We start from the raw sequence: 57,671 nt of genomic DNA, 5'->3' as shown, positions 1-57,671 counted from the left end.
ATTCTCTTGGCCTGCCGGAGATCTTCGCGCTGGGCCAGGCGCTTGGCCGAGTGCCTCGGCGACTGGTCGTGCTCACCATCGAGATCGAGGACATCAGTCACGGTGTCGGGCTCTCACCCCCCGTCGCCGATGCCGTGCCTGCCGCCGTCGAAGCCGTTCTGGCGGAAGCCGGTCGTCAGCCCTGAGTCGGCGCGTGGCGCAGCAACGCGCCGACGCCGTCAGACAATCGCAGACGTTCTGGGGCGCAGACGAGGTCGGCCCCGATCGCCATCGCCGCGTAGGGAAGCGCCTCGTCGGCACGCAGGGTCTGTGTCGGCGCGATACCGAAGTCGGACAGCGTGTCGGGATCGGATCCCGGCAGTGTCAGATCGTCGCCGGCGAGCACTGTTTCGTCATGCATCTGTCCGATGATCAGAGTGGCGACCGAACGCTCACGCAATGCCGCGGTCACCGCCGCGAGGCCGGCCACCGCACGACCTGATCCACGCCCGTCTTCGGCGTCGTACTGAGCCATGATCCTGTCGCTATGAACGTTGCGCCTGTTGTTCAGCTCGTGGGCGATGGCCACGCGAACGGCGGAGTCCACCCCTGTCGGGCGAGACCCGACTCCCGGTTGGACGATACGTTCGGCCACCCGATGTGGCAGCTCGGACACCAGCTCGGCCCGGACACGCTCCTGGCCGATGAGGACGATGAAGTCCAGCTCATGGCCATCCACCTCGCCGGTGAGCCGGTCGGCGACCGCACGGAGGTTCTTGCGCACCGCCTCCTCCACCCGATGTTGGGAATCTCCCCACGCGTTCAATCCCGCTGAAGCTGCCTTGTGGACCGGAAACCCCTCACCCACGACGGTCTCGGAGAAGGCCGACTTCCCTTGGTAGCGCGTGAGATCGGCGCCGACCTGATCGACGGCTACGACCAGATAGGGCCCCGAGACCGATCCGTTCTCGACGAGTGGAACGACGTAGGGAAGCTCCGAGGCCCGCACCACCGGCGTCACGGGCGGCACGACGAGGTGCTCGTCGACCGCCACCCCATCCAGACCGACGATCAACGCGCGCCCACTGCGGTGTTCAGTTGCGGGCCGCTCGTTCATCGCACGCGTGACCGCCGCGATGAGCGGGTGCGGCGCGCCCTGCTGCTCCAACTCACGCGCGACGTCACGCTCGAGCACCGCGAGACGCTCTGCCGCGTCCTGGGTGTCATGGGAGTCGTCGTAGTACACCGAGGCGACGGGACCTCGTGTGGCAAGCAGTGTGTGGGCCAGCGGTGAATACGTGGTTGCGCTCGTCATCGGTGATCTCCTTCCGATCTGCGACCCACGATGCGCGCGCAGGCCCGGCACCAACAAGTGCCAAAAGTCCCCGTGCCGGAGGCCTTTACGGGGCCTGACCGGTGTGGCGAATGCCTAACCGACAAAGGGCGAACCGTCCAGGCGGCGTAGGGCATCGGCCACCGGTCGTCGCGGCGTCGCCGGTAACGGGTCGGCAGTCAGCGGTGACCATCCCACTCGCAGCAATATCTGGGGGAACTGTTCGCTGCCGAACACAACCGCGCGTACCGCCTCTCGGGTGTCTGGGACCTCGAGTACCTCCGACACCGCGCATGAGGCCAGGCCCTGAACCGTCGCGGTGAGCATGACGACGCTGGCAGCTTCACCAGCGCGCAATTGGCACGCGATGTCGTCGATCGCGGTGCCCAGCGCAAGCAGGACACCGTTGTCCTCGGCTGCCGAAACGTCATCGGGTTGGTCGAGTGCCGCGCCGGAGAAGATTCGGCCCGGCACTGCGGCCGCACCATCTACCGGTGGAACATTATGCGCGGGAACACCTTCCGCTGCAGCGTACCGTCCGCTCCACGCCATCAGCTCGGCGACGTAACCGGTGTCGTCGATATGCCGGCGCGCTGCCTGTTCCACCAATTCGACGAATTCGTCGGTCGGTTCGACCCGCCTCATCGTGACGCCGAAGCGCGCCGCGCGCGCGCCCATCAACGCGATGTCTCCCATCGCCACCGGCCATGAACTGTACGTACGCCGATCGGTTCGCCGCCGGGGAATGGCTGCCGCCATCGCGATGTCGGACTCCCCCGGAGGTCCGCGGTGCACCTGCACTGACGCCAGATGAGTGCGGTCGTCGGGATTCGGTACCCGGTGGACGGACGCGCGCCAGCCCAGTGCCGCAAGGGCGACGGTCGCGTGATGCAGGGCGGCCCCACAACTGACGATGAGGTCACGGCCATCAGGGTCGGTGTGAGGGAGACGCAATTCGCGGCGCGAATACAGATTGATGCTGTGCGGGCCGACTCTCCACTCCCATGGCTGGGTGTTGTGGATCGACGGGGCACGGCCGGCCAGGTCCAACGCCGCCCGCACGGTGGCGTCGTCAGGAAAATTCGTCGTCATCACCGCCTACCGCCCTTTGTGCATGATGCTGGCTGAACCGACCATGCCGGTCGTCGGGGCGGCGGATAAGAGCCGCAAGTCCCCAAAGTTGATGACGGGTGGTCTGCCGCACTATCGGCTGCCGGGACTCCCCGATCCGCCGGTCTCTCTGCGGGTTATCGCTGCCCGAGCGCGGCTCGACGGCGTGGCGCCGAGGACTAGTGGCCGCCGGCCAGGGACTTTGGCCCCTGCGCGCGCGCGATTTTTGACGATACCGTCGAAACGGTCCCGGCAAGTTGACAGGAATCGGCCAATGCCCGAACGAGAGCGTGTCACGCCGTCCGTGGTCGTGGGCGTGGACGGTTCGCGGTGGGCCACCGAGGCCGCATGCTGGGCTGTCGACGAGGCGGTTCGCCGCGCCATCCCGTTGCGCCTGGTCTACGCCGTCGACTCCACAGAAGACGACGACGATGCCCAACGCATCGCCCGCCGGTTCGCCGCGGCCCAGACGGCGGTGCGCTGCACGGCCGCCGCCGTCGAGTCGACCGACAGACCGGTCAAGATCGAGGCGGAGATCGTGCAGCAGAAGCCCGTGGCAGCGTTGCTCGATGCGTCCAACGGCGCCGCCATGCTGTGCGTCGGCGCGATCGGGTTGAACCACTTCCGCGACCGGCACATCGGGTCCACCGCGACCGCACTGGCCACCGCAGCGCACTGTCCGGTAGCTGTGGTCAGGGGGCACGACCCGGTGGCCTCGGCCCAGCGATGCGTAGCCGTCGAACTGGACGGGTCAACCGGTGATGGAGCCTTGCGCCACGGCTTCGACGAGGCTCGTTCGCGCGGAGCGCCGTTGCGTGTGCTCACGACCTGGCGCTCGCGTTACCCGGACATCCACGACGGCCACGCCATCGCCGCCGGAAACCGCGACGCCAAGGCGGCCCTGGAACGTCGCCTGAAATGCTGGCGCACACGCTATCCCGATGTGGACGTCACCACGGTGGCCCTGCACGGTAACTCGTTGAGTTACCTGATGATGCACGGGGATTCGATCCAGTTGTTGGTCGTAGCCCACGAACGCGGCCAGGGCATCGCCGAACTGCTCGGTGCGAACGGGAATGCGGTGCTGGCACACGCCGATTGCTCGGTATTGGTCTGCGAACCGCAGAACCTGTTATAGGCGCGAAACACTGATCACCGATTCCTGGAGGCCGCCATGGTGAAAGTCTTTCTGGTAGATGACCACGAGGTGGTCCGCCGCGGCCTCATCGACCTCCTCAGCGCAGATCCAGATCTGGAAATCGTCGGTGAGGCGGGCTCCGTGGCCCAGGCCATGGCACGGATCCCCGCGGCGAAGCCTGACGTCGCGGTGCTCGATGTGCAGCTGCCCGACGGCAACGGTGTCGAGCTGTGTCGTGACCTGCTGTCCGTGCTCTCCGACCTGCGGTGTTTGATGCTGACCTCGTTCACCTCCGACGAGGCCATGCTCGACGCGGTCCTGGCCGGCGCCAGCGGATACGTCGTCAAAGACATCAAGGGCATGCAGCTGGCCCAGGCCGTCAAGGACGTCGGCGCGGGCCGCTCGCTACTGGACAACCGGGCCGCCGCAGCGTTGATGGCCAAGTTGCGCGGTGCGACAAAGCGATCCGATCCCCTCTCCGGCCTGACCGATCAGGAACGGTCGCTGCTGATTCTGCTCGGCGAGGGCCTCACCAACAAACAGATCGCCGACCGGATGTTCCTCACCGAGAAGACGATCAAGAACTATGTATCCCGGCTCCTGGCGAAACTGGGTATGGAGCGACGCACGCAGGCGGCGGTGTTCGTCGCCAAACTGGACCACCCGACCCACGAGCACGGCGGCTACTAGCCGAACGGCGCGTCAGACGGGCCGGACCGCCGGCTCGGCGGTCGCCTGCCTCACCAAGACCACCGAGCAATCCGGATAGCCCAGGATCGGATGGCAATTCGGCACCGCGAGCGAGGTCAGGGTGTCGGCATCCGAAGTGCCGACAACGGCGAGACCGACCTGCCGGTCGTGCGGGTCCTCATCGCGGCGGCCCACCCAGCCGGTGCCTGCCGACACGGTCTCGACGTGAACATCGGGATACCGGCGGATCCAGCTGTCCACGCGGCGATCGATCTGCCGGACGGTCGCGTCACGCAACCGTCCTTCCTGCATGGCCAGGTGCACGACATCGTCGTTGTCGGGCTCATCGGACAACACCACTGCCACGACGCCCCCGACGCGCGCCCGGCCATCGTCGCCACTGCGGATGATCGCGACCGGACATCGAGCGTGGTCAGCAAGATGAATCGCCGTTCCGCCGAAAAGCCGTCCCCCTGCCACGTGCGGTGGGCGGGCGCCGATGCACACCATGGCCGCCTCGGCAGACTCCCGTTCCAGCACCTCGCCTGGTGTTCCGACCACCGACGCGGTCTCGACGCATACGCCACGATGCGTCTGGGTCGCCACATCCTGGGCCTCGACAAGTATTGCGTCCCAGCCACGATCATCGCTGCCGGATTCCCTCGGAAGAGCCGCCGGCACGGCGTGAATCAACCGCAACGGTACGTCGCGGCTGACAGCCTCGGGCACCGCCCAGTCGAGCGCGTTCAGAGACCATGGGGAGCCATCGACCCCGACGACGACGGCACCAGGCAGTTCAACCGCGTGAACGTCCATGGCGTCCGACGCTACCGGTGGCGGAATCGCCGCCGCGAGGGCCTTTGGTCGTCCGAAAGCAGGCTCGGCGACTCGCGCGGAGCCCCGGCGGAGGACTTTGTCCTCTAATCAACCCGAGCTCGGGAGGCGACGATGATGTTCCTTGAAGAATCGGGGTAATGCGCTGTGGCCGAGGATTTTCCGACCATCGTCGATCGTCGCTACCACGACGCGATGCTATTCAACCTCGACAGCATCCTTCCCGAATCTTCAGCGCCCCCACATGGCACCGCAGACGTGTCCAGCACCATCATCGGCTTGCTGCACCAGCTCCGCGACCTCGACCTGAAGGCCGGCGCGTACACCACCACGTCGGATTGTGAAGAACTACTGCGAACCACGGGCCTGGGCGATCTGTTCGCCGTGCACACCGGCGGCACCCTCAAAGCGTCACCCGGTTCGCCGGATCCAACCGCGCTCCTCGACATCGCGCAGCGACTCGGCGCCCGACCCGAACGATGCGTGGTGCTCGATGGTGCCTGCGCCACCATCGAAGCAGCGCGGGCCGGCGGATTCGCGTTGATCGTCGGTATCACCCCGTTCGGCGACGGCGCGGATCAGCTGGCGGCCGGAGCCGACGTCGTGGTCGGCGATCCCGATGACCTCGAGATACGCACAGGCGATCTGCGGGTCTCGGCACTACCGCACGCTTTGGGCAGCATCGCGCAAATAGAGTCGGTGCTGCGCGGACGCTCCCCCGCATTCTTCCTCGACTTCGACGGCACGGTGTCCGAGATCGTCGATGACCCGTCCGCCGCGACGCCGGTGGACGGCGTCGTCGAAGCCCTGGGTGCGCTCAGTGGCGTGTGTCCGGTGGCAGTTGTCAGCGGCCGGGCCCTGAGCGACATCCGCGATCGGGTGGGTCTTGCCGGGCTATGGTATGCCGGAACACACGGTACCGAACTGCTCAGCCCGGACGGCGAGCTGCACCGCCATCCGAAGGCCGACGAGTCGATACGTCTGCTGCGCAATGCAATTGACGATCTGACCCCGATACTCACCGCGATCGACGGCGTCGCGATCGAGGACAAGCAACTGTCGGTTGCCGTGCACTTCCGGCTGGCGGCGCCGAGCAGCGCGCCCGAGGTCATCGCGGCGGTGCGATCCGCCGGACGGCGTCATGACCTGGCTGTCACACACGGCCGAAAGGTGATCGAACTTCGACCGCCGGGCAAGTGGGACAAAGGCGACGCCATCAACTGGATCATCGACCATCTCGACCCGCCCCACCCGATCCTGCCGCTCTACCTCGGTGACGACCTCACCGACGAAGATGCGTTCGAGGCGATCAAACACAACGGTCTCGGCGTCCTGGTACGTCACAGCGAGGACGGCGACCGCTGCAGCGCAGCAGATTTCGCAGTCAACACCCCGCGCGAAGCAACTCAGCTGCTGAAACAGCTGGCGGATCAGCTGGCTCCGCCGGCATCGCCACCAGCCGACGGCTGGGTGCTGGTGTTCGACGGCTACCAACCCGAGGCGGAGCGGCTCCGGGAGGTCCTGTGTGCTGTCGGGAACGGCTACCTGGTGACGCGTGCCGCCGCGCCCGAGTCGCACCAGGGACCGGCGCACTACCCCGGCACCTACGCCGCTGGCGTGTACAACCGCCTCACTGATGTCATCGGTGAGGTGAGCATCAGCAACGAGAGTCTGGTCAACCTGCCCAACTGGCTGCCCCTGACGTTCCGAATCGACAACGGCCCGTGGTTCGACATCGACGACGCGGACGTTCTGTCATACCGGCAGACCATGAACATTCGGCAGGCAGAATGTCTGCGCGAGTTGCGGTTTCGCGACAATGCAGGTCGCTGCACGTCGGTGACACAACGGCGCTTCGCGTCCATGAAGGATCCGCACGTCTGCGCGTTGCAGACGACTGTGGTCGCCGAGAACTGGTCGGGAACCATCGAGATACGCTCCACGATCGATGCGACCGTCACGAATTGCGGTGTGTCGCGCTACGCGTCCCTGTCCGGGCAGCACCTCGGCGATATCCGGGTCAGCGAGTTGGGTGAGGGCTCCGTCCTGGTCGACGCACTGACTGTGCAGTCGCGCCTCCCGATCGCCGTGGCCACCCACACCAGCGTGTGGTGTGGGGAGAAACCTGCGGCGACGACCAAACGATTCCGCGCTGACGCCGACTCTGCCGGGCACGACATCACCACCGAGGTGATCGCCGGCCGGCCGCTGACCGTGGACAAGGTCGCGGTGGTCTTCACCGGCCACGACCGCGCGATTTCGGTACCCAGCGAGGCCGCAACCAACCTGCTGATCGAGTTGGGCCGGTACTCAGAACTTTTCGCCGACCACCGTGCCATGTGGCTGCAACTGTGGCGGAAGTTCGACTTCTCCATCGGCGGATCCGCAGAGCCCGACCAGCAAATCCTGCGCCTGCACATCATGCACCTTCTGCAGTCCGTGTCGAGCTACACAGCTGATCTCGACGCCGGCGCACCTGCGCGCGGATTGCACGGTGAGGCCTACCGGGGGCACATCTTCTGGGATGCCATGTTCATCGCGCCGCTGCTCACCCTTCGCGTACCGCAGTTATCGCGTTCCCTGCTGGGCTATCGGAGCCGGCGTCTTCCTCAAGCCCGCCGCGCCGCGCGCGCGGCCGGCTACGCGGGGGCGATGTTCCCGTGGCAGTCCGGCAGCGATGGGCGCGAGGAAAGCCAGCAATTGCATCTCAATCCGCTGTCCGGGCGGTGGCGGGTTGACAGCAGCCATCTGGCGCATCACATCGGCACAGCGATCGCCTACAACGTCTGGCAGTACTACCAGATCACCGGTGACCGCCAGTACCTGATCGACCAGGGTGCCGAGACGCTCGTGGAGATCGCTCGATTCTGGGTCAGTCGCGCCCGATACGACAGTGACCGAGGCCGTTACGTCATCGACGGGGTGATCGGCCCCGACGAGTTCCACTCCGGATATCCCGACCGGCCAGACGACGGGGTCGACAACAACGCGTACACCAACGTGATGGCGGTGTGGGTAATTCTGCGCGCCCTCGAGGCGCTGCAGAAACTGCCGTTGCCCGATCGGATCGATCTCCTCGATCGGTTGGGTGTGTCCAGAGCCGAACTGACACAATGGGACTCGGTCAGCCGGCGGATGTACGTGCCCTTCCATGACGGAGTGATCAGCCAGTTCGAAGGCTATGACGATCTCGAGGAACTCGACTGGGCGGCCTACCGCCGGCGCTACCCCGACATCAGCCGTCTCGACCGCATTCTCGAGGCGGAAAACGATGACGTGAACCGCTACAAGGCGAGCAAGCAGGCCGACGTCCTCATGCTGTTCTACCTGCTGTCCGCCGACGAGCTGCGGGAGCTGATGACGCACTTGGGCTATCGGTTCCGGCCGCAGCAGATTCCGCGCACCATCGACTACTACTCCGCGCGGACATCACATGGCTCCACGTTGAGTGCGATCGTGCACGCCTGGGTGTCGGCGCGCGGCAACCGAGAGCAAGCCCTGGAGTATTTCCGGCAGGTGCTGCGCTCCGATGTCGCCGACGTCCAGGGTGGTTCCACGGCAGAGGGAATCCACCTGGCCGCCATGGCGGGCAGCATCGACCTTCTGCAGCGCTGCTTCACCGGCCTGGAAACTCGAGGCGACCGGTTGGTGCTCGGCCCAATGTGGCCCAAGAGCGCCGGCCAGCTGCGCTGCTCACTGTGGTATCGCGGTCACCGGTTGCATCTCGTCATCAGTGGACGGACAGCGGAGGTCATCGCCGACCCGACGGGTGCACCGCCGATCGAAGTCGAATGCCGCGGCCGCGTTCATTCCCTGGGCTCGGGACAGTCGATTCGGATCAAGTGAGCCGTTGAGCGACGCGCCGAACGTGGTTGTTGTCGTTGATTTTTCGTCAATCCTCAACGACAACACGCACGCTCGGCGGTCGAGACCATTGCGGGCGAATTAATGACTCACGACACTACGGCCGGAACGTGATCACCAGGATTGCGGCGTCGGCGATCAACAGCCCCAGCCCGACCAGCGGGACCACGATGCCGTACCTGCGGTTGGCGGTCACCACCGACACGGCGATCGTCAGCAGCGCCACCACAGGCGGCCCGTAGGCGAGGATCCCGAACCAGAACTCGCCCGGCCCCATATGCGGGCAGGCCGTCGTATCGGTACACCGGGCGATGCTCAGCACAGCTCCGAAGGCGACGAACATCACCGCGGCCGCGACCGGAACGGTCAGCAGTGCCAGGAACCAGTTGAGCCACGACGGGATACCGCGTCGGGTGGCCGGTGTCGTCTCCTGCGTCGTCTCGATCATGGCGAGCTCCTTGAGTTATCTTGTGCACCTTGCAGTTCCGTCGGAGGCGGAACCTGCTCGAGATAGCGGTCGACGTCGGCCCTGTCGAATGTCGAGGTGCCCGGCGTTTGAAGCTTCGCCGTCGCAGCGGCGATACCGTAGCGAACCGCGCTCTCCATCCCCCATTCGCGAGACAGCCCCACCACGATGCCCGCGACCATCGCGTCCCCGGCGCCCACACCGCTGACAGTGGGAACGGCGACGGGAGCGAAACGACAGCACCGGTCCCCCGTGACGAGTAACGCGCCGTCGGCGCCCAGGGAGACCACGATCACCTCGGCGACGCCACGATCGATCAGATCCCGGGCCGCGGTGATCTGCTCGCGCTCGGTGATCAGCGGCCTACCGACGCATTCCCGTAGTTCGCGCACACTGGGTTTCAGCAGGAACACCCCTGACGTGATGTGCTCGAGGCCTCCACCGGAGGTGTCGAGGACCAGCCGGACCTGCCGCCTGCGGCAGATGTCGGCGATCCGCTGATAGAAGTCGGCGGGAACACCGGGCGGCAGGCTGCCGCTCGCGACCACGAACGCCGCGCCAGTCGCACTGGCGTCGATCACCTCGAGGCAGCGCACCTGCTCGTCGGGGGTCAGCACGGGCCCGGGCAACACGAACCGGTATTGCCTGCCCGTCGAGCGTTCGTTGACCGTGAAGCTCTCGCGGGTGTCGCCGCGCAGTGCGACGAACGTGTTGGGCACGATGGCGTCGTCGAGGAGCTCGACCAGGCGCGCTCCTATCGGACCGCCCGCTGTGAGCACGGCCGAGACCGGGGCACCCAACGCTCGCGCGAACCGGGCGACGTTGAGTCCGCCGCCGCCGGCGTCGTAATGATCTGCGCGACAACGGACTTTGTCGGTTGGCCCCACGCGTTCGGCGTCCACCGTGATGTCGAGGGCCGGATTCATCGTCACCGTGACGATCGTGGGGGCGCTCACAGGCCGGACGGGTAGGTCTCGGGTGTCTCCGCCGCGGCCCAGACACTGTTGAGCTCCAACGGTTCCAGGGCCGTCGTGCGATCGATGTGGATGATCGCGTCGAACTGTTCACCCGGGCGCACGTGGTAGTAGTGGCTCTGCCGTTCGGTGGCAGGTTGGTAGATCACGCCGATGGCCCGGCCGAGGCGCACGGTGTCCAGTGGGCCCGCCGCTTCACGGCTGATGAGCGACGACACCAGGAATTCTGGCCGGTCGACCTCATGCAGCAGTTCCTCGACGCTGCCGTTGAGTGCAGGACGAACCACCTTCCGCTCGGCAACGGCGCCCCATTCACTCGCGGCGGTGACGGTGCCCGAGTAGGTGGTGAATCCGATCAGCAGCGCCTGCTCGCCGTAACCCTCGCGGACGAGCTGGCCCAAGGTCAGCTGCCCGTCGGCCCCCACCTCTGTTGCCCGGGCGTCACCGACGTGGGAGTTGTGGGCCCACACCACGATTCGGGCAGGCTCACCGTTGTGTTGATGCAGGTGCGCGCGCAACGCTCTCAACGTCTGGAACATGTGCTGGTCCCGCAGATTCCATGACGACACCCGGCTCCCGAACATCGAGCGGTAGTAGACCTCCGCGTTGCGGACGGTCTGTGCATTCTGCTGGGCATAGAACAGTTCGTCTTCGGCGAGAAGTCCGTCGCGGCGCGCATACTGCAGCCCCGCACGTTGCAGTTCGACCAACTGCTCGACAACCTCTGCCTCGCAGGACATCCCGGCACCGAAGGCCGCGGCGTAGCCGTAGGCCTGACCGTCATCTCCGCCGGCATGATCGAAACAGGCGTACCGTTCCCGCGCCCGTTGCGCGGCGACCGGGTCGACGTTGTCGAGGTAGTCGATCACCTCCTGCATCGAGCGATGCAGGCTGTAGAGATCCAGACCGTAGAACCCGGCCTCGCGTCGTCCGTCGGCACGACACCGGGCGTTGTGGGCGTGCAGCCATGCGGTGAAGTCTCGAACGGTGGTATTGCGCCACATCCACGCGGGAAACCGCTCGAACCCCTTCAACGCACTGTCGGCGGAGTCGTCGTCGCTGCGGCCGCGGACGTATCGGTTGACCCGGTAGGCGTCGGGCCAGTCGGCTTCGGCTGCCACCGCGCAGAAGCCCTTCTCCTCGATCAGCCACTTGGTGATTTCCGCACGGGCCTCGTAGAATTCGCGAGTGCCGTGGGAGCTCTCCCCGATCAGGACCACCCGCGCATCACCGACCATCTCCTCCAGCGCCTCCCGCGGCGGCACACCCGCGGGGGCATCGACAGCGCAGCGTCCGATCACCTCGGCGGGCGTTTCCGCGACGCGCAGCCGCGCCGTGCCGATGCCGGTCGTCGGAGTGGCCAGCAGGTTACGCACCTCCGTGTCACTGACCTGCTCGAAGTTCCAGAACGACTCGCCGACCGCCAGGAAGGGGGTGGGCATCGATGCGCAGACCAGATCGTCCACCAGCGAGGCGAATTCGCGGCAGGTCGATTGCGGTGCTGCGGGAACGGCCACCACGATCTCGGCGGGTTCCATCTCCCGCAAAGCCTGCACGGCGGCGAGCATGCTCGCCCCGGTGGCCAGGCCGTCGTCGACAAGGATCACCGTCTTGCCCGCCACGTCCAGCGGCGGACGTCCGCCACGGTAGGCGCCTTCGCGGCGAGCCAGTTCGCGGGCTTCCCGCTCGGTGGCGTCGCGCAACTCCTGCGGTGTCACCCGCAGGGCGCGGATGACGTCATCGTTGACCACCACGCGCCCACCCGACGCCAGCGCACCCATCGCGAACTCGGCGTGCCCCGGCGCGCCGAGCTTGCGCACGATGAACGCATCCAGCGGCGCACCGAGCGCCGCAGCGACTTCCCAGGCCACCGGCACGCCGCCGCGGGCCAACCCCAGCACCACAACGCCATCGCGACCGCGATAGCCGTCCAACAAGTGGGCAAGAACCCGGCCGGCTTCTCTGCGATCGCGGAAGACGCGGCGCGGATGTTGCGGTGGTGTCGTAGGTGCGGTGGTCATGATGTGCTCCGTTCGTTCGTGCGGCCGGTCCCGAAGGTTCAGCCGCGAAATTCGAGTACGTCCGACAGCGGCCGGCGTGGTGTGGCAGGGGGTGTCTGCCCGATCGCCGGCGCCAGGCCGACGCGGATCAGCAATTGCGGGTCGTCCCGATCGCCGGTCAGCGCACGCACCACGTCGCGGCTGGCCTCCAACTCGGTCATGTGAGTCAGCGTGCAGGTGGCCAGCCCGGCCAGGGTGGCCTCCAACAGCACATCGGAAAGCACCTCGCCGCAGTCCAGGGCATCCCGGCGCGAGTCACCGAACGTCGAGAGCACCACGATCGTGGACCGATCATGATCGACCTCCGGCCGCCGGTCGGCAGGCTCGGTCCCCGGAAACACCCGGGCGATATCGACCCGATCACGCTCGGTGACCGACACCAGGCTGCTGTGCGGCACGCCGTCGGATACCTCGTACGGCGCTGTCCACCACGCCAATTCCGCGTGGTAGGAGGCGTCGTAACGGCGCAGCGACTCGGTCAGCCGCGAGGCCTGGGCCAGCTGCGGGCGGACCGAGTCCGGTAGCACCTGAATCGTCACACGGTCGGTGTCGACGGTGCTGCGCAGCACCGACTCGAACGACGCCCAGTCCGGTGGCGGCGCCATCGGCAACCGGTCGGTGCGGCGGGCCAGGATCGCGTCCGCGCGACTGCGCACCGCATCGGTGACGAACTCCATCGCACTGAAATCGATCGTCGCCAGGTGCTCGGGTTCATTCGGATTGGGAAACCGCGAGATGATCGCCTGCCACCCTGCTGCGGCGACGGCCACGCGCAGATGGTCGAGCACGGCGCCACAACTGATGACGGCCTCCCGGCCGGACCGGTCCGTGGCATGCGGCACCCGGCCAGCGTCGAGAAACAGTTTCAGCGACGGCCCTTCAGCCACCCACCGCCACGGTTGGCTGTTGTGCACCGAAGGCGCTCGGCACGCCAACTCCACCGCATTCGCGATCACCTGGGGATCGAGCGTCGACATGACCATCGGCAACCACCGCCCTTTGTCTGCGACAACCCTATGTCCGTGCAGCGCGCCTGCCAGGGGCCGGAAGTCATCTCGGTGGGGACCTACCTTGAAGGCCTTTGTGCTCTGCGGGCAGGGACGTTGCACCCCTCCGCAATGGCCGGATTACCGCTGTGGTCACGCGCGCCGGCAGGCGAGGATCGACGGTATGGGATGGCACCCGCGGATCGCTGAAACCCACACTGGAATGGTGTTCTTGATCGGTGACCGGGCCTACAAGATCAAGAAACCGGTCGTCAACGATTTTCTCGACTTCTCCACCCTCGAGCGGCGCGAACACGCCTGCGCCAGCGAGGTGGCGCTCAACCGCCGCCTGGCACCCGACAGCTACCTCGGCGTCGCCCACTTCACCGCACCGGGCGGGGACCCCGAACCGGTCATCGTCATGCGCCGCCATCCCGACGACCGGCGCCTGGCGACCATGGTGCGCCACGGGGAACCGGTCGAGGATCTGCTCGCGGCCGTCGCGGTGGTGCTCTCGCGATTCCACGCCGCGGCTCCACGCGGACGTGACGTGGACGCCCAGGGCCGGGTCGATGCGATCGCCGAACGTTGGCAGGAGAACCTGGTCGAGCTACAGCGCTACGCCCAGAACGGCCACATTGGTATCGACTCGGATGTGGTCGCCGAAATCGCCAGGCTGTCACACCAATTCATCGCCGGGCGCGCGGTGCTGTTCGCCCGGCGTCTCGGCGACCACAAGATCGTCGACGGTCACGCCGATCTGCGCGCCGACGACATCTTCTGCTTGCCGGACGGTCCGGCACTGCTGGACTGCCTGGAGTTCGACGACCGCCTACGCTACGTCGATGTCATCGACGACGCGGCCTTCCTGGCGATGGATCTGGAATTCCTGGGCCGCGTTGATCTGGCCACTCTGTTTCTCCGGCGCTACCGCGAGCTGTCCGGCGACGATGCGCCGGATTCACTGTGCCACTTCTACATTGCCTACCGAGCGGTCGTACGCGCCAAGGTCGACTGCATTCGCCACGACCAGCAGGATGGGAATGCCGCCGACGACGCGCGGCGCCATCTGGAGATCGCCCTCGACCACCTGCGTGCCGCGACCGTCCGGCTGATCCTCGTGGGCGGCGGCCCCGGCACCGGCAAGACCACCTTGTCCCGGTCGTTGGCACAGGAAATCGGCGCTCAGGTGATCTCGACGGACGATGTGCGAGCCGAGATGGTCCGGCGTGGCGAGATCACCGGCGCACCAGGGGTACTCGACGACGGCCTGTACAGCCGCGAGAACGTCGACGCCGTCTACGACAGCGTGCTCCGTCAGGCTCACCTGAAGCTGTGCGAGGGCCGCAGCGTGGTGCTCGACGGCACCTGGCTCGACCACCGCCACCGAGAGCTCGCCCGGCGGATGGCTGCCGACAGCGGCGCCGTCGAGATCGAGTTCGCCTGCACCGCCCCGCTCGACGCCACCGTCACCCGAGTCAGCGAGCGCACCCAGACCACGTCGCAGGTGACGCCCGAGATCGCCGTCGCCCTCGCCGATCGCGGCGACGACGCCTGGACGGACGCACATCACGTCGACACCACCGGCCCGCACGCCCACTCCGTGGCACGGGCCAAGGAGATTTGCGTACTGGCCGTGTGACCAGTCGAATAATTGGAGGGTTTTCACGATGCCGAACCACTACGTCGAAGACATCAGTGACCTCAGCTTGAGCGACGCGGAGGATGCCGGCGGCAAGGGCGCCAACCTCGGCGAGATGGTGGCCGCGGCGCTGCCGGTGCCGCCGGGTTTCGTGCTGCTGCGCGACTGCTACCGGGCCTCGATGAGTGCGGGCGGCGTCGCCGGCGAGCTCAATTCCGCCCATCGCGCGGCGCTCACCCAGGTCGGGCCGGACGAGCTCACCGACATGTGTCAGCGCATGCAGGCTCTGGTGGCCAAGGCAGGAATGTCCGATACCGTCCGCGAACTCGTACTGGCCGCCTATCGTCGGCTCGGCCAGGACGCTGTGGTCGCGGTGCGCTCGTCGGCCACCGGTGAGGACGGCCGCGACGCGTCGTTCGCCGGGATGAATGCCACGATCACCAATGTCAGTGGCGAGCAACAGCTCCTCGACGCTGTCCAGGAATGCTGGGCGTCGCTGTTCAGCCCGCGCGTGGTCACCTATCGCGCCAGCCGCAAGTTCACCGGCGACCCCGCGATGGCCGTCGTGGTGCAACTCATGGTTCCCTCCGAGCGCGCCGGGGTGGCGTTCACCGCCGATCCCAGCACCGGGGCACGTGACCGCGTGGTCGTCGAAGCCGCCTTCGGCCAAGGCGAAGTCGTGGTGTCGGGATCGGTGGAGCCCGACACCTACATCGTCGCGAAGGACACCGGCGAGATCATCTCGCAACGCCTTGGTGAGAAGTCCTTCAAAATCGTTCGCGGCGCGGACGGCAACGACCAGCAGGTCACGTTGTCGGACGCCGAAGCCGGAGCACAGGTGCTCACCGAGGACGAGTTACGCGACATCGTGGCGCTCGCGATCGCCAGCGAACGGCACAGCGGCTGTCCGCAGGACACCGAATGGGCGATCGCGTCGGGCAAGATCTGGATGCTGCAGACCCGGCCGATCACCACCCTGCACGATGCCGCCCCACAGCCGGAAAGCCATGCGGTCATCGCTCGCGGATTGCCCGCGGCCCCGGGTGAGGCGTCGGGTTCTGTCCGCGTGCTGCGGACTCCCGCGGAAGGCAGCACGCTGCTCGACGGCGAGGTTCTGGTGGCACAGATGACCAACCCCGACTGGCTGCCGACCATGCGCCGCGCCTCAGCGCTGGTGACCGACACCGGCGGAATGACCTGCCACGCAGCCATCGTCGCGCGGGAGCTGGGCGTGCCCTGCATCGTGGGGGCCCGCACCGCGACCACCGATCTCAAGGCGGGCACCGTCGTCACGGTCGACGGCACCCATGGCCGGGTGCTTGCCGGCCGAGCCGTCGGCGGAGCGCACAGCACACCGGTGATCGAGTCGGCACCGGCGGCTGTTGCCCCATCGGAGGTCACCGCGACCAAGATCTACGTCAACCTCGCCATGCCGGACGGCGCCCGACGGGTGGCCGCCCAGGACGTGGACGGCGTCGGCCTGCTGCGCGCGGAGTTCATCCTCACCGACGCGCTGTCCAACCGGCACCCCCGCGCCCTGATCGCCCGGGGCGAAGGGGAATCACTGGTGGACTCCCTGGCCACCGCCGTCGGCCAGATCGCCTCGGCGTTCGCGCCACGACCGGTGGTGTACCGCGCAACCGACTTCCGCACCAACGAGTTTCGTCACCTGCAGGGCGGCGAGGCCTACGAGCCCGTCGAGAACAACCCGATGATCGGCTACCGCGGCTGCTACCGCTACGTCAAAGAACCCGACGTCTTCGCCCTCGAGTTGCGCGCGCTGGCGCGGGTGCGAGAGCAGTACCCCAACCTGCATTTGATGATTCCGTTCGTCCGGACGAAATGGGAACTCGAGGAGTGCCTGTCATTGGTCGACGCCAGCCCCCTGGGCCGGCAGCGCGGGCTGCACCGCTGGGTGATGGCCGAGGTGCCGTCGGTGGTGCATTGGCTGCCGGAGTACGTGGGAATGGGTATCGACGGGGTGTCGATCGGCAGCAACGACCTGACCCAGCTGATGCTGGGTGTCGACCGCGACTCAGCGGTGTGCGCCGAACTGTTCGACGAATCGGACGCGGCCGTGCTCGACGCGATCGGTCGGATCGTCACCACAGCCCGCCGGATGGGGATAACGTCCTCGCTGTGCGGTCAGGCCCCCTCCACCAAACCGGAATTCGCCGAACATCTTGTGCGCATGGGGATCACCTCGATCTCGGTCAACCCCGATGCGGTCGGGCAGGCACGGCGCACGATCGCCGCGGCCGAACGTCGTCTGCTCCTCGAATCGGCGCGAGCTGGTGACGGCAACCGTTCCCGATGAACTGGGTGGCACCGCCGCTCTGACGGCCGCGGCGATCGCCGCGGCACCGCTGGCTGCAGTCCTCGACGACCTGGACACCTCGGCCCAGGGCCTGTCCAGTTCCGAGGCGGCCGCCCGCCTGGACCGATACGGTCCCAATTCGCTTCGCACACATCGGGTCAGCGCCTGGGCGGTCCTGCGGCGGCAGCTCAACAACGCGGTTTTGGCGCTTCTGGCGGCAACCGCGGTACTGTCGTTCTTCCTCGGTGACTCCACCCAGGCCCTGATCATCGGTGTCATTCTGTTCGTCAGCATCGGGCTGGGTTTCCTCAACGAGTACCGCGCCGAACGGGCCACCGCCGCACTGCACTCCAGAGTTCGGCATCACGCGGTGGTCCGCCGCGACGGTCAGTACGTCAAGCGAGATGTCAACGAGCTGGTCCCCGGGGACGTCATTCAATTGACCCTCGGCGAGCTGGTGCCCGCCGACGTGCGGCTGATCACCGTCAACGGACTCGAATGCAACGAGAGCATCCTCACCGGCGAATCCACCGCCGCCGAAAAGGCCACCGCACCGGCACCGCGCGATGCGTCCATGGCGGACTTCACCGATCTGGCGTTCATGGGCACCGTGGTGTCCGCCGGGGACGCGACCGCGGTGGTCTACGCGACGGGATTGAACGCACAGTTCGGCAAGATCGCGGCCGGACTCGGCGAACGGCAGCCGGAAACCGACTTCCAGGCCGGCCTGCGCAGGTTCTCGTATCTGCTTCTGCACGTGGCGATCACGTTGACCGTGATGATCCTCGCCATCAACCTGCTGCTGCGCCGCCCGCTCATCGATTCGGTGCTCTTTGCCTTGGCGATCGCGGTCGGCATCACCCCCCAACTGCTGCCCGCCGTCGTCAGCACCAGTCTGGCCACCGGGTCGCGACGGCTGGCCCAACTCAAGGTTCTGGTCAAACGGCTGGTGTGCATCGAGGACCTCGGCGACATCGACATCCTCATCACCGACAAGACCGGCACCCTGACCGAGGGGCGCATCACCCTGGTCGAAGCGGTCGACGCCGCCGGTACCGTCTCGGATGTCCTGCTGCGCAAGGGCTTACTGGCCACCGACGTCGACCCCGAATGCGGTGGGACGAGTGCCAACGAAATGGACGCCGCCCTGTGGGACTGCGAAGCGGGACGACAGGTGGTCACCAGGGGCGCACGCCGGATCGCCGAACTTCCGTTCGACCACACCCGTCGCGCCACCTCCGCCCTCATCGACGACGCCGACGGCCGGGTGCTGATCGTCAAGGGCGCCCCCGAGCAGGTCCTCGCGCATTGCGCGGCTGTGCCCGACACCGCGCAGCCGGCGCTCGACCGGCTGTTCCGCCAGGGGCGGCGCGTGGTCGCGGTCGCCAGCAGACCCGCTCCCGAACTGTCCACGATCACCCCCGCCGACGAGACGCGGCTGACGCTGGACGGCTTCCTCGTCTTCGCCGACCCACCCAAGGCGGCGGCCCGCGAGTCGCTGGCTCGGCTGGCCGAACTGGGCATCGAGGTGAAGGTCGCCACCGGAGACAACGCCACGGTGGCCGAAAAGGTCTGTGCAGAACTCGGTTTGGCATCCAAGGGCACGGTGTCGGGTGCCGAGTTGGCTGCCCTCGATGATGCCGGGTTCGAGGCTGCCGCCCGCACCGCGAACGTGTTCGCCCGAATCTCACCCGAGCAGAAAGCCCGACTCATCACGGTGCTCCGGCGAACCGGGCGTTCGGTGGGATTTCTCGGCGACGGCGTCAACGACGCGTTGGCACTGCATTCCGCCGACGTCGGGATCTCGGTCGACACCGCCACCGACGTCGCCAAGGACGCCGCGGACGTCGTGCTGCTGGAGAAGGACTTGGGGGTACTGGCCACCGGGGTGGCCGAGGGTCGCCGGATCTTCGCCAACACCATCAAGTACGTGCTGATGGGCACGTCGAGCAACTTCGGCAACATGTTCTCGGCGGCCGCCGCGTCGGCGGTCCTGACGTTCCTGCCCATGCTGCCCAGCCAAATCCTGCTGAACAACCTGCTGTACGACTCGTCTCAGCTGGCCATCCCCAGCGACCGGGTCGACGAAGAGCAGCTGCACGCACCGTCGCACTGGAACATCGCGTTCATCCGGCGATTCATGCTGACATTCGGGCCCATCAGTTCCTTGTTCGACTTCATGACCTTCGGGCTGATGCTGGGAGTGCTGCACGCGGGTCCCACCGAGTTCCGAACGGGGTGGTTCGTGGAGTCATTGGCCACCCAGACCCTGATCATCTTCGCGATCCGCACCCGCCGGGTGCCGTTCCTGCGCAGCCGGCCAGGTGGGCTGCTGTCCGCGGCGACGTTCACCGCGATCACCATCGGTGTCGTGCTCACCATCTCCCCGGTGGCCCACACTCTCGGCTTCACACCGCTGCCGTGGCAGTTCTACGGTGCGCTGGCCCTACTCACCGTCGCCTACCTGATTCTCGTGGAGATCACCAAGCGGGTGTTCTACGCCGAGCCGGTCCACCCGGCCGGTCCACCTGTTCGTGTCCGCGGCCGCGACCACCGAATCGGCCGCCGGGCTGCACGTTTCAGCCATGGCGGGCGGCTCGGACAGCCGGGCTGAGTGCGCCGGACCGATGCGCCTTTTGGTGTTGGTTCGGTAAAGATTGGCTCAAGACCAGAACCCGACGCGGTGGCACGGCACGATGAAGGTCATGGACCCCAGATCGCAGGCCGCGGCGCACGACGCTGACCTGGGTTATCGCGCGTTGGTGGTGGACGACGAGAAGCCGCTGGCCGAGGTCGTTGCCAGTTATCTCGAACGCGAGCATTTCGAGGTCACGGTGTGTCTGTCCGGGCTCGAGGCGCTGGACGTGGCACGACAGGTCGACCCGGACGTGGTGGTGCTCGACCTCGGCTTGCCGGGCATCGACGGTGTCGAAGTGTGCAGGCAGTTGCGGACGTTCTCCGACGCCTACGTGGTGATGCTGACCGCCCGTGACAGTGAGGTCGACACCATCGTCGGGCTGTCGGTCGGAGCCGACGACTACGTGACCAAACCGTTCAGCCCCCGGGAGCTGGTTGCCAGGATCCGGGCGATGTTGCGCAGACCGCGCTCGGTGACCACGCCGGTCGCACCCGCCGGCGAACCGCACACCGAATTGCCGCCGCGGGTGTTCGGCCAACTCTCCATCGACGTTGCCAGTCGTCAGGTATTCGTCGGCACAGAGCCGATCTCGTTGACCCGCACCGAGTTCGACATACTGGCCGCGCTGTCCTCCCGGCCCGGTGTGGTCTGGACCCGTCGCCACCTGATCGACGAGGTCTGGGGTGAACCGTGGGTGGGTAACGACCACCTTGTCGACGTCCACGTGGGGCACCTGCGGCGCAAACTCGGCGACAATCCCGCCGAACCGAAGTTCGTGTTGACCGTGCGGGGCGTCGGCTACCGGATGGGAGCCGGGCAGTGACCGTCCTCAGGCGTCCTCGATAAGAGTCAGCGCCAACCGTGGACAGCGGGCAACGGCGCGGCGCGCGTACTTCACCACCGGCCCGGGCACCGACGGTTCCCGAGAATGATCACGGCTGAGCGGATATCCCCAATCGTCACGGCTCAGCAGCTGAGGCAGCAGCTCGCTGCACAACCCTCGTCCGTCGCAGCGTGTCCAATCGATGTGCAGCCGCGGGGTTGTCACCTGCGTCGCGTTCTTCGTCATCTCCGCCCACCTGGATGTTCTGCCGGCCAGCCGCCGAGCGTGTGCACGATCCCATCGCTGTCCACCAGCCGAGCGGGCAGCCCTTGAGCCCGGATCCAGTCGACCGCGCGCCAGCCGCGGATCACCGCAGCGGTGCTGACGGTGTTGGCCGCCAGACAGCTGGCAGCGACGACGCTGACCGTCCGCCACACCGGTTCCGCCGGCCAACCGGACCGCGGATCGACGATGTGGTGTAACGCCCGCTGCCCACGTCGCCATCGGCGGCGCAGCGTGCTCGACGTAGCCAACGCCACGCCAGGCGACAGCGCGACCATCGTCGCCGGTTCGTCGTCACCGTCGCAGACCAGCACCTGCCACCCCTCGTCGGGAGCATCCCCGGCCGTCGCGATGTCACCGCCGAGATTCACCAACACGCCCGCACCGGTGACCCGATGCGCCCGCGCCGCGCAGCGATCAGCGGCGACCGCCTTGGCCGTCGACCCCAGGTCGAGTACCACCCCGCGCGGCACCGCGGCTATCCGCCCGTGCAGGCTGATCATCGACCAGTCGGCCGCTTGGCTGACCGACATCGCCAGCGGCACAGACGAATCCATGGCGGCGATGTCGCGGTCGTAACCGAGATCGATCAGCCGAGCGCCAACTGTCGGGTCGACGTCACCGTCGGTCTGCTGTGCCGCCAGCAGTGCGGCGCCGAGCAGTTCGGCGAGGAGTTCACTGACCTCGGTAGGCCGGCCACACCGCATGAGGCCGTTGATCTCCGAATCGGGGTTGAATCGTGAGGCGGCGGCGTCGATGGCATCGAGTTCGGCGTCCACCGCACGCCGCGCAGCGGCAAGTGCGTCGGGGTCTGTGACGATGATCTGCATATCCATCGTCCAGCGCTGCCAATGGCTTTCCGCGGTCGGCGACAACCTGCGCGCAGCCGGCATCTCCGCTACCGCGCCCGACGCGGCGTTGGGTGTCGCAGAACCGGGTGAGTCCATGACTGCATGCTCACAGCCAGTTTTTTGAATCCTCGAAGAATTGGGCCTGTACCCGCAGGCAACGTTGGCCCCCATGCTGTGGTGCTGACAGTAACCTGAACGAAGAGCGTGAGTTGTCTGGCAAATCGAGTCCGAATTTGCTTGAGAATCTGCGTATTTGGCGTCATCTCGCAGCTTCGGGTGTCGCGTCGGGTGCGCAGGGCCGGATGTTCTTTGTCCCCTCAAAGAATGCGACATGAATTTGTAACGCATGGTTTCGACCCGGTCACCTCTGGAACTGATGGTCGTCGCGACGGCATGCGGTCTGCGCAACGTGGCACGGCGACTCGGCACTCCCAAGCAAACGGTTCCACGCGCTGAAAGGGTGCTCCGGGCCGCGCTCCTCGTACCCGTATTCGCGACGTTGTCATTGCTGTTGCGCGGCTACGGCCGGCTGGGGCACCCCGTACAGCTGCCGGGACGCACCGGCTTCGACGCGACCCTGATGTGCCGGCTGCCCGATCTGATCGCCACCTACATCTGGGTGTTCCACGAGTGGGAGCCCGACCTCACCCGTTTCATCGCGAGCCGGCTCGGCGACGGCGACGTCTTCATCGACGTCGGCGCCAACATCGGCTACTACTCACTGCTCGCGGCAGGCCCGGTGGGCGCCCAGGGCGGCGTGGTCGCGGTCGAGGCATCGCCTGCGATGTTCGACGACCTGCACCAGAACGTGGATGCCAGCGGCCATTGCGATCGCATTCGTCAGGTGAACATGGCGGCGGCCGCGAAATCTGGGACGTTGACGGTGTATGCCGGTCCGCGCAACAACGCCGGAATGTCAACCACGTTGCCGTCGCGAGGTCTGCATGCCGAATCGACGATCGAAGCCAAGCCGCTCGAGGAGATCCTCACGTTCCGCGAGATCACCTCGGCGCGGCTGATCAAGATCGACGTCGAAGGCGCCGAACCCGATGTCCTGGCCGGGATGCGCAACATCATCGGCACGTTGCGGGACGACGCGGAGATCGTCGTCGAACTCTCGCCCCGATGGTGGCCCGACCGGCACCTCCGGCCGGTCGACGTCCTGCGCCCGTTCCTCGAGGCCGGTTTCAACGTGTACGAGATGACCAACAGCTACTCGGCCTGGCGATACCTGTGGCCCAACGACGTACGCGATGCGATCCGGCTGCGCGATCCGCTCACCGCCCGGGTTTCGCGGCTGGACCTGGTGCTCTCGCGCCATGACGGCGAACGGCTGGCGATCGACGCGCGCGCACCCCACTAGGCGACCGGGGCGGCCGGCAGCATGAGGGTGAAGGTCGCGCCCTGACCGGACGTCGACTCGACGGTTACCTCACCGCCGTGGGCGTGGGCGATCTCCCGCACCAGCGCCAACCCGATCCCGTACGACTGCCGATCGGTGCGCGTGGTGTGCTCGGTGCCGCGCGCGAACCGGGTGAACAGCGTGGCCATCGCGTCGGCATCGATGCCGACGCCGTCATCGGCGACCTCAGCTTTGATCGTCGAGCCGTGCCGGCTCAGACGGATGTCGACCACACCGCCGGAGTGCTCGTGACTCAGGGCGTTGTCCACCAGTGCGGTGAGCGCCCGGCGGAGGGCAGCACTGGATCCCACGATCTCGAACAGGCTTGTATCGCTTGGCTTTTCGTAGCACAGGTGGACGCCCAGCGCATGGGCGTACGGGGCCAGGCTCTGGTGGACGTCGGCTGCCACGGAGGCCAGGTCGACCCGATCGCGTCGCGACTCACCGGCCGTCATCGTCGCCGAAGCCAGCAGATCGTCGACGATGTCGCTGAGCGCCCGGGTGTCGGCCACCAGCGCGTCGGCGTCGGCGCGGACCACCTCAGGGTCCGCGGAACAGGCCCGTTGAGCCAGTATCTGGGCACGGGTGTGCAACACCGTCAGCGGCGCTCGCAATTCGTGCGATGCGTCCGCGACGAATCTGCGCTGCAACGCCAACGCCTGGGCCAGCGGACGCACCGACCGTCGGGTGAACAGCACCACCACCGCGATCGATGCCAGGATGCCTGCCAGTTCGGCGAAGGCCACCGACATGAGCAGACGGTTGCGGCCCGCGTGGTAGGGGGCCAGATCCATCATCGCCACCACCCGCCCCTCAGGCCGGTCCACGACGAACGTTCGGTAATGGCGCCCGCCGGTGTGCAGGTCACCGAAGCCCGCCGGTCCGGCCAGCAACGCCACACCGGGCTGGCCGCCATCACTGGTCGACACCGCACCGTCGTTCTCGCGCAATGCGAGTTCCATGTCGGGCGGCGGGTCGCCGGCGTCGTCAGCCGACATGGCCAACGTCCGCAACTCGGCGTCGATCTGCCGGTTCTGCGCACGCACATAGACCATGAACACCACCCCGCCCACCACCAGCAGAACCAGGGCAAGCGCGACCGATGCCTGAATCGCCGCAATGCGGCCGGCGCGCCGCACCACGGCCAGATCACCAGCCGGGGTCATTCGTACCCGAATCGGTAACCGGCGCCGTGCACCGTGCGGATCACCTGCTTGCCGAGTTTGCGCCGCAGATAGTGGACGTAGAGATCCACCGCTCCGCCGGACTCGACGCCCTCGAACACCAAGTCGAGCAGCTGCGCGCGGCTGTACACCCGTTTGGGTGCGGACATCAGCGTCGCCAGCAGCGAGGCTTCCCGCTCGGACAATTCCACCTCGGCGCCGTCCGTGTTCGGCCCCGACACCCGGCGGGTCACCCGGTCCAGACGCAGTCCGCCGGCCGCGACGACGGTGGCGGAGTTGTCGATTCGCCGCAGCAGAGCCCGAACCCGGGCAAGCAGCTCGGGAACTTCGAAGGGCTTGACCAGATAGTCCTGAGCGCCCGCGTCAAGGCCTTCCACCCGATCATCCACCGCTCCGCGCGCCGTCAGGATCAACGCAGGCGTCGCAACCCCTTTCGACCTGAGCAGCGCAATCAGATCCGCGCCGTCCATCACCGGCAATCCGCGGTCCACGATCAAAGCGTCGTAATCCCCCCTCAGCCCGCGGTGCAACCCCTGCTGTCCGTCGTATGCGGTGTCGACGCGGTACCCCTCCTCGGTCAGCAGCGCCGCCAGCATCGCACTGAGCGCGTGATCGTCCTCGACGACCAGAACGGCGGGGGCGACGCTCGGCATGGGCACTCAACGAGCGTGCCACGCAACACGACTCGTCGCCGCCGAACACACGTTCTTTCAGCGCCCAAAGAAGGTGACCTTGTCCTCTTAACGCAGGGTCCGGATGTCATGAGGATGACGGGAAGAAAGGTCGAGGAGGGCGTGTGATCGCAAATGCCGTGCCCGCTGGCGGACGATCCGGGGCAGGCCCGTGAGCGGTGCCGAAAGCGCACACCGGCCGTTGTGGCTGCGGATCCGGCCGCTGGTCGAGCCGGTTCTGTTAACCCTCACGGTGACGGCTCTGCTCCTGGGCGGCCTCGCCTGGCTCATCGGCCGGCGCGGGATCGCCGACGGAATCTGGGCCGCGGGAACACTGTCCGCTGTGGTTCCCGCGCTGGTCTGGGTTGTCCTCTCGCTGTGTCGGGGCCGGGCCGGGGTCGATCTGCTGGCGGTGCTCTCCCTGGTCGGAACCCTCTGGGTGGGCGAGTATGTGGCCGGCGCCCTGATCGCAGTGATGCTGTCCACCGGCCGCTTCCTGGATGCCGCCGCGCAACGCCGAGCATCGAAGGATCTTCGGGCCCTACTCGAGCATGCGCCGCGGTTCGCACGACGCAAGGCCGGCGACGCAGTCACGGTCATCCCACTGGCGGACGTCGCGGTCGGTGACGTGCTGGTCGTCGGTCCCGGCGAGGTGGTTCCCGTGGATGGCCGAATCGAGGGCGCCGAGGCGATTCTCGACGAGTCGGTCCTGACCGGTGAGCCCCTGCAAGTCGAACGTGCGATCGGTGACCCGGTCCGCAGCGGTGTGGTCAATGCCGCCACAGCCTTCGACATCCGCGCGACGGCCACCGCCGCGAACAGCACCTACGCCGGCATCGTGCGACTGGCCGAGCAGGCCGGCTCCGAGAGCGCCCCGATCGTTCGGCTGGCCGACCGCTATGCCGCCGCGTTTCTTCCGGTCGCGCTGGTGGTGGCGGCCGCCGCGGGACTGGCCAGCGGATCATGGGTCCGTGCGGTGGCGGTGCTCGTGGTGGCGACCCCGTGCCCCCTGCTGCTGGCCGCGCCGGTGGCGATCGTGTCGGGGTTGTCGCGCGCATCGCGCCACGGTGTCGTCGTCCGCAGCGGCGGCGCGCTCGAAAACCTCGGGCATGCACAAACATTGGTGATGGACAAGACCGGTACGCTCACCGCCGGCCGTCCTGTCGTGGTCGATGTCCTCCCTGCACCCGCCTACGACCGCAGGGAGGTTCTGCGCCTCGCCGCGTCCGTCGACCAGATGTCCCCCCACGTGCTGGCCGAGGCGATCGTCACCGAAGCACTCGCACAGGGGATATCGCTGTCGTTGCCTGTCAACATGATCGAGCAACCCGGGCGAGGGGTCGCGGCCACGGTCGATGGTGCGCAGGTTTCGGTCGGCAAACTCTCCATCGCTGTCCCGGAAGCGGGGTGGGCGCGCGCGGCGGTCAATCGCGCGAGCCTGGACACCGCCGCGATCGCATGGGTCGAAGTCGACGATGCTGTGATCGGCGCGGTACTGCTGCGAGATCCCCTGCGCCGCAGCGCGCCTCGAACCATGCGCCGGCTACGCGCGGCGGGCTTCACGCGACTCGTCATGCTGACCGGCGACCGGGCCGCGCCGGCCCGGGAGGTGGGAACTGTCCTCGGTTTGGACGAGGTGTACGCAGACCAGAGCCCGGCGGACAAGGTGGCCGCCGTGCGCGCCGAACGAGAAAAGGCGGTGACCGTCATGGTGGGTGACGGCGTCAACGACGCCCCCGCCCTGGCCGCGGCCACAGTCGGTGTCGCAATCGGCGCACGCGGCGCCACCGCGTCTTCAGAGGCCGCCGATATCGTGTTGACCACGGATCGGCTGGACCGCCTGGCCGACGCGATGGATATCGCCCGCTGGTCCCGGCACATCGCGGTGCAGAGCGCCGTCGTCGGAATGACCCTGTCGTTGCTCGCGATGGGCGTCGCCGCATTCGGTTGGCTACCGCCCGCGGCGGGAGCGCTCCTGCAGGAGGGCATCGACGTCGCTGTGATCCTGAATGCGCTACGTGCACTTCGCGGTAACCCGGCGGTAGGCGTTGTGCTGCCGCACGAGACCGAGGCTCTGTTGCTCCGATTCGCCGCAGAACACGACATCCTGCGCGACGCACTCTCGCAGCTGCGTGATGCCGCGTCCCAACTCGACAGCCACCGCGACGACTCGGCGATCGAAGCGCTCGACCGTGCGCATCGGTTCCTCACCGACCAGTTGCTACCGCACGAGGATGCCGAGCAGAACGACCTCTACCCGGCATTGGCCGCTCCCCTGGGCAGCGCCGAAGCAACCGCCACCATGAGCAGGACCCATGCCGAGATTCATCGACTGACCGACCGGATCGGCAACCATCTCGAGCTGGCGCGAAACGCCGAAGCCGTCCAGTTCGACCAGCTCGACGACCTTCGCGCCTGCCTCTACGGCCTGCACGCGTTGCTGCGTCTGCACTTCCTGCAAGAGGAAGAGAACTATTTCACCCTCACCGACGCTGAGGACACCGCGGCGACGCGGACAGCGGACCAGATACCACCAACTCGATGACGTTGGACCCTCACGTGGTCACGGCAACGGCAATAGCGTTGACGGGACGTGATATTGCGGGAGGTCCAACGGTGTTGACGATCCGATCCGAAGTAACAGTTCCGGGGTTGACCGCAGCCGAGGTCACCACCTTTCTGTCCGACTGGAGCGATGCGACGTACCAGAAGTGGTGGCCCGGCGTACACCTGCACCTGCACCCCGTCACCGCAGGACGGTCCGGCCACCTGGGCGATGAGGTCGTCATGGACGAGTTCATCGGCACCCGTCGACTCCGCATGACGGCGGTGGTCGTCGAGGCCGTACCCGGCCGAAAGATCGTGTGGCAGATGAAGAAAGGCGTCCGGCTTCCGGCCTGGCTGACGATCGAGGTCACGGATCGCAGTGGCGGTGTGGATGTTCGCCACACGATTACGGCCGGATGGACGGGACCGGGGCGCCTGCTCGATCCGCTTCTGCGGATGTACTTGTCGCCGGGCTTCGCCACGGCGATGGACCAGCACGTGCACACCGAATTCCCGTTGATACGTGACCGGCTGCACCCGGCCGCACAAGTCATACCGATCGAGCACAGGAGTCAACCATGAACCGCGAAGCGTGCAAGTTCTTTTCGGGATCGTTCGCCGCCTTGGGCTACGCCCACGCCGCCTATGCGGTGGCGACCTCCCGCGGAATCATCAACGAACCCGTCTTCCTCGGACGACGCTGGGGGGTGGGCTTCATGTGGTCAGAAGCGGCGATATACACCGCGCTTGCCGTGGCACTGGGGTATGCGGGGTGGGGGGCTGGAGGCCACGAGCACCAGCGAAGCATCCCGGGCAGTGCACCCGCGGCCGTCACCGAAGTAGTCAGCCCGACATCCGGACCGTGACTGTGATGCGGGGGGCTTCGCCGTGAACGTCCAGCAGTTGGAGCCGTTCCTGGTGGCGCTGGCCATCGGAATGTTGCTCGGCTTCGAGCGTGAACGTAGCCACAACCGCCGACTGCCGGCCGGTTCCCGATCGTTCGCGTTGCTGTCGCTGGCCGGCGCGGTCGCGGCGAGCTTCAACACATGGGCTGTCATAGCCGGGATGGTCTGCGTTGCAGCACTTTTCACCCTGGCTTATCTCCGCACCAGCCGCGACGATCCGGGTACCACCACCGAGATAGCCGCTGTCGTGGCGTACCTGCTCGGCGCGCTGGCCTACACCCGGCCGGCAGTGGCCGTCGCACTGGCGGTGATAGTGACGCTGCTGCTGGTGTCGAAAACCCGGATCCATCGGTTCGCCCGTGAGATCGTCAGCGAGATCGAACTCGAGGACGCGATCAAGTTCTTCGTGGTCGCGTTCGTGATCCTGCCCCTGCTACCAAATCGGCAGATCGGGCCCTACGGGGTTCTCAACCCGTCGAAGGTGTGGCTGCTTGTCGTGTTGCTGACCGGCATCGGCTGGGTCGGCTACATCGGCGTTCGCGCCCTGGGACCCCAGCGCGGCCTGCTCGTCACCGGCCTGGCCGGTGGCTTCGTGTCGGCAAGCGCCACGACGGCATCCATGGGCCGGGCCAGCCGCACCGACGCCGGCGTACGCGCGCCGCTGGCAGGCGCACTGCTGGCCAGCGGCGCCACCTTTGCCCAACTTCTCCTGGTGATCGGCCTGGTCGACATCGACGTGCTGCGCAGACTGTGGCTTCCCGTCGCCGCGGGAGCCGTCGTCCTCATCGCCGTAGCGCTGATGGTGTACCGAAGCGCGGCGCAGGACCGCAGCCCGGACCCCGCCGAGGACGCGGCGTCCACCCCGGCCACCCGGCCGTTCGCGCTGCGACCCGCTCTTATCCTCGCCGCGGTACTGACCGTCGCCCTGCTTGTCGGACGTTGGGGTGCAGAGGTATTGGGGCCGCAGGGCGCGGTGCTTGCCGCGTTCGCAGCCGGGCTCGCCGACGCACACGCCGGTTCGGTCGCGGCGGCAAGCCTGGCCGCCAAAGGCGACATCAGCGTCGACACCGCATTGATCGCGATCGCCGCCGCGCTCGGATCCAATTTGCTGGTGAAGGTCGTGCTGGCCTTCACCGCTGGAGGGCGCCGATTCGGACTGGGGTTCATCGCCGGAATGGCCGGCCCCACGGTGGTGTTCGGCGCGGCGCTGGCCGCCGCGATCGTCTTCGGCTGAGCGCTCAACGACGAACGGCGGGACCGGCCAAGTCGACGCTGCTCTCTCAACGCTTTCGGCTGCTAGCGCCGGGCCCGCCTACGCCAGGTGTAGCAGCCCAATCTGTCGCCCGTCGCCCGACCAACGCTACGCCCACCTCCGGAAATAACTAGCGTCGGTGTCAAATCTTCGCGAATTGGCCTCCGGCCTATCACTTAGTGGTGCCCGCCCGGCGACCGAACCTGTTGTCCCGCGGGCAGCCCGACAGGCAGGACCGGGTCTGTCATCAGTCCGTTGGGGTGAGGAGGCGGTAGTGCGTTCTTCACTGTGTTGATCGCGTGGCCGCCTCAGCGCTTGGTGCCACCTGCCGAACTGACGACGGTATCGGCCGGGGCGGGATGGTCATCGGGTGACTTGCCGACGTGGGATTCCGTGCGCATTCGGTCGATCATGTGCGGGTAGTGCAGCTCGAAAGCCGGACGCTCCGAACGGATCCGGGGCAACTCGGTGAAGTTGTGCCGCGGCGGCGGGCACGAGGTGGCCCACTCCAGCGAGTTGCCATAACCCCACGGATCGTCGACCGTGACGACCTCACCGTAGCGCCAGCTGCGAAAGACGTTCCAGACAAACGGGATGATCGACACACCGAGAATGAACGCGCCGATCGTCGACACGATGTTCAACGTCTCGAAGCCGTCCGACGGCAGATAGTCGGCGTAGCGGCGCGGCATGCCCTCGTCACCGAGCCAGTGCTGCACCAGGAACGTGGTGTGGAAGCCGATGAACGTCAGCCAGAAGTGCACCTTGCCCAGCCGCTCGTCGAGCAGGCGGCCGGTCATCTTCGGGAACCAGAAGTAGATTCCGGCGTAGGAGGCGAACACGATCGTGCCGAACAGCACGTAGTGGAAGTGCGCAACCACGAAATACGTGTCGCTGACGTGGAAGTCCAGCGGCGGGCTCGCCAGCAGCACCCCGGACAGACCACCGAGCAGGAACGTCACCAGGAAGCCGATCGAGAACAGCATCGGCGTCTCGAACGTCAGCCGGCCCTTCCACATCGTGCCGATCCAGTTGACGAACTTGATACCGGTCGGCACCGCGATCAGGAACGTCATGAACGAGAAGAACGGCAACAACACAGCACCGGTTGCGAACATGTGATGGGCCCACACCGTCACCGACAACACAGTGATCGACCAGGTCGCCAGGACAAGGCCGTTATAGCCGAAGACCGGTTTGCGGGCGAACACCGGATAGATTTCGGTCACGATGCCGAAGAACGGCAACGCCACGATGTAGACCTCGGGGTGGCCGAAAAACCAGAACAAATGCTGCCAGAGGATTGCGCCGCCGTTGCCCGGGTCATAGATATGCGCACCCAGGTGGCGATCAGCAGCCAACCCGAACAGGGCCGCGGTCAGGATGGGGAACGCGACCAGGATCAGCACGCTGGTGGCCAGGATGTTCCAGGTGAAGATCGGCATCCGGAACATCGTCATGCCGGGGCAGCGCATGCAGACCACCGTGGTGATCATGTTGACCGCACCCAAGATCGTGCCGAGTCCGGAGGCGATGAGCCCGAAGGTCCACAAGTCACCGCCGACTCCCGGCGCATGCACCGCATCGCTCAGTGGTGTGTACGCCGTCCAGCCGAAGTCGGCGGCTCCGCCCGGAACAATGAACCCACTCAGCACAATCAAACCGCCGAAAGCGAACAGCCAGAACGACAATGCGTTCAACCGCGGGAACGCGACATCAGGGGCACCGATCTGCAGCGGCAGCACCACGTTGGCGAAACCGAACACGATCGGCGTCGCATACAGCAGCAGCATCACTGTGCCGTGGATCGTGAACAGCTGGTTGTACTGCTCATTGGACAGGAACTGCAGCCCCGGAACGGCGAGTTCGCTGCGCATCAGAAGCGCCATCAGGCCGCCCGCCAGGAAGAAGGCGAACGACGTGACCAGATACATCTGGCCGATCCGTTTCGGGTCTGTGGTGGCGATCAGATCCACGAGCGCTGCGCCCAGCGGACGGGAGCGCGGCGGGAAAGGACGGGTCGCGGCGTGGGGTCGAGATGCTGACAGCGTCATGACGGCACGGACTGAGCTTGTTGGGAGAGTCGCTCCCGCTGTGGGACGACGGTGTACTTGGGATCGTGTGCCGAGGCAACCCCGGCATAGAAGATCGCGAACCGAGTGCACGCCGACCCGGCGAGTGCTGCCGCACCGGCCAGTGCGGCCGCCCGCCTCGAGCGCCGGCCGGCCGCGGCGGCGGTGACCGCTCCGACGAGAGTGAGTGCTCGGGCCGCGCGGTGCAGGCGCCCCGCCGTTCCGCTGTGCAGCGCTTCAGCGCTCAAACCCATACTGCGTTGCATGATCTCGATCGCGGTGAGTTCGGCGACCGAGCCGATGATCACCGCCCGTCGGGCCGGGGCTGCTTCGCGCAGCGGGGCGGCCACCATCCCCAGCCCGCCCGCGGCCGCGGCCGCCGAGCCGACAAACACGAACGGCATCTCACGGTGACCCTCGTGCCACGCCGGCACCGCGGTATCGGCGATCAGCGCCGCGGTGTAGGACGCCACCGCGGGGCCGAGCAGTCCGGCGCCCAAGGTGGCAACACGGCCGCTGCGCGGGAAGAGCCCGGTGACCGCGCACGCCGCCGCAATCCCCGCCTGCGGCCCGTAAGCCGTCAACACCCAGGATCCGACGCTCATCGGTGAACTCGGTTTGAAGACCCGGAGCATGTTGGCAAACCGAGCCGGCCGTCCCAGATCATGGACCAACGCCACGAGTGAGGTCAGAATTGCCAGCAGCGCACCGATTTTCGCCGGTAGCGCAAGCCCCCGGCGCCCGGTCAACTCGGCTCCCGCGGCCAGCACCGAAGACCCACCGGCCAGTCCGCCAAGGAACAGATAGCCGGCGATGTCCAACGGCGACCAGGTGGGACCGTTGAGAATCGGTCTGCCGTAATAGGATTCGAACTTCACATCGGGAACCAGTGCGCGCTCGCCGCGACGGCTTCGCCGCCCGCGGCCCGGAACTCGCCCGCGCGCACCGGTCACCGCATCGCGATCCGGCGGATCGGTGTAGCCGTGGCGGACATCGGTTCCGTCGCTGGGGCTCATCGCCTACCACCCAGGAACGTCGCGCCCAGCGCCGCCAGCATCCCCACCGCCGCGATCCCGACGTTGCGCCACATGCCGGGCAGCGCACGCGTCGTGACCACCGGATCCGGCGGCAGGCCATACACTTCCGGTTCGTCGAGCAACAGGAAGAAGGCCCCGGCCCCGCCGACGCCGTCATCCGGATCTTCGCCATAGAGCCGGGCGTCGGCGACCCCGGCGGTGTGCAGCTGCTCGAGTCGCCGCTGGGCGCGCCCCCTGAGCTCGGAGAGCTCACCGAATTGGATCGAATCGGTCGGACAGGTCTTGGCACAGGCCGGTTCCAAGCCGTCACCGATGCGGTCGTAACACATCGTGCACTTCCACACCCGTCCGTCGTCGGCGCGCTGGTCGATCACCCCGTACGGGCAGGCCGAAACGCAGTAACCACATCCGTTGCAGACGTCTTCCTGCACCACCACGGTGCCGAACTCGGTGCGGAACAGCGCGCCGGTGGGACACACATCCAAGCAACCGGCGTGGGTGCAGTGCTTGCAGACATCCGACGACATCAGCCAGCGGAACGCGCCCGGCTCCGACGTGGATGTCTGCCCGGGCCGTTCCAGCCCGGGCATGCCGAGGTCCACTCGGTCGGCAGTCTGCTGGTTCCCCAACGGTTTGCGTTGCTCGATGAACGCGACATGGCGCCAGGTGTCCGCACCGAGACCGACGCTGTTGTCGTACGACATCCCGGTGAAGTCCAGACCGTCGTCGGGCACGTGGTTCCATTCCTTACACGCCACCTCACAGGCCTTGCAGCCGATGCACACCGAGGTGTCGGTGAAGAACCCATACCGCGGGGTCGTCTCGGGATATCCACCGTCTCCTGGCGGATCCCCTTGGGCGAGCATCGCTTTGATGTCCACGTGGCTCATACCTCCGTTCCTGTCAGGTCGGTGATCCCGGCTCGGCGCTGGTAGTCGGCGACCAGCGCGTCGGCGTCCGGCCCGCGTGGCCGCCGCCCCGGACGGATGTCGGCGGTGAATGCCTTGACCTCCTGGATGTGCGAACTCGGATCGAGCACGATCGCCGATAGTTCGTTGGCGGCGTCCCCGCTGCTGACACCGTTGGGCCCCCAGTGGTAGGGCAGGCCGATCTGGTGGACCACTCGCTCGCCCAAGCGAAGCGGCGCGATCCGGTCGGTGACCAGAACGCGGGTTTCGATGACTCCGCGAGGACTGACCAGCGTGGCCCAACCCCCATTGCGCAGTCCACGCTCGGCGGCCAACTCCGGGGATATCTCGCAGAACATCTCCGGTTGCAGTTCGGCCAGGTACGGCGACCACCGCGACATGCCGCCGGCAGTGAAGTGTTCGGTCAACCGGTAGGTGGTCACCACGTACGGGTAGACCCGTGCACCGTCGGCCTCGGGGCCGGGCGTATAGCGATTACGCTTGTCAGGAAACGTCATTCGGGCCGGATTGCGCTGTTGATCGTAGAGCGCGTTGGCCACCGGGGAATCCTGCGGCTCGTAGTGCGCGGGCAGCGGGCCGTCGACCACCCCGGCCGGGGTGTACAACCAGGCCTTGCCGTCGGCCTGCATGATGAACGGATCGATGCCCGATAACGCCTCGATCCCGCCGGCGCCCTCGGGCGGCCGGTAGTCGGGCGACTTGTCGACCTCGAAGTCCGGGACGTCGTACCCGGTCCACTTGCCCGCCGCGCCGTCCCACCAGACCAGCTTTTTGCGTTCGCTCCACGGCGTGCCGTCGGGAGCCGCCGACGCACGGTTGTACAGCACCCGCCGGTTCGCCGGCCACGCCCATCCCCACTCCGGCGCTATCCAGTTCTGCTCGGTGTGCGGCTTGCGTCGCGCCGCCTGGTTTACGCCATCGGCGTATACCCCGCAGTAGATCCAGCACCCGCACCGAGTGCTGCCGTCGTTGCGCAACTGCGTGTAGGCATTCAGCGGCCTGCCGTCGCCGTCGAACCCGTTGATCTCGGCGAGCACAGCGTCGGCGTCCGGTTCCTCCAGCGCGCCGATCGTCGGGTAGTCCCAGGCGAGGTCCACAATCGGCCGATCGCGGGAATCGGTTGACCCGGCCAGCCTTTGGCGGATGATCCGGCCCAGGTGATACATGAACCAGAGGTCGCTGCGCGCGTCACCGGCCGGCTCGACAGCTTGTTCGTGCCACTGCAGCATGCGATTGGTGTTGGTGAAGCTGCCTGACTTCTCGGTGTGCGCCGCGGCCGGGAAGAAGAACACCTCAGTGGCCACGTCCTCGGTGCGCAGTTCGCCGGATTCGATCTCCGGACCGTCCTTCCACCACGTGGCGCTCTCGATCAGCGAGAAGTCCCGCACCACAAGCCATTCCAGATTGGCCATCCCCAACCGCTGCATCTTTGCGTTCGCCGAGCCGACCGCTGGGTTCTCGCCGAGCAGGAAGTAGCCCTTACACCGCCCGGCAAGTTGTTCGAAGACCGTGTCGTACGTGCTGTGCGACCCCGTCAACCGTGGCAGGTACTCAAAGCAGAAATCGTTGTCCTCCGTGGCCGCATCACCCCACCACGACTTCAGCAGGCTGACGAAATAGGAGTCCATCTGCGACCAGAACCCCTTGCGGGCGGCGTCGGCGGCGATGAAATCGGTCCGGTTCTGCTGGTGCTCGGCGTACGGCATCGGCAGGTATCCCGGCAGCAGATTGAAAAGCGTTGGGATGTCACTGGATCCCTGAATGCTGGCATGCCCCCGCAGGGCCTGGATGCCACCGCCGGGCCGGCCCATGTTGCCCAGCAGCAGCTGCAGGATGCAGGCCGTTCGGATGTATTGCGACCCCGTGCTGTGCTGGGTCCAGCCGACGGCGTAGACGAATTCGCTGGTACGTTCCGGCCCGGAATTCTGGGTCAGCGCATCGCAGACCTTCGCGAACACGTCCGGAGCGATCCCGCATACGTCGGCGACCATCTCCGGGGTGTAGCGGGCGTAGTGCCGTTTGAGGATCTGCAGAACGCAGCGCGGGTGCTGAAGACTTTCGTCGCGGGCAGGGGTGCCCTCCATGGCGGCCCCACCCGACCCGTGCTGCTCGCCTCGCCCGCTGGACCGCACATCATCGCCACCGGCGTGACCCCGCTGACCTGATGCCGCAGCCACCGACACGCCCTCGTACTGCCAGTCGGCGGAATCGTAGTGGCGGCTGTCGGAATCGAATCCACCGAACAAGCCGTCGAGATCCTCGGTGTCGGCGAACTCCTCGTCGACAATGGTTGCCGCATTGGTGTAGTTCACTACGAATTCCCGAAAGTACTTCTCCTGCGTCAGAACGTGATTGATGATGCCGCCGAGAAACGCGATGTCGGATCCGGCGCGGATCGGTACATGCAGATCGGCCAGCGCGCTGGTTCGGGTGAACCGCGGATCGACGTGAATCACCACTGCGCCGCGAGCCTTGGCCTCCATCACCCATTGGAAGCCGACGGGATGGCACTCGGCGAAATTGGATCCTTCGATCACGATGCAGTCGGCGTGCGGAAGGTCTTGCAGGAAGGTGGTGGCACCGCCCCGGCCGAACGAACTTCCCAGCCCGACCACCGTGGAGCTGTGGCACACCCGCGCCTGGTTCTCGATCTGGATCACCCCGAGCGCGGTGAGCAACTTCTTGATGAGGTAGTTCTCCTCGTTGTCCAACGTTGCCCCACCCAGGCTGGCGATGCCCATGGTGCGCGCGGTGCGTGCGCCGTCGACCTCCTCCTGCCAGGTCTCGTCCCGAGTGGCCAGCACCCGGTCCACGACCATCTCCATAGCGGTGTCCAAATCGAGGACCTGCCAATCGGCGGCGTGCGGCGCGCGGTAGAGCACCTGGTGCAGGCGGGCCGAACCGGTGGTCAGCTGTAGGCTCGCCGCCCCCTTCGGGCACAGCCGGCCACGGCTGACCGGACTGTCCGGATTGCCTTCGATCGCCACGACCTTGTCATCACGGACGTAGACGTGCTGGGCGCATCCGACGGCGCAGTACGGACACACCGAGCTGACCACGCGGTCCGCGGTGTTGGTCCGCGCCTGCAGGGCGGCCGACTTGCGGGACTGGACCGATGCGGCCTTACCCATCGGGTCCGATCCGGTGAGCTGCCGGTATACCGGCCAATCTTCGATCCAGCGCCGCACGCCCACGAAGCCCTCCATTCGCCCCAGCCATCCCGGTGGGGCGGACGTACCCGCGGCCAAAGCGATCAAACGCGGGAGGGATGGTTTCCCAGGAAACAGGCAGAGTCAGCCCGGTCAGCCGAATACGAAGTAGCGCAACCACACGTAGGGCACCGCGACCCCGACCGTCAACGCGGTCACCACTGCGCCTTTGCGGGTGAACTCCCAGAAGCTGATCGGGTATCCCTCCCTGGCTGCGATACCCAGCATCACGACGTTCGCACTTGCACCGACGGCGGTGAGGTTGCCACCGAAGTCCGCTCCGATCGCCAGCGACCACCACAGGGCCTGGCCGTGCACGGGATTGGCCACGGTCGCTGCGAGATCGGCGACCACCGGGCTCATCGTCGCGACGTACGGGATGTTGTCGATCACGCCCGACAACAGTGCCGAGACCAGCAGTATCGCCATCGCTGCCAACAACGGACTACCGCCCGTTGCCGCCCCGGCGAGTTCCGCCACTTTTCCGATCACCCCGGTCTTGACCAGCGCACCCACCAGAATGAACAGGCCTGCGAAGAACAACAGCGTGTCCCACTCGACGCTGCCCAGGTAATGCCTGCGCTCGACACCGGAGATGAGGATCAGAACCCCGGCCCCCAGCAGTGCGACCACGGACGGCTCGACGTGAATCACCGAGTGCCCGATGAACGCGGCGAAGACCGCGCCGAGTACCACGCCGCATTTGACCAGTAGGCGCACATCCCGGATCGCCTCCCGCTCGTCGAGCGACATCACCTCGGCGACCCGATCGGCTTCGACGGCAAACGAACCGCGGAACAATACCGGCAGTGCCGCCAGGAACACCGCGAGCGCTATCACCACCAACGGGGTCACGTGGACCAGGAAGTCGTTGAACGACAGGCCCGCTCGGCTACCGATGATGATGTTTGGTGGATCGCCGATCAGAGTCGCGGTGCCGCCGATGTTGGACGCGAACACTTCGGCGAGCAGGAACGGTACGGGGTTGATGGCCAACCGATCACAGACCAGGAGCGTCACCGGCGCGATCAGCAGGACAGTGGTGACGTTGTCGAGCAAGGCCGACGCGACAGCGGTGATCAAGGCCAGCAGGATCATCACCCGCAGTGGAGATCCCTTGGCCCGCTTGGCTGCCCAAATCGCGGTGTACTCGAAGACACCGGTCTGCCGTAGAACGCCGACGATCACCATCATGCCCAGCAGCAGAAAGATGACGTCCCAGTCGATCCCGGTCTCACGTGAATAGAAAATGTCATCGGAACCGACGGTCCCGATGGCCACGACCACGGCGGCTCCCCCGAGAGCCGCTTTGACTTTGTTGATCCGCTCGGTCGCGATCAGCAGATACGCAACGGCGAAGACGGCAAGGGCGACGACGGCCACGGTTATCGCGTGCCTGTCGAGCTCAGTGGATCCCCAGCGCGACTTCCAACAATCGCGATGCGGTGATGACACCGACGAGTTGCTTGCCGGTCATCACCGCCACCAGCGGCGAGTGATCCCGGGCCATGATCGCGGCGACCTCCACGATCGTGTCGTCGGCATCGACCGTCGGCATGCGCGGAGCCGACTTGGGCAGCACCTGTTGAACCGATTTGCCCCCCAGTTTGTCCGCGATCCGGTCGGCCGCTTGTTCGCCAAGTACACCAGCCAGCGAGGGGTCGTCCTGGATGTAGGCCGGAACCAGCAGGCGCACGACTTGCGACGCCGGAAGGATCGTCAGCGGGATGCCCTGCGCGTCGGTGACAACCAAACCGGGCAGTCGCTGTTCGGCCATCAAGCGCACTGCGTCCAGGGCAGCGGAATCCAATGCGACGACCGGGAATTGTTCGGCGATCTGCTGTGCGCGCACACGAGAACGGTACGTCCTCGGCCGCCGCCGGGGCGCCAGTCACGCGGACTCCGGCGCTCTGCGGTCGGCAGCCGCGGGCTCACCGGGCTCGGGCCGACCGGCCGGCAGATTGTCGGGCGGCTCGACGCGGAGCAATTTGGCCACCGGGACGTCGGTGGAGGAATGCAGCACGATCGACAGCGCGATTGTCACCGCGACGAGGTCGAAGACAAGCTGGTTGTCGGGGATGCCCGACTGCAGAGCGAGCAGCCCGTACACCACCGACGCGAACCCTTTGGGGCCGAACCAGGCCGCCGTGAGCCGCTCGCGCCGCGGCATCTTCGTGCGCACCAGCGAAACCAGCAGTGACACCGGGCGAATCACCACAATCGCCACCACCGCCAGCAGCCAGCCCTGCCATCCCAGGTGCGACAGCCTTTCCGGCGTGATCAGCGCTCCGAAGACCAAGAGCGCCGCAAACTTCGTGAGCTCGGCCAACAAATCGCCGAAGGGTTCGAACCGCTCGGCAGTCACCGGGTCCAGCGTCGCCAAAGTCGAGCCTGCGGCAAACGCGGCCAAATAGGGATTGGCGTGGGTCAGGTGGCAGCCGGCGTAGACGACGACCGCGATGGCGACCGGCCCCAGCGGCTGCAGTCGCGGCTCGGCGGTGAGGACCTTGCTGCGCCAGGCCAGTGCCACCAGCGCGGCGATACCGAAGCCGAGGACCAGGCCCAGCGCGAGCTCCTCGAGAACCTTGGTCCAGTGCGAGCTCTCGTGTTTGGCAGTGGCGAGGAAGATCAGCACGAACGGCAGCGCCAGCCCGTCGTTGAGGCCCGACTCCACGTTCAGCAGCCGCCGCAATCGCAGCGGGATGTCGGACCGACCCACCAGCGCAGCGGCGAACACCGGATCGGTCGGCGACAGAATCGCACCGAGGAGAAACGCGGTGGGCCAGTCCAGCCCGGCCAGAAAGTGCGCCGGAACAGCGATTCCCACCATCGTCAACGGCATCCCCAGCCCCAGAGCTCGCCCGGACAGCCGCCAATTCTCGCGCAGCGCATGCATATTGGCGCGCTGACCGTCGGTGAACAGGACAGTGAACAACGCGATGTCCGCCAGTGCGGCAACCATGCCATGCCCGGGGCCCAACTCGACGATGTCGAATCCGCCCGGTCCGATCAAGGCACCTGCCACCAGGAACATCAACGCGGTGGACAGCACGGTCCTGGCCGCCACACCGGACAGCGAGACACTCAGCAGCAGCACCACACCGAATGCCAGGACAAGTGCCACGCCTGAGTCTCCGCATCTTCGCTCGAGTCGACCGCCCATCCATTCGGGCGCGACTGCCGACCAGACTTCCCGGCACACCTTCGCGTAAAGATGCCGTAAAGGCCGGCGGCAGGCAACCGTGGGTGTACCACCGGCGCCGACCGGCAAACCGAGCTCCCGAACAGCATCGCTGCCCGTGTGCCATCATTCCTGCGGGGTGAGGAGGAGTTTCGTGCGTTCTCTGCGGGCAGTGGTGGTGGCCCTACTCACACTCTTTGCGGCGAGCAGCCCCGCGCCGGCAGCGACTACCCGCCGCGCTTCCCGGGCGTTCTGGGAGTGCTACCGCGACCTGGTGTCCACCGCGGTCCCGATCTACCCGCACGCCGGTGCGCCTCTGGCCCGGCGGAAACTGTGAATATGAACTCGCCCAACAGCTTTGGGGATATCGAAGTAACCGATGCGGTCGAAGCCGATGCCGTCGCACTCGCCGAGCTGGCGGCCGCCACCTTCCCGCTCGCATGCCCGCCCACCTCGCCCCCAGCCGACATCACCGCCTTCATCGCCGCCCACCTGTCGCGCGGGCGGTTCACCGACTACCTGGCCGACCCGTCGCGCACCGTGCTCGCCGCCCGAACCGGGGGCCGAATGGTCGGCTACGCGATGCTGATCGACGGGGTTGGTACCGATCCCGACGTCGCCCAGGCGGTCACCACGCGGCCCGCGGTCGAGCTGTCCAAGCTGTACGTGCAGGCCGACAGCCACGGGTCGGGCGTCGCGGCGGCGCTGATGCGCGCCGCGGTGAGCAGGGCGGCCGGCGGCGGGGCGCAGTGCGTCTGGTTGGGCGTGAACCAGAGAAACCGTCGCGCGCAACGGTTCTACGGCAAGCAGGGGTTCGTCGTCGCCGGCACCAAGTCTTTCCCGATGGGGACACACATCGAACAGGACTACGTCATGGTGCGCCCGTTGTAATCTCGCGCCACGGAGTTTGGGCTTGTTCGACTATCCCGCTGGTTTAGCACCGGGGCCGTAAGGTGAACCCGTTGGCTGATCACACCAGGCCGGATCTAGCCGAAAGGACGTTTGTGGACGTTGGATCAGCTTCCGGCCCCGACGATCATGTCGGTCGTGATCTGGCAGCAGTCGACTGGGCGTCGACCCCACTAGGACCGTCCGCCGACTGGCCGCAGAGCCTGCGGACCGCCGTCAGCATCGTGCTGTCGTCCCGCTTCTCCATGTGGATGGCCTGGGGCCCCGAGCTGACGTTCTTCTGCAACGACGCCTACCGTCGCGACACGCTCGGCCGCAAATACCCGTGGGCGCTCGGCCGGCCTGCCAGCGAGGTTTGGGCCGAAATCTGGGACGACGTCGGACCACGCGTCGACCGGGTGTTGACCACCGGGGAAGCCACCTGGGACGAGGGTCTACTGCTGTTCCTGGAGCGATCTGGCTACCCCGAGGAGACCTACCACACCTTCTCCTACAGCCCGCTTCGCGACGAGACGGGACACGTCGTAGGAATGTTGTGCGTCGTCAGCGAGGACACCGACCGGGTGATCGGCGAACGGCGGATGGCCACGCTGCGTCACCTTGGCTCGGACCCGTCCGTGGTGCGCACCGAGTCGGAGATGCTGGCGTTCGCCGCCCGCCAACTCGACCGCAACACCCTCGATCTGCCGTTCACTCTGACCTACCTGTTCGATGACGACGGAATCGCCGTGCTCGCCGGGTCCAGCGGGATAGCGGTCGCGCATCCCGCGGCTCCCGCGGTACTGCGCAGTGATTCGGGCATGTGGCCGGTGAACGAGCCCGCCCACGGCCAATCGGTGGTTGTCGACCTCGACGGTCCGTCGTTCACCGATCTGCCCACCGGAGGCTGGCGCAAACCGCCCAGCCACGCGCTGGTGACGCCGCTGCTGGCCCAGGGCGGCGATCCGCCCGGTTTCCTGGTGGCGGCCCTGAATCCATACCGGCCCCTCGATGACGAGTACCGCGGGTTCATCGACCTGGTAGCCGGGCACATCGCGACCGGAGTCTCCAGTGCCCGCAGCTACAGCGAGCAGCAGCGTCGGGCCGATGAGCTGGCCGAGTTGGACCGCGCCAAGACGACCTTCTTCTCCAATATCAGTCACGAGTTCCGCACCCCGATCACCCTGATCCTCGGCCCGGTGGGCGAACTGCGGGCCCACGCCGGCCTGGATGAACGGGCTCAGCAGGAACTCGACGTGATCCAGCGCAACGGCCTGCGACTGGCCAAGCTGGTGAACACTCTGCTGGACTTCTCCCGCATCGAAGCCAACCGGGTGCAGGCCCGTTACGAGCCGGTGGACCTGGCCCAGGTGACCGCCGAACTGGCCAGCGTGTTCCGGTCGGCCATCGATCGCGCCGACCTGCAGCTGATCGTCGACTGCCGGCCCCTGGCCGAGCCGGTGTACCTGGATCGCGACATGTGGGAAAAGGTCATCCTCAACCTGCTGTCCAACGCGCTCAAGTACACCTTCTCCGGATCGATCACGGTCCGGGTGACCCAGGACGGCGACCAGGCCGTGGTGACCGTCGCCGACACCGGCATCGGCGTGCCCGCCGCCGAGATGCCGCGGCTGTTCGAGCGATTCCACCGGATCGAGAGCGCCCGCGCCCGGTCCACGGAGGGCAGTGGGATCGGCCTGGCCCTGGTGAAGGAACTCGTCGGGTTGCACGGCGGCACCATCACCGCCGAGAGCGTCGAGGACGCCGGCACCACCTTCACGATCCGGTTGCCGATCGGAGCGGGCCACCTGCCATCCGAGGCGCTCAGTCCGGCGGGCACGAGCCGGTCGTCGAACATCGCCGAGCCTTATGTGCAGGAGGCGCTGCGCTGGCTGCCCGACAGCGGCAACGGTGACCTGGCCGCCGTACCCAACCCGCCGCCCGTCGTCGAGTCGACGAGCCGTGTCCTGGTAGCCGACGACAACGCCGATATGCGTGAGTACCTGGTCCGGCTGCTGCGGGGCGCGGGGTACGAGGTCGATGAGGTCGCCGACGGCCAGCAGGCTCTGAGCCGCATCCGGGCCGACCGGCCGGATCTGGTGGTCAGCGACGTGATGATGCCCCGCCTGGACGGTCTGGCGTTGGTCGCCGCTCTCCGGAACGACCCGCACACCGTGGCGGTGCCCGTCTTGCTGTTGTCGGCACGTGCCGGTCAGGAGGCCTCGATCGAAGGCCTGCAGGCCGGCGCCGACGACTATCTGGTCAAGCCGTTCGTCGCCGCCGAGCTGCTGGCCCGGGTGCGGGCGAACATCGAGCTGGCCAAGCTCCGCAGCCACCACCTGCGGTGGCGGACCGCGCTGGTCGAGTCCCTGCAGGAGGCGTTCTTCGTCTGCGACGAAGTCGGTGCGGTCATCGAGATGAACAAGGCGTTCACCGACATTCTCGGCTTCGGGCCCGAAGACCTGCCCTACGATCCGGTCCATCCGTGGTGGCCGGACGCCGAAACGCAGCCCGAGGCCAATGCCCAGATCGTCGCTGCGTTCGCCGCGCTCCCCGATCAACCCCACGGCAGCTACACGGTGCCGGTGAATCACCGTGACGGGCACCGGGTGTGGATCACCGCCAACATCGCGCACGCCCAGGACCCGGCGACAGGCCGCAGCGTCATGGTCGGCACATTCCGAGACGTCACCGCGGAGCACTACAGCGTTCAACGTCAGACTGCGCTTGCCACGCTGAATCAGCAACTGGCACAGGCAGATGCGGTCGACGACGCCCTGCACGGGGCGCTGGAGCAAGTGCGCGCACAGTGGTCGGCCCGCCGGGTGCTGGCGGCGATCTTCCCGGGTGGCGGCACGACCGGTCCGGGTTCGGAACATCCCGATTTCGCCGGCGACGCCGACGAGGCACAGTGGGCCGCTCTGGTGCCGGATGTGCGGGAACACATCATCGAACTCGGCAGCAGCGGAAACCTCCTCACGCCCGACACCAGCATTGCCGGGTCGGCCGGTATCGCGCTGCAACATCCGCGCGGCACCCTGGTCATCTGGATCGAACTTCCCGCGGAACGCCCGTTCACTGTCGAAGACATGACGTTGCTGACCGTGCTCAGCGGCCGCCTCGGCCAGGGTTTGCAGCGCGTCCACCAGCTTGATCAGCAGCGGGAAACCGCTCTGGCACTGCAACATTCAATCCTGGGTCCGGACGATCTGCCTGCCGGATTCGCGGTGCGCTATCAACCGGCGTCGCACCCGCTGCAAGTGGGCGGCGACTGGTACGACGTGATCGCCCTCGACGACGGCCGGATCGCCCTGGTCGTCGGCGACTGCGTGGGGCACGATCTCAGCGCGGCGACGGTCATGGGACAGCTGCGCAGCGCCTGTCGCGCGCTGCTTCTCGAAAAATCAAGCCCCGCAGCGGCATTGGCGGGGCTAGACCGTTTCGCCGCGCGCCTTCCCGGCGCGCAGTCCACCACCGCCTTCTGCGCGATCCTGAATCCCGCCACGGGCGCGCTGGTGTACTCCAGCGCCGGCCATCCGCCGCCGATCCTGGTGTGCCCGGATGGCTCCACCACCCTGCTCGAGGGCGGCCACTCCATCGCCCTGGGTATCCGACCTGACCGGGAACGGCCCCAGACCGACGCGATCCTGCCCCCGCAGGCCACCCTGCTGCTGTACACCGACGGCCTCGTCGAGCGCAGACGTCGCTCGCTCGACGACGGAATCGAGCAGGCCACCAACGTCATTCGTGACGACAGCACCCTCGACCTCGACCCATTGGCCGACCAGATAATGACAAGCCTGGCACCGCCAGGCGGATACCAGGATGACGTCGCCTTGCTGATCTACCGACACCCCAAACCACTAGAAGTGACGATCCCCGCCGACCCGCTACACCTGGCGCCCGCTCGCGCCGCACTGCGCGACTGGCTGACCTCGGCCGGGATCGACCACGAACAGGCGCAGGACGTTCTCGTCGCCGCCGGTGAGGCCGTCACCAATGCCATCGAGCACGGCTACCGCCACGGCCAGGGCGGCACGATCACCCTGCAGGCCACCTCCGAAGTCGATCTGTTGCGCCTGACGATCACCGACGCCGGCTCCTGGAAGCCCAAGGAATCCGGCTACACCCACCGCGGCCGCGGCATCCAGATCATGGAAGCACTGATGGAGGACGTCTCGATCCTCCCCGACACCACCGGCACCGTCGTCCGCCTCTCGACGAGGATCCGCCGATGAGCACCCCGCTGACCGTTCGCGTCGACCGGGCCGCCGACGGCCAGCTCGTGCTACGGGCCGCCGGCGAGATCGACGCGAGCAACGTGGCCGACTTCGCCGAAGCGCTCGACGCCGCGGTCGACGGCGACAGCACCCTCAACGTGGACCTGAGCGCGGTGGACTACCTGGACAGTGCCGCGATCAATGCCCTTGTCCCCCATGCCGAATCGCTGCAGATCATCGCCAACCCGTTGCTCATGCGAGTGCTGACGGTAAGCGGTCTCGCCGAACTCGCCAAGATCCGGTCCGCTACCGAATCAGCCGACTGATGCCGGCCTACAGTCCGCCGGGGCTCGTCAGCGCCAGCAGTCGCGACGTCGCGCGCAGGTACTTTTTGCGGTAACCGCCCGCCAGCATCTCCTCGGAGAAGACGGTGTCGAGTTTGGCGCCGGAGGCCACCACCGGGATGCCCGCGTCGTAGAGCCGGTCGGTGAGGGCAACCAGCCGCAACGCCACATTCTGGTCGTCGATCGGGTGAACGCCGGTGATGTACACGCACGCCACTCCTTCGATAAGCGTGAGATAACGCGACGGGTGCATGGTCGCCAGATGCGCGCACAGCGCGTCGAAGTCGTCGAGGGTGGCGCCGGGCTGCGCGGCCGCCCTTGCCGCCACCGCCTCGTCGGTGAGCGGGTCGGGCGCAGGCGGCAGGCCACGGTGCCGGTAGTCCGGACCTTCGATCCGCACCGTAGTGAAAATGCTTGCCAGCGTGTTTATTTCGCGCAGAAAGTCCTGAGCGGCAAAGCGCCCCTCGCCCAACTGCTCGGGCAGCGTGTTGGACGTCGCGGCGATCGAGACGCCGCGCTCCACGAGCGCAGACAGCAGCCGCGAGATCAGCGTGGTGTTACCGGGGTCGTCGAGTTCGAACTCGTCGATGCACACGACCACGTAGTCGGCGAGCAGGTCGATGCACTCGACGAACCCGAACACGCCGGCAAGCTGGGTCAGCTCGCCGAAGGTGGCGAAGGCCTTGGGATGCTCGGCCGAGTCGGGCAGTTGCCGGTAGGACGACGCGAGTAAATGGGTCTTGCCCACGCCGAACCCGCCGTCGAGATAGATCCCTGTACCGGGCAAGGTGTCCCGCTTACCGAACAGTTTCTTCTTCCCGGCCCGCCGACGGGCGGCCTCCTCGCAGAACGCCTGGCAGGCGTGCACCGCCGCGGCCTGGCTGGGCTCGCCGGGATCGGGCCGATAGGTCGCGAAGCTGACGCCGGCGAACGTGGGCGGCGGAATCAGCTGAGCCACCAACCGCTCCGGAGACACCGTCGGATGACGGTCGACGAGGCGATCCATGACACGAACCCTATCGACGTGCTGCAATCAACGACGTGGCCGACCCGAGCTCGAACGATCCGGATGGGACCTACTTCACACTGCTGGGCGACGCCGACCCGGTAGACGTCGTCGACGACAACCGGCTCTACGCGCTCTACGCCTACCCTGCGGTCGCGGAGCGGTGCGTGGTTCGCGGCAACATGATCGCCAGTCTCGACGGCGGCGCCTCAACCGACGGCACCTCGGGTGGGCTCGGTGGCGCCGGCGACCGACGGCTGTTCCGGGTGCTGCGCGAACTGGCCGACGTCATCGTCGTCGGTGCGGGCACCGCGCACGGCGAGGGCTACTCGGGTGCCCAGATGACGGTCGCTCAGCGCGGCAACCGGCAGCGCCGCGGCCAGAGCGAAGTCCCACCGATCGCACTGGTCACCCGCTCCGGCCGAGTGGACAACGACTGGCCGGTGCTGACCCGCACCGAGGTGCCGCCGCTGGTGCTCACGTGTGCCGACGTCGCCGCGGACACCGGTACCCGACTGGGTGACGCGGCCGAGGTGGTCGCCTGCTCGGGCGACGACTCGGCCGAGGTGGATCCCGCCGTCGCACTGGCCGCGCTGGCCGAGCGCGGATTACGCCGGGCGCTCTGCGAAGGCGGGCCCACCCTGATGGGGACGTTCATCGACCACGGCCTGCTCGACGAGCTGTGTCTGACCACCGCCCCGGTGCTGGTCGGCGGCGAGGCACCGCGAATCGTGGGCGGCGCCGGTCAGGTGTTGACCGCGATGCGTCGCACGCATCTGATGTCGGACGCCGAAGGCTATCTGTACGGGCGCTACACGCGCGTCGGCTGAGCTGTCCGCACCGGCGGTGTCGCTAGGGTGGTGGGCATGCGCGATCGTCGGGTGTGGGCCTCCAAAGCCATAGTCAGCCTCGGCACCGCGGCGTTGACTGTTCTGCTCACCGGATGTGCCCCGTGGCTGGCCGCCAACCCCCAGTTCGCCAGCGACAAGGCACACAACCCGTCGGGCCCGACAACCACCACTCAGGCGGGCGGACCGCCGGCCATCGCGGCGCCCAAGAACGAGCTCGGCTGGAAGGACTGCACGTCGAAGGTCTTCGGTGACGCCGGGACCCCGCCCGCGCCCGGCGTGATCCTCGAGTGCGCCAGCTATGACGCCGACCTCGACCCGATCGCCGGAGCCACCGGCACGGTGAGCATCGGCGTGGTGCGCGCCCGCTCGGTGCAGACCCCGCCGGACGCCGGACCGCTGGTGTTCACCACCGGCACCGATATCCCGTCATCGATGCAGCTGCCGGTGTGGCTGTCCCGGTCCGGTGCCGATGTCCTCAAGAGCCATCCCATCGTCTCGGTGGACCGCCGCGGCATCGGCATGTCCAGCCCAGTGGACTGCCGCGACTCGTTCGACCGCCAGGAGATGCGCGACCAGGCTCAGTTCGAGTCCGGCGACGACCCGGTCGCCAACCTCGGCGCGATCACGATGACCGCGACGACGAGTTGCACCGACACCATCGCGCCCGGCGACTCCGCCTACGACAACGCCCGTGCCGCCGAGGACCTCGAACGGCTGCGCAGCACCTGGGACGTGCCGGCGCTGGCCCTGATTGGCGTCGGCAACGGCGCGCAGATCGCGCTGGCCTACGCGGGTTCCCATCCCGACAAGGTGGCCCGGCTGGTGCTCGACTCCCCCGTGCCGCCCGGCGTCAACGCCGAAGCCGCGGCCGAGGAACAGGTCAAAGGCCAACAGGCCGCCCTCGATGCGTTCGCCCAGCAGTGTGTGGCGGTCAACTGCGCGCTCGGGCCCGACCCGAAGGGCGCCGTCGACTCACTGCTGGCGGCCGCGCGGGCCGGCCGCGGACCCGGCGGGGTCTCGGTGGCGGTGCTGGCCAACGCGATCGTCACCGCGCTCGGCTATCCGAGCGGGGACCGCATCGGCAGCACCGTGAGCCTGGCCAACGCCCTGGCCGCCGCCCGCGGCGGTGACGCCAACCAGCTGAACAGTCTGATCAACCAGGCCGAGGCGATGCGCGACAGCGACGGCCAGTTCATCAACTCCTGCAGCGACGCCCTGAACCGCCCGACGCCGGACCGGGTGCGTGAACTCGTCGTCCAGTGGGGCAAGCTCTACCCGCAGTTCGGCACCGTCGGCGCACTCGATCTGGTGAAGTGCCTGAATTGGCCCAGCGGCGCCGCCCCCAAAGAACCGAAGGACCTGAAGGTCAACGTGCTGCTGCTGGGGGTGCAGAACGATCCGATCGCAGGCAATCAGGGTGTGCCCGCGTCGTCGGCCACGATCATCAACGCCGGTGCAGCAAGCAGGCGGATCATGTGGCAGGGCATCGGGCACGGCGCCAGCATCTACACGGCGTGCGCGCTGCCGCCCATGATGAGCTATCTGGACAGCGGGAACATGCCGCCCACCGACACCTACTGCCCCGCCTGAGCATCTGACCCATCCGGCCGGTGTACGGTGCGACCGTGGCGCTAGCTGACTCATTGCGATCCGGCCTGCTGGCCGCATTCCGCCCCCGGACCAGCCCCCCGACCACGTCGGCGATCCTGCGTTCGGCGCTGTGGCCGTTGGCGATCATGTCGATCATTCACCGCAGCTATGTGCTGTCGTCCAACGGCTACATCACCGACGACTTCGGACCCGTCTACCGGGCGGTGTCGAACTTCCGTCGCGGCTTCGACATCTACAACGAACACTTCGACTACGTCGACCCGCACTATCTGTATCCGCCCGGCGGCACCCTGCTGATGGCGCCGTTCGGCTATCTGCCGGTCTTCGCCTCGCACAACTGGTTCGTGTTCTTCAACACCGCGGCGATGATCATCGCCGCGTGCCTGCTGGTGCGGCTGTTCCGGTTCCCGCTGAGCTCGGTGGCGCTGCCCGCACTGCTGCTGGCCATGTTCTGTACCGAGTCGGTGACCAACACGCTGGTGTTCACCAACATCAACGGCTGCATCCTGCTGTGCGAGGTGCTGTTCTTCCGCTGGATGCTCGACGGAAAGGTCAGTCACCAGTGGTGGGCCGGCGTGGTGATCGGCCTGTCGCTGGTCGTCAAACCGGTGCTCGGAGTGTTGCTATTGCTGCCGCTGCTGAACAAGCAATGGCGGACGGTCGTCGCCGCGATCATCGTGCCGGTCGTGTTCAACCTGGCGGCCTGGCCGCTGGTCGCGGATCCGATGAACTTCGTCCGGCGCACCCTGCCCTACATCTTCTCCACCCGCGACTACTTCAACTCCTCCGTGCTGGGCAACGGGGTGTACTACGGACTGCCGACGTGGCTGATCGTGGCGCTGCGGGTGATCTTCCTGGTGCTGGCCGTGGCCAGCCTGTGGCTGCTGCACCGCTACTACAAGCACCGCGACCCGCTGTTCTGGATGCTCACCTCGTCGGGCGTGCTGCTGATCGCGTCGTGGCTGGTCCTGTCGCTCGCCCAGGGCTACTACTCGATGATGCTGTTCCCGTTCCTGATGACCGTCGTGCTGCCGAACTCGGTGGTGCGCAACTGGCCGGCCTGGCTGGCCACCTACGGGTTCTTGACGATGGACCGCTGGCTGATGTGGCGCTGGCCGACGACCGGGCGCTTCCTGGAGTACATGAAGATCACCTACGGCTGGTCACTCATGCTGGTCGTGGTCTTCTGCGTCTTGTACTTCCGCTACGCCGACGCCAAGGCCGATGACCGGCTGGCCGAGGGCATCGATCCGCCGTGGATGCGCGAACCCCGGCGCGACGCCGCGGTAACGTGAACCCATGAGTTCGATCCCCGCCCCCAAGCTCGAACTGACCGACGACGAATGGCGCAAACGGCTCAACCCAGCCGAGTACGCGGTCCTGCGTGAAGCCGGCACCGAGCGTCCGTTCACCGGCGAGTACACCGACACCAAGACCGAAGGCATCTACGCCTGCCGGGCGTGCGGCGCCGAATTGTTCCGTAGCACCGAGAAATTCGAGTCGCACTGCGGCTGGCCGTCGTTCTTCGACCCGTCGCACTCCGAAGCGGTCATCCTGCGCCCGGACGACACCCTCGGTATGCACCGGGTGGAAGTCCTGTGCGCGAACTGCCACAGCCATCTCGGTCACGTGTTCAGCGGTGAGGGCTACCCGACCCCGACCGACCAGCGCTACTGCATCAATTCGATTTCACTCACGCTGGTGCCCACGGAGGATTAGCCAGCATCGCCAGCAGCCGCTCGAAGGCCACCGGCGGGCTGAAGTAGTAGCCCTGCCCGAAGTCGCACCCATAGTCGCGCAACTGCTCCAGCGTCTCGACGTCCTCGATCCCTTCGGCGACTGTGGCCAGTCCCAGTTCGTGGGCGAGGTTGACCACCGCCCGAACGACCGCTGCCGCACGGGGATCCGAGGTGATCGGCGCGACGAAGCGACGATCCAGTTTGACGTGATCGATGGGTAGATCCCGGAGATACGACAGAGCCGAGTAGCCGCTCCCGAAGTCGTCGACGGCGATCTTGACGCCCTTGGCCCGCAGGTCGCGCAAGACGCGTGAGGCCTGCTCCAAACCTTCCAGCACCACGTCCTCGGTGATCTCGACGATCAGCGCCGACGCCGCAAGTCCACGCTCTCGCAACGCATCTGACACCGTCGTGGCCAGCCGGGTGGTGCCCAACGAGGGGGCGGACACGTTCACCGCGACCGGAATGGCGAACCCCGCGTCGTGCCAGATCCGAGTGTCATCAAGGGCTCGGCTCACCACGTGATCGGTGACGGCGCCCATCAGCCCGTGCCGACGCACCAGCGGCATGAACTCGTCAGGACTGAGCATCCCGCGCTCGGGATGCGGCCAGCGCACCAACGCTTCGGCCGCGACGATGTTGCGCGTGCGGAGGTCGAGCTTGGGCTGATAGACCAGAGTGAGCTGCCCCTGGTCGATCGCGCGTCGGAGTTCACCGAGCAGTCGGACCGCGGACCCACGGGCGCCGGTGGCATCACTCTGCGGTGCAGGCGGCACGATGCCGGTGGCGAAGAAGTCGGCTTCCATCTCGGCGGTGAAGGTGTGCACGCCCGCAACGCGAGATGTCTTGGCCGCGTCGAGCGCAATGTCCGAACGCTTCAACAGTTCCTCGGCACTGACATGGGGATCATCGCTGTCGGCCACCGCGAGGCCGACGCTGGCCCGGACCATCAGCTCGTGGCCGTCCACGGCATACGGCAGGTCGAACGACTCCGCGACCCGGTGGGCGATGACGTGTGAATGGTCGTCGCGTCCCTGGATCAGGACCGCGAACTCGTCGCCGCCGACACGAGCCACCGTGTCGCCGGTGCGGACAACGGTGAGGATTCGCAAGCCCACGAGGTTGAGCAGTTCGTCGCCGGCCCGGTGGCCGAAAGTCTCGTTGATCATCTTGAATTCGTCGATATCGAGACCCATCACCGCGACCGACACCCCGTCGCGCTGGCGCAACTGCATCGCGTGCGAGACCCGGTCGTGGAACACCGCCCGGTTGGCCAGACCGGTCAGCGGATCCCGCAGCGCCTGCCGGGCGATCGCAGCGAATAATCGCCGGTTCTCACCCACCACGATCAGTTGTCTGGCCAGGAAGGCCACGATCAGCAGGCCACCGGCGACCATCAGCGGGCCCCGCAGTACCTCGTTCGAGACCTCGGTGAACATCATGACCACCGCGGCCGCGGCCACCGGCACGAACGGCAGGAACACCGCGGCGCGCGCCGGTTGCTTGGCCTTCACGGCGTGGCCGTAGGTGCGCGCCCGCCCCGAGACAGCTGCAGCGATATACAGCAGCAAGGCGGCGAGCCAGCCGACCATAATTGCCGGAACAGGTGAACTCTTCTGCGCTGCAAAGAGATACACGATAGCGTCGTTGGTCACGCCGAGCACGAGGCTGGCTAGCGCAACCAGGCCCACCGTCAGACGCTGATCAGGTTGCGCGGCGAGGTACACCAACAAAGCAACTGTCACGGTCACCGCGTCCACCATCGGATACGCCATCGTCGCGGTGATCGGCATGGACCCCGCGATGCGTCCGCGGTGGATATCGTCGAGCGCCCCCGCCCACACCATCAGGACGAGCGAACTGGCGACCACGACACCGTCGAGGAGAAACCGCAGACGCGACATCGCGCCCAGAACGGTTGTCGGCAACAGCAGCAGAGCAGCACACGCTCCCGCGGGGAGCACGACCCGCACCATGTCTGCTCCTGGGAGGAACCCGGTGTTGCGACCGGACAACGCCATCCAGGCGCGCATGCTCATTCCGAGGGCAAACGCGCCGAGACCGACCGCCAGGGCCAGCCATGCCGCACGAACATGCCCCGCCGTCGTGGTCGCAGTTCGGACCGCGGCCGCAGTAGCCACCATGGCGGTGAACGCCAGCAGCACCTTGAGGGCGATGATGGCCGGAGCGCTTGGAAATTGCCAGAGTCCCAAAGCTAGGATGACCATGACGCCTGCGCCGAGGATCAGGACAAGGGGCGGCTTCACGATGCCGTGCACCCTCACCCCCAGACGTCGCGAAGAATCGGGCGAATCCGGGCATTACCGTAGCAAATTTCTATGGCAAACTAACGACAGAATCGCGGTTAACCGTCACTGCGTCGGACCGATCGCACGCAGCTTCCGCACAGCGGCCCTGAGTAACTCATCCGGTGGCACCGGAACACCGTAGTAGAAGCCTTGCCCGACATCGCATCCCAATTCGCGTACCAACGCCGCCGTCTGGGCGTCCTCGACCCCTTCCACCACGACAGTCAGGTCGAGCACATGCGCGAGGTCGACCACGGCGCGTACGACGGCTGCAGCACGGGCATCGACGAGAATCGGTGCAATGAAACTGCGATCCAACTTCACCTCGTCGATCGGCAGGTCCCGCAGATAGGACAGCGCCGAGTAGCCACTGCCGAAGTCGTCGATCGCGATCCGAATTCCATTGCTCTGCAACTCCTCCAGCACCGCACGGGTGCGCTCGGTGCTGTCGAGGAAGAGTTCCTCGGTAATCTCGACCGTCAGCGCGGTCGGGGGCAGGCCACGCTCGGCCAGGGCCTGGGTGATGGTCGCCGGCAGAGCGACATTCGCCACCGAGGGAGCGAACAAGTTGACCGCAACCGGCAATTCGAGCCCGGCACGACGCCAAGCCAGTGCATCGTCGAGGGCGTTGCCGATGACCAGTTGAGTGATCTGCCCCATCAGGCCGTGCCTGCGGACCAGCGGCAGGAATTCCTCCGGCGCCAGCACGGTCCCGTCCGGTTGCGGCCAACGTATCAGGGCCTCGGCCCCGACGTTCTCAGCGGTGTGCAGGTCAACCTTCGGCTGGTAGACCAACGTGAGTTCAGATTTGTCGATGGCCTGCCTGAGTTTTCCCAGTAGCTCGATCGCGGCCGCGCCGCCGGCATCGAAGCGGGGTTCGAACGCCCCGAACAGTCGTCTGTCAGCCGCCTCGTCCAGCGCAGCGATATCGGAGTGGTAGACCTGCACCACGCGAGCCCGTGACCGCTTGGCGGAGTACATCGCGGCGTCGGCCCGTCGCATCAATTCGTCGGCCGTCAGGTGCGGCTCGTCCGACACGGCAAGTGCGAGTCCGACACTCGGGCGCATCAACAGTTCGTGGTCGCTGAGGACGAACGGCTCCTCGAACGCCTCGACGACACGGTTGCCGACCAGCTCGGCGACATCGTTGCCGCCTTCGACGAGGATCGAGAACTCGTCACCCCCCAGCCGGGCCACCGTGTCGCCCGTCCGGACGCAGCGACGCAGCCGCTGGGCGACGCCCACCAGCAGGTCGTCACCCACCAGATGACCGAGGTGGTCGTTGACCAGCTTGAACTCGTTGAGGTCCACCGCCAGGACCGCGAGCGAAAGACCTTCCCGCTCATGGAGGTGCATCGCGTGGCTGAGCCGGTCACTGAACAACGCGCGATTGGCCAGCCCGGTGAGCGGGTCGTGCAGCGCCTGGTCGGCCACCGTGGCCACCAGCTGACGATTCTCCTTCACCGCGAGGAACTGACGGCCAAGGACGGTCACCACCAGAATGCTTGCCACGATCAACACCGGCCGAGACTTCAGATCCGGGACCGGTTGCGCGGCGGCCACCACCCCGGCGATCAGCAAGGGCGTGTACGGCAGCCACACCGATGCCCAGCCCGGCAGGGCGAACGAGTTGTGCCGCTTGCGTTTACTTTCGTGGGCCGCGGACGCCGCCACGCTGATGAACAGCAGGCCAGCCGCCCACCCGATGTCGATGACATTGCCGGAACGATAGGAACCCGTTGCCGTGAGATAGGCAAAAGCGCTGTCCGCCAACGCGAAACAGGCCAGCCCTGCAGTGAGCAGGGTCAGCGACAACCGGTGCTGGCCGGTCGACCTGACCAGCACCACGCCGGCCACCGTGAGGATGATGATGTCGGACAGCGGATATGCCAGCGAGATGACGAAGCCGAACTGATCCGGCGTGTCGGACTGATACAGCGGGTGCAGGATCGTCACCCAACTCACCAGGAACAGCGAGCCTGCCATGATCACACCGTCGAGAAACAACCGTCCCCGCGACTGGCTGGTGTGCTCAGCGGGAAGCAGCAGCAGGGCGGCACAGGCGCCCACCGGCATCACCAGGAACGCCACATCGGCGATCGACGGAAATGGCGGCTGATGCAAATGAACCTCGTAGAGGGTCCAGATCGCTTCGCCCACAGTCCATCCCAGCAAGCCGACGGTCATCGACGCCCATGCCAGCCGCCGACGTCCCCACAGCGACCGCGCCGCCAGTGCAGAGAACGCCACCGCCGGGATCGCCAGCGCCAGAAGCGCGAAATCGTCGACGATCGTCAACGTAGAACCATGCAGCCAGCCGCTCAGGATGACGGCGACGAACACGACAAACACCACAACGGCCCCGACCGCGGCACGAGAAGCCTTGGGCATCGTGACACCCCCCGTCGGCCGCCGGCACGATATTGACGGCCGGCGTCAGCATACCTACCGCATCAGCTCGATGTGGGGCACATCGGACTCTGACCAGTGACAGGAGCCGTACCGCAGTGAGCAGCCCGAAATCCGGCAAGAGGCGTCGCGCTCACACTTCTTCAGGATGTCGCGCAGGTTGTCGGCCGTCAGCGGTGGGCTGAAGAAGTAGCCCTGTCCGATGTTGCAGCCGTGTTCACGCAACCATTCGGCGGTGGTCACGGTCTCGATTCCTTCCGCGACGGTGCTCAGTCCGAGTTCGTTCGCCAGGTTGAGTACCGCGCGGACCACGGCGGACGCGCGTTGGTCGGCGGGGATCGGTGCGATGAAGTGCCGGTCCAGCTTGACCTCGTCGACGGTGAGGTCGCGCATGTAGGACAGCGCCGAGTAACCACTGCCGAAATCGTCGATGGCGATTCGAATCCCGAACTCCTGCAACTGATTCAACACCGTCTTGGTGCGCTCCATATGGTCCAGGAACAGGTCCTCGGTGATCTCGACGGTCAACTGCGACGGACTCAGGTTGCGATCGGCGAGCGCCCTGGCGAACTTGCCGGGCAAGCGCAGGTCGGCCATCGACGGCGCGAACATGTTGACCGCGATCGGCACCTCGAGCGATTCCTCCCGCCAGCGCACGACGTCATCGAGCGCCTGGTTGACCACCAAGTCGGTTATCGAGCCCATCAGCCCGTAGCGGCGCACCAAAGGAAGGAATTCGTCGGGCGACAGCATGCCGCGCTTCGGGTGCGGCCAGCGCACCAGCGCCTCCACCCCCACGATCGACGCGGTATTCAGGTCGAACTTTGGCTGGTACACCAGCGTCAGTTCGAATTGATCGATGGCCTGCCGCAACTCGCCCAGTAACCGGACGGTGCTGGCGCCGCTGCGCGATGCCGGCATCGGACCACTGGCGAACAGGTCGCCGTCGGCGGTCTCGGCCAGCAGCATCTCCGCGTTGAACGGGTGCACACCGCCTGCGCGGGACCGCTTCGCCGAGTACATCGCGATGTCGGCACGCTTGAGCAGGTCCTCGGCCAACAGATCTGGTTCGTCCTGTTCGGCGACCGCCAACCCGATGCTGGGCCGGATCAGCAGATCCTGTCCGTCGACGATGAACGGCTCGTCGAACGCCTCGACCACCCGATGGGCGACCAGCTGCGAATTGTCCACCCGGCCCTCGATCAAGACCGCGAACTCGTCACCGCCGAGGCGCGCCACCGTGTCACCGGCGCGGACGCTGCCGACGATCCGCTCGGCGACGAGGCTGAGCAGTTCGTCACCCACCGGGTGCCCCAGGGTGTCGTTGACCACCTTGAAATCGTCGAGGTCCATGACCAGAACGCCGACCGAGAGTCCGTCGCGCTGACGCATCTGCATCGCGTGACTCAGTCGGTCCCGGAAGACGATGCGGTTGCCGACGCCGGTGAGCGGGTCCCGCAGGGCCTGCTCGGCGACTGTCGCCAGCAAGCTGCGATTCTCGCTCATCACCAGCAGCTGGCGGGCACTGAAAGCAAGCAGCAGCATGAGCCCGATCACCGGTACCGGCCCAGCCTTGAGGTCGATGGGCGATTGCGTGAACACCGCTACGCTGGCCAACATCACCGGGACGAAGGGCAGCCAGACCGAAGTCCACGAAACAGGTTGCGCAGCAATGACTTCCCGGTGAGCGAAGCCACGCCCGGTAAGGGCAGCCCCGATGAACAACACCAGTCCGATCAGCCAACCGGGGTACAGGAGCGCAGTATCGGTGGGCTGCTGGTTTGCCGTGAGGTAGACGAATACACCGTCGGATATCGCGATACCCGCCATACCCGCTGTCAATAGCGCCAGGGTCCGGCGCTGACCAGCGTGCGCACGCGCCACCACAAGGACACCGATGGTGAGGACGGCGGCGTCC

At 66.8% G+C, this 57,671-nt stretch carries 43 protein-coding genes (2 of these 43 running past the window's edge); 21 read left to right on the top strand and 22 right to left on the bottom strand.

Annotated features, from left to right (window positions below):
• Positions 1–185: the end of a hydrogenase maturation protease gene (locus BST42_RS02995; protein WP_083117028.1), read on the top strand. The gene continues 271 nt to the left of window position 1, outside the view; only the last 185 of its 456 coding nucleotides appear in the window; its start codon lies beyond the left edge, outside the window; it ends in the stop codon at positions 183–185.
• Here BST42_RS02995 and BST42_RS02990 read toward each other — a convergent pair.
• A complete protein-coding gene (locus BST42_RS02990) occupies positions 176–1,294 on the bottom strand; it encodes an Rv2629 family ribosome hibernation factor (RefSeq protein ID WP_083117027.1) in 1,119 nt (372 codons plus the stop codon). The two genes, BST42_RS02995 and BST42_RS02990, sit on opposite strands and share 10 nt — an antisense overlap.
• 114 nt (positions 1,295–1,408) lie before the next feature.
• Positions 1,409–2,404 (bottom strand): Acg family FMN-binding oxidoreductase, encoded by a 996-nt coding sequence (locus BST42_RS02985; RefSeq protein WP_083117271.1) that lies wholly within the window; start codon positions 2,402–2,404, stop codon positions 1,409–1,411.
• Between the two features lie 292 nt (positions 2,405–2,696).
• Between BST42_RS02985 and BST42_RS02980 the strand changes: the two genes are divergently transcribed.
• Together BST42_RS02980 and dosR are read left to right on the top strand one after the other, a co-directional pair.
• Complete coding sequence (locus tag BST42_RS02980) at positions 2,697–3,560, top strand: universal stress protein (RefSeq protein WP_083117026.1); 864 nt, start codon at positions 2,697–2,699, stop codon at positions 3,558–3,560.
• Between the two features lie 36 nt (positions 3,561–3,596).
• Positions 3,597–4,250 carry a hypoxia response regulator transcription factor DosR/DevR gene (gene dosR, locus BST42_RS02975; protein WP_083117025.1) on the top strand — a complete coding sequence of 218 codons (654 nt, stop codon included), beginning with the start codon at positions 3,597–3,599 and terminating at the stop codon, positions 4,248–4,250.
• A gap of 12 nt (positions 4,251–4,262) precedes the next feature.
• On the opposite strand, the gene BST42_RS02970 is transcribed toward dosR, so the two are convergent.
• Complete coding sequence (locus BST42_RS02970; RefSeq protein WP_083117024.1) at positions 4,263–5,066, bottom strand: universal stress protein; 804 nt, start codon at positions 5,064–5,066, stop codon at positions 4,263–4,265.
• 213 nt (positions 5,067–5,279) lie between these two features.
• Here BST42_RS02970 and otsB point away from each other — a divergent pair, with 213 nt between their 5' ends.
• A complete protein-coding gene (gene otsB, locus BST42_RS02965; protein ID WP_083117270.1) occupies positions 5,280–8,930 on the top strand; it encodes a trehalose-phosphatase in 3,651 nt (1,216 codons plus the stop codon).
• Positions 8,931–9,045: 115 nt separating this feature from the next.
• Here otsB and BST42_RS02960 read toward each other — a convergent pair whose 3' ends face one another.
• From BST42_RS02960 to BST42_RS02945, 4 genes are read right to left on the bottom strand one after another with little or no spacing between them, the layout of a single operon-like run.
• Entirely contained in the window at positions 9,046–9,396 is a 351-nt protein-coding gene (locus tag BST42_RS02960; RefSeq protein ID WP_083117023.1) for a hypothetical protein, read from the bottom strand.
• Positions 9,393–10,370 carry a 1-phosphofructokinase family hexose kinase gene (locus BST42_RS02955; RefSeq protein ID WP_264049037.1) on the bottom strand — a complete coding sequence of 326 codons (978 nt, stop codon included), beginning with the start codon at positions 10,368–10,370 and terminating at the stop codon, positions 9,393–9,395. Before BST42_RS02955 ends, BST42_RS02960 begins: the two co-directional genes overlap by 4 nt.
• On the bottom strand, positions 10,367–12,409 hold the full coding sequence (locus BST42_RS02950; RefSeq protein WP_083117022.1) for an erythromycin esterase family protein: 2,043 nt from the start codon (positions 12,407–12,409) through the stop codon (positions 10,367–10,369). Before BST42_RS02950 ends, BST42_RS02955 begins: the two co-directional genes overlap by 4 nt.
• A gap of 38 nt (positions 12,410–12,447) precedes the next feature.
• On the bottom strand, positions 12,448–13,437 hold the full coding sequence (locus BST42_RS02945; RefSeq protein ID WP_435406000.1) for an Acg family FMN-binding oxidoreductase: 990 nt from the start codon (positions 13,435–13,437) through the stop codon (positions 12,448–12,450).
• A 181-nt stretch (positions 13,438–13,618) separates the two neighbouring features.
• Here BST42_RS02945 and BST42_RS02940 point away from each other — a divergent pair, with 181 nt between their 5' ends.
• The 4 genes from BST42_RS02940 (at position 13,619) to BST42_RS02925 (ending at position 20,854) form a co-directional block, all read left to right on the top strand.
• Positions 13,619–15,076, top strand: a complete 1,458-nt coding sequence (locus tag BST42_RS02940; protein ID WP_083117020.1) for a bifunctional aminoglycoside phosphotransferase/ATP-binding protein — start codon at positions 13,619–13,621, stop codon at positions 15,074–15,076.
• A 28-nt stretch (positions 15,077–15,104) separates the two neighbouring features.
• Positions 15,105–17,393: a phosphoenolpyruvate synthase gene (gene ppsA / locus BST42_RS02935; RefSeq protein ID WP_083117019.1), complete on the top strand. Its 2,289-nt coding sequence runs from the start codon at positions 15,105–15,107 to the stop codon at positions 17,391–17,393.
• The gene (gene mgtA, locus BST42_RS02930) at positions 17,371–20,007 is read left to right on the top strand and encodes a magnesium-translocating P-type ATPase (protein ID WP_237159179.1); all 2,637 of its coding nucleotides are present in this window, start codon (positions 17,371–17,373) and stop codon (positions 20,005–20,007) included. The genes ppsA and mgtA overlap by 23 nt, the downstream gene beginning before the upstream one ends.
• 91 nt (positions 20,008–20,098) lie before the next feature.
• Positions 20,099–20,854, top strand: coding sequence for a response regulator (locus tag BST42_RS02925; protein WP_110918459.1), 756 nt, complete (start codon positions 20,099–20,101; stop codon positions 20,852–20,854).
• A gap of 6 nt (positions 20,855–20,860) precedes the next feature.
• Here the strand turns inward: BST42_RS02925 and BST42_RS02920 are convergent, their stop codons facing one another.
• Positions 20,861–21,100: a ferredoxin gene (locus tag BST42_RS02920; protein WP_083117016.1), complete on the bottom strand. Its 240-nt coding sequence runs from the start codon at positions 21,098–21,100 to the stop codon at positions 20,861–20,863.
• Positions 21,097–22,083, bottom strand: coding sequence for an FAD:protein FMN transferase (locus tag BST42_RS02915; RefSeq protein WP_237159178.1), 987 nt, complete (start codon positions 22,081–22,083; stop codon positions 21,097–21,099). Before BST42_RS02915 ends, BST42_RS02920 begins: the two co-directional genes overlap by 4 nt.
• Before the next feature lie 250 nt (positions 22,084–22,333).
• Here BST42_RS02915 and BST42_RS02910 point away from each other — a divergent pair, with 250 nt between their 5' ends.
• Entirely contained in the window at positions 22,334–23,350 is a 1,017-nt protein-coding gene (locus tag BST42_RS02910) for an FkbM family methyltransferase (RefSeq protein WP_083117015.1), read from the top strand.
• Here the strand turns inward: BST42_RS02910 and BST42_RS02905 are convergent.
• Together BST42_RS02905 and BST42_RS02900 are read right to left on the bottom strand one after the other, a co-directional pair.
• Complete coding sequence (locus tag BST42_RS02905; RefSeq protein WP_237159177.1) at positions 23,347–24,555, bottom strand: sensor histidine kinase; 1,209 nt, start codon at positions 24,553–24,555, stop codon at positions 23,347–23,349. The two genes, BST42_RS02910 and BST42_RS02905, sit on opposite strands and share 4 nt — an antisense overlap.
• Positions 24,552–25,226, bottom strand: coding sequence for a response regulator transcription factor (locus BST42_RS02900; protein WP_083117014.1), 675 nt, complete (start codon positions 25,224–25,226; stop codon positions 24,552–24,554). The genes BST42_RS02905 and BST42_RS02900 overlap by 4 nt, the downstream gene beginning before the upstream one ends.
• A gap of 190 nt (positions 25,227–25,416) precedes the next feature.
• Here BST42_RS02900 and BST42_RS02895 point away from each other — a divergent pair, with 190 nt between their 5' ends.
• From BST42_RS02895 to BST42_RS02880, 4 genes are all read left to right on the top strand, one after another.
• Entirely contained in the window at positions 25,417–27,789 is a 2,373-nt protein-coding gene (locus BST42_RS02895; RefSeq protein WP_237159176.1) for a heavy metal translocating P-type ATPase, read from the top strand.
• Positions 27,790–27,896: 107 nt separating this feature from the next.
• Positions 27,897–28,373, top strand: a complete 477-nt coding sequence (locus BST42_RS02890) for an SRPBCC family protein (RefSeq protein ID WP_083117013.1) — start codon at positions 27,897–27,899, stop codon at positions 28,371–28,373.
• Positions 28,370–28,657 (top strand): hypothetical protein, encoded by a 288-nt coding sequence (locus BST42_RS02885; protein WP_237159175.1) that lies wholly within the window; start codon positions 28,370–28,372, stop codon positions 28,655–28,657. The genes BST42_RS02890 and BST42_RS02885 overlap by 4 nt, the downstream gene beginning before the upstream one ends.
• A gap of 22 nt (positions 28,658–28,679) precedes the next feature.
• Positions 28,680–29,930, top strand: coding sequence for an MgtC/SapB family protein (locus tag BST42_RS02880; protein WP_083117012.1), 1,251 nt, complete (start codon positions 28,680–28,682; stop codon positions 29,928–29,930).
• 326 nt (positions 29,931–30,256) lie between these two features.
• Here BST42_RS02880 and ctaD read toward each other — a convergent pair whose 3' ends face one another.
• The 7 genes from ctaD to BST42_RS02845 form a co-directional block, all read right to left on the bottom strand.
• Positions 30,257–32,002, bottom strand: coding sequence for an aa3-type cytochrome oxidase subunit I (gene ctaD, locus BST42_RS02875; protein ID WP_083117011.1), 1,746 nt, complete (start codon positions 32,000–32,002; stop codon positions 30,257–30,259).
• Complete coding sequence (gene nrfD / locus BST42_RS02870) at positions 31,999–33,036, bottom strand: NrfD/PsrC family molybdoenzyme membrane anchor subunit (protein WP_083117010.1); 1,038 nt, start codon at positions 33,034–33,036, stop codon at positions 31,999–32,001. Before nrfD ends, ctaD begins: the two co-directional genes overlap by 4 nt.
• Positions 33,033–33,947, bottom strand: a complete 915-nt coding sequence (locus BST42_RS02865; protein WP_435405999.1) for a 4Fe-4S dicluster domain-containing protein — start codon at positions 33,945–33,947, stop codon at positions 33,033–33,035. The genes nrfD and BST42_RS02865 overlap by 4 nt, the downstream gene beginning before the upstream one ends.
• Positions 33,944–37,192: a formate dehydrogenase gene (fdh, locus tag BST42_RS02860; protein WP_207569428.1), complete on the bottom strand. Its 3,249-nt coding sequence runs from the start codon at positions 37,190–37,192 to the stop codon at positions 33,944–33,946. The genes BST42_RS02865 and fdh overlap by 4 nt, the downstream gene beginning before the upstream one ends.
• 96 nt (positions 37,193–37,288) lie before the next feature.
• Positions 37,289–38,578, bottom strand: a complete 1,290-nt coding sequence (locus BST42_RS02855; RefSeq protein WP_083117009.1) for an ArsB/NhaD family transporter — start codon at positions 38,576–38,578, stop codon at positions 37,289–37,291.
• A gap of 22 nt (positions 38,579–38,600) precedes the next feature.
• Positions 38,601–39,047 (bottom strand): CBS domain-containing protein, encoded by a 447-nt coding sequence (locus BST42_RS02850; RefSeq protein ID WP_083117008.1) that lies wholly within the window; start codon positions 39,045–39,047, stop codon positions 38,601–38,603.
• A gap of 39 nt (positions 39,048–39,086) precedes the next feature.
• Positions 39,087–40,319: a cation:proton antiporter gene (locus tag BST42_RS02845; protein ID WP_083117007.1), complete on the bottom strand. Its 1,233-nt coding sequence runs from the start codon at positions 40,317–40,319 to the stop codon at positions 39,087–39,089.
• Between the two features lie 211 nt (positions 40,320–40,530).
• Here BST42_RS02845 and BST42_RS29300 point away from each other — a divergent pair, with 211 nt between their 5' ends.
• The 4 genes from BST42_RS29300 (at position 40,531) to BST42_RS02830 (ending at position 45,810) form a co-directional block, all read left to right on the top strand.
• Positions 40,531–40,713 carry a hypothetical protein gene (locus tag BST42_RS29300; RefSeq protein ID WP_133057404.1) on the top strand — a complete coding sequence of 61 codons (183 nt, stop codon included), beginning with the start codon at positions 40,531–40,533 and terminating at the stop codon, positions 40,711–40,713.
• Between the two features lie 2 nt (positions 40,714–40,715).
• Positions 40,716–41,267 (top strand): GNAT family N-acetyltransferase, encoded by a 552-nt coding sequence (locus BST42_RS02840; RefSeq protein WP_083117006.1) that lies wholly within the window; start codon positions 40,716–40,718, stop codon positions 41,265–41,267.
• 113 nt (positions 41,268–41,380) lie between these two features.
• Positions 41,381–45,502, top strand: coding sequence for a SpoIIE family protein phosphatase (locus BST42_RS02835; protein ID WP_083117005.1), 4,122 nt, complete (start codon positions 41,381–41,383; stop codon positions 45,500–45,502).
• Complete coding sequence (locus BST42_RS02830; RefSeq protein ID WP_083117004.1) at positions 45,499–45,810, top strand: STAS domain-containing protein; 312 nt, start codon at positions 45,499–45,501, stop codon at positions 45,808–45,810. Before BST42_RS02835 ends, BST42_RS02830 begins: the two co-directional genes overlap by 4 nt.
• Positions 45,811–45,817: 7 nt before the next feature.
• Here the strand turns inward: BST42_RS02830 and zapE are convergent, their stop codons facing one another.
• Positions 45,818–46,834, bottom strand: a complete 1,017-nt coding sequence (gene zapE, locus BST42_RS02825) for a cell division protein ZapE (RefSeq protein ID WP_083117003.1) — start codon at positions 46,832–46,834, stop codon at positions 45,818–45,820.
• A 35-nt stretch (positions 46,835–46,869) separates the two neighbouring features.
• Here zapE and BST42_RS02820 point away from each other — a divergent pair, with 35 nt between their 5' ends.
• The 4 genes from BST42_RS02820 to msrB are packed head-to-tail and all read left to right on the top strand — an operon-like array spanning position 46,870 to position 51,015.
• Complete coding sequence (locus BST42_RS02820; RefSeq protein ID WP_083117002.1) at positions 46,870–47,664, top strand: pyrimidine reductase family protein; 795 nt, start codon at positions 46,870–46,872, stop codon at positions 47,662–47,664.
• A gap of 36 nt (positions 47,665–47,700) precedes the next feature.
• Positions 47,701–49,275, top strand: a complete 1,575-nt coding sequence (locus tag BST42_RS02815) for an alpha/beta fold hydrolase (RefSeq protein ID WP_083117263.1) — start codon at positions 47,701–47,703, stop codon at positions 49,273–49,275.
• Positions 49,276–49,295: 20 nt separating this feature from the next.
• A complete protein-coding gene (gene aftC, locus BST42_RS02810) occupies positions 49,296–50,591 on the top strand; it encodes an arabinofuranan 3-O-arabinosyltransferase (RefSeq protein WP_083117001.1) in 1,296 nt (431 codons plus the stop codon).
• 4 nt (positions 50,592–50,595) lie between these two features.
• Positions 50,596–51,015 (top strand): peptide-methionine (R)-S-oxide reductase MsrB, encoded by a 420-nt coding sequence (gene msrB / locus BST42_RS02805; protein WP_083117000.1) that lies wholly within the window; start codon positions 50,596–50,598, stop codon positions 51,013–51,015.
• Here msrB and BST42_RS02800 read toward each other — a convergent pair.
• The 3 genes from BST42_RS02800 to BST42_RS02790 form a co-directional block, all read right to left on the bottom strand.
• On the bottom strand, positions 50,990–53,302 hold the full coding sequence (locus BST42_RS02800) for a putative bifunctional diguanylate cyclase/phosphodiesterase (protein WP_133057403.1): 2,313 nt from the start codon (positions 53,300–53,302) through the stop codon (positions 50,990–50,992). The genes msrB and BST42_RS02800 overlap by 26 nt on opposite strands.
• Before the next feature lie 105 nt (positions 53,303–53,407).
• Positions 53,408–55,735, bottom strand: coding sequence for a putative bifunctional diguanylate cyclase/phosphodiesterase (locus tag BST42_RS02795; RefSeq protein ID WP_237159174.1), 2,328 nt, complete (start codon positions 55,733–55,735; stop codon positions 53,408–53,410).
• A gap of 54 nt (positions 55,736–55,789) precedes the next feature.
• A protein-coding gene (locus tag BST42_RS02790) for a putative bifunctional diguanylate cyclase/phosphodiesterase (protein WP_133057402.1) crosses the window boundary here: on the bottom strand, positions 55,790–57,671 show its 3' portion. Its footprint extends 527 nt past the window's final position; only the last 1,882 of its 2,409 coding nucleotides appear in the window; the start codon falls outside the window, past its right edge; the stop codon is at positions 55,790–55,792.

Source organism: Mycolicibacterium rhodesiae, from assembly GCF_002086695.1.
GTDB classification, from domain to species: Bacteria; Actinomycetota; Actinomycetes; order Mycobacteriales; family Mycobacteriaceae; genus Mycobacterium; species Mycobacterium rhodesiae.
This window is presented reverse-complemented; position numbering and strand designations above follow the sequence as displayed.

What these genes read in the sequence shown, in the direction of transcription:
- zapE (WP_083117003.1), bottom strand. Translation starts at nt 46,834, where the DNA reads ATGGATCGCCTCGTCGACCGTCATCCGACGGTGTCTCCGGAGCGGTTG.
- BST42_RS02925 (WP_110918459.1), top strand. Translation starts at nt 20,099, where the DNA reads ATGGACCCCAGATCGCAGGCCGCGGCGCACGACGCTGACCTGGGTTAT.
- BST42_RS02885 (WP_237159175.1), top strand. Translation starts at nt 28,370, where the DNA reads ATGAACCGCGAAGCGTGCAAGTTCTTTTCGGGATCGTTCGCCGCCTTG.
- ppsA (WP_083117019.1), top strand. Translation starts at nt 15,105, where the DNA reads ATGCCGAACCACTACGTCGAAGACATCAGTGACCTCAGCTTGAGCGAC.
- BST42_RS02980 (WP_083117026.1), top strand. Translation starts at nt 2,697, where the DNA reads ATGCCCGAACGAGAGCGTGTCACGCCGTCCGTGGTCGTGGGCGTGGAC.
- BST42_RS02970 (WP_083117024.1), bottom strand. Translation starts at nt 5,066, where the DNA reads ATGGACGTTCACGCGGTTGAACTGCCTGGTGCCGTCGTCGTCGGGGTC.
- BST42_RS02985 (WP_083117271.1), bottom strand. Translation starts at nt 2,404, where the DNA reads ATGACGACGAATTTTCCTGACGACGCCACCGTGCGGGCGGCGTTGGAC.
- msrB (WP_083117000.1), top strand. Translation starts at nt 50,596, where the DNA reads ATGAGTTCGATCCCCGCCCCCAAGCTCGAACTGACCGACGACGAATGG.
- BST42_RS02815 (WP_083117263.1), top strand. Translation starts at nt 47,701, where the DNA reads ATGCGCGATCGTCGGGTGTGGGCCTCCAAAGCCATAGTCAGCCTCGGC.
- ctaD (WP_083117011.1), bottom strand. Translation starts at nt 32,002, where the DNA reads ATGACGCTGTCAGCATCTCGACCCCACGCCGCGACCCGTCCTTTCCCG.
- BST42_RS02905 (WP_237159177.1), bottom strand. Translation starts at nt 24,555, where the DNA reads ATGACCCCGGCTGGTGATCTGGCCGTGGTGCGGCGCGCCGGCCGCATT.
- BST42_RS02920 (WP_083117016.1), bottom strand. Translation starts at nt 21,100, where the DNA reads ATGACGAAGAACGCGACGCAGGTGACAACCCCGCGGCTGCACATCGAT.
- BST42_RS02990 (WP_083117027.1), bottom strand. Translation starts at nt 1,294, where the DNA reads ATGACGAGCGCAACCACGTATTCACCGCTGGCCCACACACTGCTTGCC.
- BST42_RS02795 (WP_237159174.1), bottom strand. Translation starts at nt 55,735, where the DNA reads ATGCCCAAGGCTTCTCGTGCCGCGGTCGGGGCCGTTGTGGTGTTTGTC.
- BST42_RS02840 (WP_083117006.1), top strand. Translation starts at nt 40,716, where the DNA reads ATGAACTCGCCCAACAGCTTTGGGGATATCGAAGTAACCGATGCGGTC.
- fdh (WP_207569428.1), bottom strand. Translation starts at nt 37,192, where the DNA reads ATGGAGGGCTTCGTGGGCGTGCGGCGCTGGATCGAAGATTGGCCGGTA.
- BST42_RS02910 (WP_083117015.1), top strand. Translation starts at nt 22,334, where the DNA reads ATGGTTTCGACCCGGTCACCTCTGGAACTGATGGTCGTCGCGACGGCA.
- nrfD (WP_083117010.1), bottom strand. Translation starts at nt 33,036, where the DNA reads ATGAGCCCCAGCGACGGAACCGATGTCCGCCACGGCTACACCGATCCG.
- BST42_RS02950 (WP_083117022.1), bottom strand. Translation starts at nt 12,409, where the DNA reads ATGACCACCGCACCTACGACACCACCGCAACATCCGCGCCGCGTCTTC.
- otsB (WP_083117270.1), top strand. Translation starts at nt 5,280, where the DNA reads ATGCTATTCAACCTCGACAGCATCCTTCCCGAATCTTCAGCGCCCCCA.
- BST42_RS02940 (WP_083117020.1), top strand. Translation starts at nt 13,619, where the DNA reads ATGGGATGGCACCCGCGGATCGCTGAAACCCACACTGGAATGGTGTTC.
- BST42_RS02830 (WP_083117004.1), top strand. Translation starts at nt 45,499, where the DNA reads ATGAGCACCCCGCTGACCGTTCGCGTCGACCGGGCCGCCGACGGCCAG.
- BST42_RS02915 (WP_237159178.1), bottom strand. Translation starts at nt 22,083, where the DNA reads ATGGACTCACCCGGTTCTGCGACACCCAACGCCGCGTCGGGCGCGGTA.
- BST42_RS02900 (WP_083117014.1), bottom strand. Translation starts at nt 25,226, where the DNA reads ATGCCGAGCGTCGCCCCCGCCGTTCTGGTCGTCGAGGACGATCACGCG.
- BST42_RS02960 (WP_083117023.1), bottom strand. Translation starts at nt 9,396, where the DNA reads ATGATCGAGACGACGCAGGAGACGACACCGGCCACCCGACGCGGTATC.
- dosR (WP_083117025.1), top strand. Translation starts at nt 3,597, where the DNA reads ATGGTGAAAGTCTTTCTGGTAGATGACCACGAGGTGGTCCGCCGCGGC.
- BST42_RS02865 (WP_435405999.1), bottom strand. Translation starts at nt 33,947, where the DNA reads ATGAGCCACGTGGACATCAAAGCGATGCTCGCCCAAGGGGATCCGCCA.